This is a genomic window from Streptomyces sp. NPDC030165, from assembly GCF_055573595.1.
On the sequence record NZ_JBVIBD010000027.1, the window covers coordinates 1 to 55690 of the forward strand.

The following is a 55690-nucleotide window of genomic DNA, read 5'->3' on the forward strand; positions in this document are numbered from 1 at the left end:
CCCCCCCCCCCCCCCCCCCCCCCCCCCCCCCCCCCCCCCCCCCCCCCCCCCCCCCGCCCCCCCCCGGTTCCGGTGCCTTACTCTCGGCGAAGGAGAAACTGCCCCCGGCGATGCCCTGGGCCATGCAGTCCATGCCGCGGTAGCAGCCGACGAAGGCGCCCGTCAGGCAGGCGTACGCGGCTCTCTGTTCCTCCGCTATTCCTCCACCCGCAGAGCCCCGGACGGGCACAGCATCCCGGCTTCGAGGGCGGCATCCCGGCTCTCGTCGCCGGGCTCGGCGGTGAGTACGGTGACGATGCCGTCGTCGTCCTGGTCGAAGACGTCGGGCGCGGTCAGGGCGCACATACCGGCGCCGACGCAGACCGTACGGTCGGCGGTTACCTTCATGGTTGCCTCTTCCGCCGGGGTCACCAGGTGACGGGGAGTTCGTTGACGCCCTGGATGGTGGTGCCGGGGCGCAGGTGCAGGCGATCGACCGGGGTGGCCAGCCGCAGGGTGGGAATGCGGTCGAACAACGCGGTGAGGATGATTTCGAGTTCGAGCCGGGCCAGGTTCTGGCCGAGGCACTGGTGGACGCCGTACCCGAAGGCGAGATGGTGGCGGGCCGAGCGGTGGATGTCGAAGGTGTCCGGGTCCCGGAAGACGTCCGCGTCACGGTTGGCGATGGAGTTGGTGACGATCACGCCTTCGCCGGCCCGGATCAGCTGCCCGCCGATCTCGATGTCGTCGGTGGCGACGCGGCCGCCCGCGATGTCGGCGATGGCGAGGTAGCGGAGCAGCTCCTCGACGGCGCCCGGGACCAGCGCCGGGTCGGCGCGCAGGGCGGCGAGCTGGTCGGGGTGGTCGAGCAGCGTGATGACGCTGAGGGAGGTCATCGACGCGGTGGTCTCGTGGCCGGCGATGAGCAGGAGCAGGGCGTTGGAGATCAGTTCGTCGCGGTCGATCGTGCCTTCCGCGAGCTGCCGCGCGACCAGGGCGCTGAGCAGACCGGGCCCGGGCTCGGCCGCCAGGCCGGTGATCAGCTCGTCCAGGTAGCGCTCCAGGTCGTCGCGTGCACCGGACACTTCGGCCACGTCTGTGGACTGCACCAGGCGCCTGCTCGCGTCCTGGAAGAAGTCGTGGTCGGCGTACGGAACGCCCAGCAGCTGACAGATCACCATCGAGGGCACCGGCAGCGAGAACTGGCTGACCAGGTCGGCGGGCGGGCCCGCGGCGAGCATCGCGTCGAGGAAGTCGTGGACGATGCGTTCGATGTCCGGGCGCATCCCCTTGATGCGTTTGACGGTGAACTCACTGATCGTCATCCGGCGCCGTTTGCCGTGCTCGGGCGGGTCCATGCCGATGAAGGCGGGACGGCGGTCGCGCAGCGCCTCTAAGCGCGGGGAGGTGAGCGGGAAGGCCGGATGGTTGCGGTCGGAGGACAGCCGGGGGTCGGCCAGCAGTTTGCGTGCGGTCTCGTGTTTGGTGACCACCCAGACCTGCCGGCCGTCGTAGAGCGTGACCGGCCGCAGCGCGTCCTGCTCGTCGCGCAGCCGGGTGTAGGTCTCGGGCAACCGGTACGGGCAGGTGCGGTTGCTGGGAAAGGCGGGAGCGTCGGAGGCAGGGAGGGTTGCTGAGGTCACAGAGGTCTCGGTCATCGGTCCCCTCGGGGTGCTGACAGGCTCTTAAGGAACGGTAAGTTCTCTAACTCGGAGGCTAGAGTGTCCCCTTAGGGAACGCAACGTCCTCTCGGCATACTTTGCACACTCCAAGGAGTCACGCTGTCGACGAACGCCGACGACCGGACCGCCCCACCGGCCGCCGACCACCGCAAAGGGCCGCGGCGCCGCGGCGAGGAACTGGAAAACGCCATCCTCGGGGCGGCGTTGGACGAACTCGCCGAGGTGGGCTACACCGCGCTGACCATGGAACGCGTGGCGGCCCGGGCCCGTACGAGCAAGGCCGCTCTCTACCGCCGGTGGACCGGGCGCGCCGAACTGGTCCTGGACGCCTGCGGGACGCGCGGCGTCTCCGAGATCGACGTGCCCGACACCGGCACGCTGCGCGGCGACATGATCGCCCTGCTGCGGCAGATGTCCGCCAAGATGGCCTCCCCGATCGGCGGCATCCTGCGTGGCCTGCTCACGGAGATGACCCGCGACCCCGAGTTCGCCCGGCTGATCCGCGAACGTATCCACAACGTCGGCCCGATGGGGTGCCGGGCCATCCTGCAGCGGGCCGTCGAGCGTGGCGAGGTCGAGGAGTGGGTGCCGGACTCACGGCGGGCCGCCGTCGCCACCGACCTGCTGCGCAACGAGTTCCTGCTCTTCGGGGCCCCCATCGAGGACGAGATCGTCGTCGAGATCATCGACGATGTCTACCTGCCCCTGGTCCTGGCCCCGGCCCCGCAGTCGGGAGCGGCCCGCTCCCGCCGGTCCCGAGAGCAGCGGTAACCACCGGCCGGACGGGGCGCGTCGGCCCTTCGCACACGTCTGCCCTTCGAACACCTCGGCCTTCGCACATGCCGGGCAGTACGGTCGTAATTTCCGTGCCGCGCCGTCGGCGGAGGTGCAGACTCGCTCCATGGCGGACATGCGCGCGTTCCGGGACGCGGTCAGCGGCTGGGCGGGCGGTGGCCCCGGCGGGCCGGCGAGCGAACTGGCCGTGCGGCTGGGAGTGCGGACGGCGGTGCTGCTGGAAGGGCCGAGCGACCATGCGGCCGTCCAGGCGCTGGCCGTACGGAGCGGCCGGGACCTCGACGCCGAGGGCGTGTGCGTCATGCCGATGGGCGGCGCGATGTGCGTCGGCCGCTACGCCGGCCTCCTCGGGCCGCCCGGCCTCGGCCTGCGCCTGACAGGACTGTGCGACGAGGGCGAGCAGCGCTTCTACGACCGCGGTCTGGAACGGGCACGGGCGCCGCGCCGGGACTTCTTCGTGTGCGTGGCCGACCTGGAGGACGAGCTGATCCGGGCGCTGGGCACGGCAAGGGTCGAGGAAATCCTACGGGCCGAAGGCGATGTCCGCCCCTGGCAGATCTTCCTGCGCCAGCCCGCACAGCACGGCAGGCCCCGGCACCAGCAGTTGCGGCGCTTCCTCGGCACGAAGAAGGGCCGCAAGATCCGCTACGGCCGCCTCCTCGTCGAGGCCCTCACCCCCGAACAGGTACCGGCTCCGCTCGACGGTCTCCTCGCGAGCCTGTGAGCGACGGTGCCGTACGCGGTGTCCGCCCGCCCGGCGCCTCCTGACAGGCGTAAGAAGGCCACCGCCGCCTGGGAAGCAGTAGGGGGAGGGGCGCCGCGGAGACCCGTCGGAAGCGCCCTACGCCTCGACCGCCACCGCCGGCTTGCCTCACGCGTACGTAGCCGCCCACAGCCCGAGTCCTCCGACGCCGGCCGGTGAACCGTACCCCGCGCTGCGCCACGTTCCGTCGTTGTGCCGCACCCCCGTGCCGCGCCACACCTCCGGTGTCACGTCGCACCGCGTCGGTCCGCCGACCGCGTCGTGTCTCCAGCCTTCCGTGGCCCGGCTTTGATGCGCACGTCCCTCACCTGCGATGAATCAAAGACCGCAGCGGGCAACGGGGGTCCCGCAGTTGGCTGACGGGCGTCTTCTGTGCGGCGAGCGGGGCGTGCTGGGGTGGGCGGTACGTGATCGCGAGGCAAGAGCGAAGGGGGAAGGGGCGGGCAGGGATGGGACGCCGGGAGCCGCCCCTGGATCCGACCGCCGGCCCCCTGCAGCGCTTCGCCCACGTGTTGCGCACGCTGCGCAGGAAGGCGGGCGGGATCACCTACCAGGCGATGGCGCAGCGGGTCGAGTGTTCGGCCCCGACGCTGTCGCGGGCCGCGTCCGGCGAGCAGCTCGCCTCCCTGTCCACGGTCCTGGCCTACGTACGGGCCTGCGGCAGAGGGGGAGTGGGCCCGAGCGCTGGCGCAGAGCCGCGCGCGAGGTGGCGGCCGTACCTGTGGCGCAGGGACAGGAGGAGGGGGCCGAGCCGCCGTACCGGGGACTGGCCCGGTTCGAGGTGGCGGACGAAGAACGGTTCTTCGGCCGGGAGGCCCTGGTGGCCACCCTGGTGGACTGCGCGCTCGCGCACCGGCTGACGGTGGTGGTGGGCCCGTCCGGCAGCGCACCTGGACCTGCCCGCCCCCGAAGAAGCCATCGCCAGAATCTGCCACACCGACAACCGCGATCTCACCCGTCAGGAACGCACCACTTACCTGCCGGATCCACCGGACCATACGGGCTGCTGAGAGGAGCTTGCGGCGGTGTCAGGGCCCGGATGCGCGCGGTCGTAGTCATGCTGCGCGAGCGCGAGCAGCACAGCCGCGGCTCCGGCGGCCAGGAGCTGGGACACCACGGTCCACGGGGCGCGGAACAGCATCGCCAGCCCGGCGAGCACGATCACGGCGATGAGGAAGTGCTGCATCCAGGCGAGTTGCGCAAGGTGTGTCGCGTCGATCCGCTCCTGCTCGCCCTGCGCGGCCCACGCATCCATGCCGTACGAGAGTCCGGCTGCCAGGAATACGGCGGCTTCCACCACCAACAACAGGAGGCCGATGCCGATGTCCCGGCCACGTGGTGTCCTGCGTGACCAGGGCCGTCTTCGCCGGGACGGAGGTTCGGAGAGTGCGTACGCCATCTCCCCACCATGCCGGGTGCTCCGGGGGGCGGGCATGAGTACGCGCACTCAGATGCCGGTCGGAGAGCCGTCGGCGGTCAGCGGCAAATCAAGTGCAGTGACGCAAATCAAGGTGTTGCATCGAAGCACCATGAATACACCGAGTACGCCGAAAACGCCGAATATTTCGAGGATGCCGGACGCGCCGAACACGCCGGACGCGTCGAACGCATCGAATCCCTTGTCGGCCGGCCATGCTGCCCTACAGACCGGCATGGAACTGAACCTGGCCGAGCACGCCTGTCACCTCCACCGACGCCTGGATGGCGCGACAGTCGTCGAGACGGCTGATCTCCTGATCGCCGACAGCGGACTGGCCGACGACACCTTCAACATCGTCGCGGCGGCGCGCTTCACCGCGGAAGCAGCCTCGCGACACGTCCGCCGGACCGTACGGAAACTCGCCGCCACCGGCCGGCCCTTCTCGTGGTGGGTGGGCCCCGCCTCCCAGCCGGCCGACTTGGCCTCGCACCTCGAAGCCGTGGGCCTGCAAGCCTCGGAGACCGAGTCGGGCATGTGGCGTGACCTCCGCGAAGCTCCACCGCGGCCGCACGCGGACGGCCTCGACATCCGCCCGGTGACTTCCCGGGAGCAACTGGCCGACTACGCCATGGTGCTCGCCGCGCTGTGGGATCCGCCGGCCGCCACCGTCCGGCACTTCTACGCCGAGGCAGCGCAGTGGGCGCTCGCCGCCGACAGTCCGGCCCGCTACCTCGTCGGCTACGTGGCAGGCCGACCGGTCTGCTCGGCGGAGGTCTTCCTCCACGCCGACGTGGCAGGCATCTACAACATCGCGACCCTCACAACGCACCGCCGACGCGGCTACGGGGGCGCCATCACCCTCGCCACACTCCACACCGCCCGCGATGCGGGGTACCGGACCGCCGTCCTGCAGGCATCCGCGGACGGTGAGACCGTCTACCGGCGGCTGGGCTTCAGCACCTGCGGACAATTCACCGAGTACGCGATCACCACCTGACCGTTACGCGTGCGTGCCCGGAAAACGATATCCGTGGGCGTGCGCGGGGTGCGGGGTGCGGGGTGCGGGAGAAAGTCTCAAGAACAGCGAAGGCGATGAATAGCGCCGGTGGCCGCACACGGCCGGGCCATCACGCGACGAACTCCGGTTTGAGCCACAGGCAGTGCAGGGTGCCGGAGAGCCGGCCCGCGATGATTCCGTCGGCGATCTGCGTCAGGTCGTCGTCCGGGGCTTCGTCCTTCGCGAGGTGGAGCCACCCGGTGCGCGGATCGAACCGGGTGGGCCACGCAGCCGTCCAGGACGTGCCGGAATCCAGGTCGCGTGCTTCGCCGGCCAGGAACTCTTCGCCCTTCGGGTCGGCGGTCAGCCGTCCCGGCCCGGCGGCCGGCGGGCTGAGGGGCGACGTCTCCCAGTTCTGACGGTTCCGACGGGGGTGGAGCCCCCAGACGAACAGGAGCTGTCGCGTCGCCACGCCGACCTCGACCTGGAGCGTACTGATCGAAAGACTGGCCACGCCGTCGGGGCCGACCCGTTCGGCCGCGTCCGCCGGGTCGGCGACGACATATCGGAAGCTGTACTCCGATTCTGAATACACCAGCTGCCCGGACAGTGCGGTGCCGCTCTCCTGAGGCAGGATCAATGCTCGTCCCTTGGGTTTCCGGTAGGGGAACGGTCGTGTTCGTCGTCCAGATGTCGATGACCGGTCCCGCTTCCCGAGCTTGCCTTCGTGTGATGACAAGGTCACTCTGCTGCCCTCCCGCGCAGGGCGGCGCACCTGGGGCCCCAGGGGGATGGTCAGTGGCGGCCCCAGCGCTTGATGCCGATCACGTGGTGATGGTCGGTGCGCAGGGTGGCGGTGTAGCGGTGGTTCAGGGGCCAGCCGTCGAGGTCGGCCGCGTGGCGCCGGTGTTCTTGACGGTGACCCACTCGGCGTTCAGGGACCGGTTGGAGCCGTCGTCGCGGCCCGGGCTGTCGGCCTGCACGGCGCCGATCACGACGGGGGAGCGGTGCTTGGCCGGCAGCGTGTGCGCGTCGGTGGTGGCGGGCAGCGCGGCGCCGGCGACCAGGGCCGCCGAGCCGGGAGCGACGGCGGCCGTACGGGCGGAACGGAGCATGACGAACCTCCTGCGGACAGCCCCGCACACAGCGGGGCCGGTGTGACTCGATGCCCGGACTGCTGCCGGGCGGACATCACGGTGCGCCCGCTCGGCAGGCTGTGGTGGAAGAGAGGACGGTCCATTACAGAACACGGACATTTGCACACCCACACCGTGCCCGTGGTGCACGCCTCCGCGCACGAGCGATGACCGCACGCCCCCGGTGTGCTGCGCCGCACACGCCTCTGACCTGCGGGATTGTTGGATCCGATGGCGCTGGGTGTGGTGTTCCGTACGGGCGTGCCGGGACGCCGTCGGCTGGTGCGAACGCGTGTCCATGCGGCAGTGGGTTCGTGTGAAGGCCGAGGGCAGCAGGAGAACCGTTCAGGCAGGGCGGCGCGGGAAAAGTCGTGCGTTTCCTTCGGGCGGGTCACTCGTTTGGTCCGTTACGACGCGCTCAGCACCTCTGCCTGTCTCCGTTGCGACTGACCAACGAGACGGGTCTGACCGGGCGTTCGCCGCTCGGGCGGCGCTGATCGGTCTCCGGTGCTGGGCGGTGTCCCTTTCGGGATACGGGTGCCCGGTCAACGTCGGGTGCCCGGTTCGTCACCTTCGGAAAGATGAAGGACCACAGGTGCAACACATCGTGAAACGAAGCGTGCTGGTCGCCGCGACGGCGACCGGGATGCTGACCGGCGTGGGGGCGAGTGCCGCCCACGCCGACGCCGGTGGGCAAGGAGCCTCCGTCGGGTCTCCGGGCGTGATCGCAGGCAACCTGCTCCAGGCCCCCGCGCACGTGCCGGTGAACCTCTGCGGCAACACCGTCAACGTCATCGGTCTGCTCAACCCCGCCTTCGGCAACCAGTGCGCCAACCCTGGCGGACACCACCCCCCGTCCGGCCACAAGCCGCCGGGCCACAAGCCGCCGGGCCACAAACCCCCGGGCCACAAACCCCCGGGTCAGAAGCCGCCTGGGCACAAGCCGCCGGGGCACAAACCACCCGGCAACCATCAGCCCCCTGGGCACAAGCCCCCTGGCCACCAACCCCCCGGCCACAAGCCTCCAGGCCACAAGCCTCCAGGGCACAAGCCTCCAGGGCACAAGCCCCCGAGCCATCAGCCGTCCGGCAACCACCAGCCGTCCGGCCACCGGCCTCCCATGCACGAGACCCCCGTGCACCAAATTCCCGGTACTCCGGGGGCGGGCGGCCACCGGTCGCCCACCGACCCCCAGCTGCCCGGCCAGCGGCCTCCGGCCGAGGTCGCCGGCGCGGTGGACGCCCGCACCGTATCCGCAACGCACCACCTGTCGTCGTCCGCTGTGACACCGTCCGGTGGCAAGGGGCGGGAGGTCGTGCAGAGCAGCCGGCTGCCGGCGCTCGCGCAGACGGGAAGCAGTCACGCCGGTGCCGCGGCCGCCACGAGTGCCGCGCTTCTGCTCGGCGGGGTGGTGCTCATCCGGCGCAGCCGTACCTCGCGTAGCTGACGTCCTGACTCACCTCCTCCACCAGCCGCCACGGCGGCTCCCGGCCTCGGCCGGGAGCCGTCAGGCGGGACCCGTCCGTGACGAAGAGCCCAAAGACCCCAAAGACCCCAAAGTCCCCGAGGACCACAAAGACCTTCAAGACCTCCAAGGCCTCGAAGTTCTGGACGACCTCAAAGACCTAGGAGGTCTCGAAGCCCGACTTCGAAGACCTCCACGCCGGGGCAACGACCGCGCCCCGCGGCGGGCAACGTGCTCCGCCGCACCCTTCACACGACCGGCACCGGGTGTCCTCAGCCGTGCCCTGCCGACGGGTCGGCGAAGAGCGTGCCCTGCCCGGAAGCCAGCTCCGTCCGGTGCCACGTGCGGCCGTCCTGGGCCAGTGCGCGGACCGCGGCGGCACTGCCCGTGAAGACGGGCAGCAGGGAGCCGGTCGCGGTGCGCAGGATGAGCTTGCGCACGGCGGGATGCGGGCCGGCCAGGAGCAGTTGGCCGCCGACCGAATGCAGCCGCATGGCCTTGCGGACCAGGACGGCCAGGGCGTCGATGGTCAGCCGGTGAACCGCCGACACGTCGACGATGACGGTGGGCACCGTGGCACGGCGGCGGATCATGGCGGCCAGGCACTCCACGGCGTCCCAGGAACCGTCGGGAAGGAGGAGCAGGTGGTACAGGGCAGGTCGGTTCAACAGTACGGAGGCCTTCCGTGCGCAGAGCTGCACGCCTCGAACCCGAGGAGCGCGCGGCCCCTACCGGCACAACGCGCTTACCGTGCCCTTGGCATACCCCACCCCGCCGACACCACCCCGACCGGCCGGGACGAAATTCCCTACGCTCGCCATGCCGGCCCTACTTTCGCCATGCCGGTGAGACGTGCGGCCCTCGTCCGCAGGGAGCGGTCGCGGCCGGGCCGCCGTTCGGGAAAGGCGTGGGGTCCGTACGACGCCCGGTTGCCAACCCCCGGAGGCGCTGATCGGTTACGGCGGCGGCATCACGCTGGGCATCGCGATCGGCATACCGCCGTCCGGGAGGGCTCAGCTGAGCGGGCGGATGTCGATACCTGTCCAGTCGTCCTGGCCGTAGTTGTAGGTGTTCTCGTCGAGGAACAAACTGACCAGGCGCTTCCCGCGCTTCCAGGAAATCTGCCGCTCCGGAGGGTCCGACTGCACGGGCGGCGCCGTGGGGAGTGGCGTCCCCAGGCGCGCCTGGAGCAGGTGTGCGGCATGGTCGTAACAGGCGATGAAGTCCTCCTGCGTGGCATTCGCCTTGTATACGCCTGCGGAGGGAAGCGGGTCGCCCCACAATTCCCGTGGGTCGACGGGGAGCCCGGTGCCGGATTCGATGAGATCGATCGCCGCGTAGGCCAGCGGAAAGGCGAGGAAGGAGCCCTCGTGGCACTCCGGTTCGTCGCAGGCGACGCTCCGGTCGTCGGCTTTCGCGCAGCCCGGGTATTCACCCAGCAGGACGTGCCAGGACAACGGGTTCGGCTCACCGAGCGGCCAGTGGTCCAGCCATTCGACGGCGGTCTCACCGTTCTTGGCCGGGCGGGCCCAGCCACGCTGCCGGAAGGCGCCGTCAAAGGCGTCGCAGCACCAGGGGACGTCAGCGAGTTCCAGTAGTTGGTCGAGGTAGGAGGGAGTGAGGGGGAAAGACAGCATCGACATGGGCTCGAACTTACTGAGAGTTCGTGGCGTGATCTTGTGGACGGTGCCATGTGGGCGCTGTTCGCGCCGCTGCCGCCTGGCCCGAGAAGGCTCCTGGCCCGCGGTCGGTGCCGGACCGGCTGTGTCGGCAGGGCATCCAGTGCGTGCTAGCGAGCCGTCAATCGGGGCCCCGGTCACGGAAACGCCGTGACCGGGGCCCCGGATCAGCTACCGCGGAAGGTGCCGGCCGCCGCTAGTTGCGGTACCGGAACACGATCCGGCCGCGCGTCAGGTCGTACGGCGGGAGTTCCACCAGCACCCGGTCTTCCAGCATGATCTTGATGTAGTTCTTGCGGATCTTCCCGCTGATGTGCGCGAGCACCCGGTGGCCGTTTTCGAGCTCCACGGTGAACATGGCGCTGCGCAGGCACTCGACGACCTTGCCCTCGACTTCGATGACGTTCTTGTCCTTCGTCATCGCACCAGCTCCAGGTTGCTGCTCATCGGCCGGGCACCGATGCCCTCGAACAGTGCCGAGGCTGCTGGGTTGGCCTCGTGGACCTCGGCCCAGGCCGCGGCGGCCCCGGAGCGGTGCAGCGTGCCCAGCGCGTGGGCCAGTAGCGCCCGCGCGAGGCCGCGGCGCTGCTCGCCAGCCCGGACCGCGACCAGCCCGATGCGCGGCCGGTTCACCGTCACCACCCGGATCAGTCCCAGGTAGCGGTCCGGTGCCGCGGCCACCGCGTACTTCGACGGGTCGACGATGGTGTCGCCTTCGGGGCGGGGAATCACCTCAGCGGGCATCGACTGCCATCCGACGGTCGCCTCGACTTCGTCGCGGATCGCGCGGTCCACCGCACGCAGCAGACGCTCGTCCGTCTGACCGGCGGGCACGATCGTCACGCCCGAAGGCGGCCGGACCGTTTCGAGCCCCGTGACCCGGGGGTCGGTCGGCACGACGTACTCCCACTCGCGGCGCCGGATCGTGAAACCGGCCCGCCGCCAGCCGGCCGTCAGCTCGGCGTCGGCTTCGTCGACCACCGTGTACAGCGGTGCCGGCAGTTGCGCCGGCATCGTCTCGGCGAGCCGGTCGAAGGCGGCGTCGTGCCAGGCGTCGATGCTGACGAACAGGCGTCCGTCGGGCCGGTGCTCCGCGTGCCCGCGGCCGACCACCAGGTCGTCGTCCAGTGCGTGCCATTGCCTGTCCGCGACGCGCGTGATCAGCACCGCGTTCTCGCTCAGGCCGGATGTGTAAGGCTTCGTGTTCATCGGAGTCTCCTCCTGGGAGTGCCTCGGTCTCAGGCGCTCCTGGCGACACCGAACGTCAGCCGCCGGACCGTGACGGGTTGAGGGAGCACCCACGGGTAACTGTGTTCACGGGGCTCACCTCCATACGACGACTTCACGGTCCGCCACGAAAGTAGCAGCGGGGCGCTGCCTCGCTCAAATGTTTTCCCTGAGCTCGTACCGCGATCACGATCCGGTCTTCTTGAGGCGCTTCCAGCAGCTGGGACTGCAAGCCGACGAGAGGAAGGAGGAGCGGCGTTCGATACGTCGTTCCCGGCGGACCGCGAGGCGTTCGAACTGGTGGGGCCGGCCGAAGGCCTGATCGGCGACGGACCGGTCGCGCCGGGGCACCTCAGCAAGATCCTGTCACGACCTCCGAGGCGCACAGGACAGTGCTGGGAAGCGCCGGGGAAGCACCGTCAGCAGTCCCGGGTGCCTCCGCTGGAGTACATCGGCAGCCTTCCGCCGGCGGATGCCTGCCGGGCCGCACCGGCCGAAGCTCATGGCTATGAAGAACTCACCAACGGAAGACTCCCGTAACCGCACGCGCACGCATGCCCGCATCCACCTTCCGGGCCCCGCCTCTGTGCCGTCGCCCTTACGATCGCTCCCGCTCGCCACTGCCGGGGCGATCGGCGGCCAAGCCCTGGCGGCCGCTGGACTCGTGGTGCAGTGGATCGCCGCACCTGCCCTGTTCCCCGGCTTCCCGCCGGGCCTCCTCTACATCGGCGCGGCCGCGGCGATCGTGTGGCTGGACCGGCGGACGCCCTGGTCGCCGCTGGCAGCCGTGGTGCTCTCCTTGTGGATCGCGGTCGGCGGGCTGGCCGGCGGGGAACTGACCGCCAACCTCACCAGCGCCGATTCCCTGCTGGTCGTCGGCAACGCCGTCATGCTGCTGGGGCTCGCGTTCTCGTCCGTGGCCGCCGCATTCGCCATCCGGTACAACCGCCGACGGCAGGCCGTACCTCCCGTCAAGCCGCTCAGCGCGGCAAATCCGCGCCGTACCGCGGTGTGGATCGCCGTCGCAGGCATGCTGGCGGACGCGATCGGCGACGCAGCGCCCGAAGGGCTGCGCTGGGACGGCCCGGGGCCGGCGATGTTCGCCGTGCTCGCGCTGCTGGTCGCGCTGGTACCGGGCCGGTTCATGCTGCTGCTGAGCATCCCGCTGAGCGGGGCCTTCATCGTCGGGGTGTTCACCAACCCCGAGCCCCTCGCCGCCCTGTCGGACCCGGGCGCCGACCTGGTCGGCTTCGGCGGCGTCGTACTGCAACTGGCCGGACTGACGGCCGCAGTGGTCGCGGGCAGCGTCGCGGTCATTCCCCGCGCACGCCGCGCGTCTTGCGATTCCAGGGTCCCGGACCGCGGATAGCCGGCTGCCGGGCAGCCGTTGCGTGGTTCTACCGCGTGGTGACCGGGCACCTCAGCCCGCGGGCCGCGCCGGGTGAAGCGCTCATCGGGAAGGGTCGGACGCGATGAGGCCGCTGAGTACCCGGTGCATCGCCCGCTCGAACAGCGTCTGTGGATCCTGTGCCGGATCCGCTTCGGTGGGAGGGGCCAGGGCCGCCGCGACATGTGGATGCTTTCCCTGGGCGACTGCTTCGCTCAGATAGGCGGTCTGCGCCGTCCGGCGGTCCGCGGGTCCGCGGCTCAGCTGGAGTTCCGTCCGGGCGAACTGGGCGACAAGGGCGTTCAGCAGGCCGACGATCTCCGTCTTGGTCCGTCCCGGCAGGGGTACGGGTGCCATCGCGTGCAGCGCGTATTCCAGGTAGTCCAGGCCCCGAGGGCCCAGCCGAAGGGGCTCCGGTGGAACGTCGGGCAGCCAGGGGTGCCGCAGGTGGACCGCCTTGGTCCGGGACGCGAGGGCGACCAGGTCCTCGACGGGATCGCCGCCCAGCGGGACGTCGAGGTCGACCTCTCCCGCCACCGCATCCGTCATCAGGTCCAGCAGGTCGTCGCGGCTGGAGATGTAGCGGTAGAGGGACGCCTGGCCGGTGCCCAGCGCCCTGGCCACCTGGCGCGTGGACACCGCTGCCAAGCCGCTCCGGTCCGCCAGGTCGATGGCGACAGCGGTCAGCTCCACGCGGCTGTGTACGGCCGTGGGGCCGCGGGTGCCGCGTTCGGGGCGCGCCCAGACCGTCCCGTGTTCCTGCGCCAAGTCGGGCACCTCTCTTGCTGTCCGGCCTCGTGTTCGTCGTACTGCTGCCCTATACTAAATTGCGAACACTGATCGCAGTTATGGGAGGTCCTCATGTCCTCGTCATCGGCCAGCCCGTGGAGCCCGGTCCGCTGGGCCGGGAACGGTGCGGTCCGGCTTGCTTTCGACCGGTGGACCGAGCAGATGGACGGTGAACCCCTTCTGCTGGCCATAGGGCTGGGCGCGAACCGCAAATGGTTCCCGGACGGGCTGTGCCGGATGCTGGCGGCGAACGGTTTCGCGGTTGCCCGTTACGACCAGCGCGACGGCGGGGAGTCGACCCACCTGCCGCCCACCGCCACCCGCAATCCCATCTCCGCGCTGTTCAAAAAGCGCGGGGACGCGTACACCGCCGAGGACATGGCGGACGACGCCGCCGCGGTGATGGACGCTCTCGGGTGGTCTTCGGCGCATCTGCTGGGTGTCTCGCTCGGCGGGGCCGTCGCACAACGCGTCGCGCTACGGCACCCGGACCGCGTCCGGACCCTCACGACCATGGCCGCGGTCCCCGGAGACGCCGCGGGCCCGCGGGCCATGCAGTACGTCCGGCTGCGGACCCTGGCGAAGTTCGCCGGCCTGAAGTTCCCCGACACCCCCGGGGGAAACATCGCGGCCGGCGCCGCCGTCAGCCGCCTCCTGGCCTCGCCGAAGCGCCCCTTCGACGAGCACGCGGCCCGGGAAGCCGCCGCGCGCAACCTCGACAGCGGCGTGCAGGACCAGCAGGCGCAGAGCCGTCAGATCGGCGCGCAGTGGCACGGCCGGCAGATCGGCGCCATCACCCGGCCCACCCTCGTACTCCACGGGGAAGACGACCCGCTCATCAAGCCCAGGGCGGCAAAAGTGATCGCCTCCCGCGTCCCCGGCTCGCGCCTGGTCCTCCTGCCTGAAGTCGGACACGAACTTCCCGAACCCGCGTGGCAGAGGATCACCACCGAAATCCGCGCCCTGGCCGACACCGTTGACCGCCTACCCGCAGGGTCCGCCGACCGAAGCAACCGGACCCGCTGACACGAGCGGCCGCCCGTCATCTGAAGCACCGGAACGGTCGCGTTGTAGTGGGCGTTCTTGACCGTCACATGGCGGCTGTCGACGGTGGCGTCGCCGTTGTGGTGCCTGCTGAGAGTGACACCGGCCGGCAGGCCGAACTCCAGGGTCCAGCCGGTGACGGCGGCGGATCCGCCGTTGTGGGTCACGTAACTGCCTCTCCATCAGGAGCCGTTGTCTGGGCGGAGAAGGCCGCGGTGAGGGTTCCCACCGCCCGGGCGGGGGCGGCCGGGCCGGTCGGCACGGCGGCCGCGGACAGGGTCAGCGTGGTGAGCAGGGCCGCGGCTCCGCTGCGGAATCCGCGCCGGTCTTTCATGGGCACCCCTGGGAGGGTGGGTGGTACAGGGTGTGAGAACCGAGGTGCGCAATCCCGGCCGCGCGCCAGGTGGAGGATCCGGCGCCGCCGGGAGCCGGATGGCAGTCGCACGCTAAAAGGTCTGGACCAAGCCGTCAATGAGTGTGACAGCGGCGGCAGGTGAGGGAGCGGGGGTGCCAGGTGGGCGGCCCCGGGCGCATCACGGCACCGATCTCGGGTGGATGGCTCTCGGCCGTGCCGACCGAACACTGATGGCCGGTTTTCGCCGTCGGTACGGCCCGGGAGATGGCCGGGCCGGGGAGGCACCCTCCTGTACCACGAATGCGTGGTCGTACGCCAATATGTGGGGCGCTTGTCAACTAGAGCGGGCGCTGGGGTTGCTGACGCACTGAACGGGCGAACGCGGGCTCTGCGCGCAGGGAGTCGGGGCACCCTGGCCGGAACCGCACGCCCCGGCCGGATACACGCCGTACCGCGGGACCCGCCTACCGGTGGGAGCCGGCGAACAGGGCAAGGCCCGGCCCCGTCCCCGCACTCCGCGCGGCCCGCAGCGGAAAACCACCCGCCCCGGCTCCCGGAGCCACCTATCGACTGCGGGCCGGGGGCGAACAGCGCGTGGCCGAGGCCGTCGGCATGCGCCCGGAGATCCGCAAGCTGCGGGCTCCCCTCGCTTGAGCCGTGACCGCGCCCGGAGCCGGACTGGCCGGATCCGTACGGCCCGCGGACCGCTCGGGACGCGATGCAGGGACCATCAGGCCCTGGCCAACCCCTCCGGCCGTTTCCCCGGCATGACCGCCCGGGACAGGACGGGCTCCATGCACGGGCCTGCAACACCCGCCCGGAGCTGGGTATGTTGGACGCCGCACCGGCACGGTCACATCCCGTGAGGCGGCCGGTCGTGGTGCCTCAGCGGGGTGCCCGAGCGACGGGAGAGCAGGGAATGAGCCAGGACGCGCGACCACAGAGCGGCACCGTCGACGTCAGTGTTCCGAGTGTGGCGCGGATGTACGACTATTACCTCGGCGGCAAGGACAACTACGCCGTCGACCGTGCGGCCTGCGAGGAACTGGACAAGGTCGTGCCCAGCACCCGGGTCCTGGCGGTCAACAACCGCCGGTTCCTGCAACGGGTGGTCCGCTGGCTGGCACAGGAGCAGGGCGTACGGCAGTTCATCGACCACGGTTCCGGCCTGCCGACCCAGGACAACGTCCACCAGGTCGCCCAGCGGGTCGCCCCGGAATCACGGGTGGTCTACGTCGACAACGACCCCATCGTGCTGGCCCACGGGCGCGCGCTGCTGGAAGAGAACGAGAACACCGCGGTCATCCAGGCCGACATGCGCGACACCGAAGGCATCCTGAGCCACCCCGAGGTGGAGCGGCTGATCGACTTCGACCGGCCGGTGGCCGCGCTGTTCGTGTCCGTCCTGCACTGCATCCCGGACGCCGACGACCCCGCGGGCCTGATCAGGAGGGTCGCGGAACGTCTGGTCCCCGGCAGCTTCCTGGTCGTGTGCCAGCTCGTCAGCGAGGACCAGGAGACCCGCGACTTCGTCACCGAGTTCATGCGGGTCAGCACCCAGGGACAGTGGGGCCGGGTGCGCACGGCCGCCGAGCTCGCCTCCTTCCTGGACGGCCTGGAGATCCTCGAACCGGGCCTGGTGGAGGTGTCGACCTGGAAGCCGGACGCGGACATCGGGCCGAAGCAGCGCACCCTGGAGTGGATCGAGTACGGCGGGGTCGCCCGCAAGCGGTAGCGGCTACGGCGCCGGGGGGGGGGGGGGGGGGGGGGGGGGGGGGGGGGGGGGGGGGGGGGGGGGGGGTAGGGGGGGGGGGGTGGCGGCGTCTTTTTTTCCGGGAACCCCAGACCCCCGGCGCCGACGTCCATGTCCGGGGACGTCCGCCATAGCCTCTGTCCGGGGCCGTCTCCGTCCGGAACGGAGCCTCCCCCGGGAGGCGCGGATGCGGCGCGCCCCGGCTTGCTCAGCCCTTCTCCGTGCCCCTGACCAGCTCCTTCAGGATGGCCTGGGTGCCGCGGGGCGACTCGGCCTGGGCGCTGAGCCGGTCCATCACGGCGAGGTAGTGGTCGACGTCGTCGCGCTTGTCCAGGTAGAGGGCGCTGGTCAGCTGCTCCAGGTAGACGATGTCGGGCAGGTCAGGCTCCAGGAAGCGCATGATGGTGATCGGGCCGCCCGCCGCCGCGTGCCCGCCCAGGTGGAACGGGGCGATCTGCACGGTGACGTTGGGCAGTTGTGTCATGTCCAGCAGGTGCCGCAGCTGGCCCGCCATGACGTCGGGGCCGCCGAGCGGCCGCCGCAGGGACGCCTCGTCGAGCACCGCCCAGAGCCGGGGCGCGCCTGGCGCGGTGAGCAACGCCTGCCGTTGCAGGCGCAGTTCCACCCGGCGTCCGACCTCCTTCCTGGACGCTTGCGGGTTTCCGAGCCGGCACACCGCGTGGGCGTAGTCCGCCGTCTGCAACAAGCCCGGCACGAACTGCACCTCGTAGGTACGGATGACGGAGGCGGCCTCCTCCAGGCCGATGAGGGTCTCGAACCAGCCGGGCAGTACGTCGTTGTACTGATGCCACCATCCGGGTGTGCTGGTCCCGCGGGCCAGCGTCAGGAACTCGGCGCGCTCCTGCTCGTCCGTGACCTTGTAGAGCGTCAGCAGGTCGGCCACGTCGCGTTCCTTGCAGCCGACGCGGCCCAGTTCCAGGCGGCTGATCTTGGCGTGTGAGCCACGGATGGCGTGTCCGGCCGCCTCACGGGTGACGCCTGCCGACTCACGCAGCCGGCGCAACTGCGTTCCCAGGATGATCCGCAGGACTGTCGGGCCGCCCCGGGGGTGTTCGATGTGACGGCGCGGGGGCGGGATGCGCCCCGGCTGCGCGGCGACCATGGTGACTCCCCTGTTGGTCGGATGAACACTCAGTGTCCCATCGCCTCAACTGTTCGTACAGCGGTGGTGACTATCCGGTCGACATATGCGTCAGCCGAGCCCGGCCAGGTCGTCGAAGTCCCCGTCCTTGGCTCCCTGGACGAAGGCCGCGATCTCATCGCGGGTGTAGACCAATGCCGGCCCTCCCGCGTGCCGGGAGTTGCGCACCGCCACCCCGCCGTCGGCGAGACCGGCCAGCTCAACGCAGTTCCCGTTGGGATTGCTGCGGGAGCTCTTGCGCCACTCCGCACCTTCGATGGCACTGGCGCATATGCCGTTGGGCAATGACTGCATCTGACGTTCTCCTTACTGGAGGATCTGGCTCCGCCCGGTACGGACCCGTACGTACGGTGGCGTGAAACGGGCCCCGCGCGGCCGTTCTTACCGATGCAATTGCAGATGTACTTGCAGCGGAAGGCGGCCGACGAGGATATTAGCCCTCCCGAACTGCACGGCCCAGCCCCCGAAAAGCCCCATGGCGGAGATCGTGATGACTACACATCCGGCACCGACCGTGCGCGACGTCCTCCACGAGGAAGCGGGTGAGGAAGAGCCGGCGACCGGCCTGAACGCCTTCGCCGTATGCGCGCTCAGCGGCGCCTACGGCGCCGTCGCGGAAGCCCGTCGCTTCACCGCCACCACCCTCGAAGGGTGGGGCATCGACGCGTCGGTCGTCCCCGACGCGGTCCAGGTGGTCTCGGAGCTGGCCGGCAACGCCCTGCGTCACGCCACCCCCAGGGACGCGGACGCCGCGGAGTGGCGGCGGGACAGGGTGCGCGCGGCCTGGCTGGCCCTGGCCCACCAGGACTCCGGCGTCCTGTGCGCCGTGTCCGACTCCAGTCGCACCGTCCCCGTCCTCGCGGCCCCGGACCCGTTCGCGGAGGGCGGGCGGGGCCTGTGGATCGTCGACCGGCTCAGCGAGTCCTGGGGCTGGACCCACCCGGACCACACGGGCAAGACGGTCTGGGCCCAGCTCCCGGTCCCGAAACCCAACGCCTGAGAAGGCCCGGCGCGCCGCCCCGCACCCGCCCGCCGATCGCGTGCGGTGGCCGGTCCGCGACCCGCCCTGACGCATTCGCCCCCACCAGGAGCCGGGCAAGCGGCCCTGCTCGTTGACGCGAACCTGTCCCACACGTTCACTGGGGAGTACCTGACGGTCACGATCGAAGGCGGTTGAGCATGACGGTGGTGCGGAGGCGGCCCGGCATCCTGACGTCGGCAGACACCGACGCCCGCGCACGCGCCGTGGACCACGCGAGATGACGGCGCCCTCGGCCACGCCTGCCGACGGCCGGCAGCCCCCCGTTTCGCCGGTCAACTCCCACAACGAGTGGGACCCGCTGGAAGAGATCGTCGTAGGGCGCCTCGACGGCGCGACGATCCCCTCCAGCCACCCGGTCGTCTCGTGCAACATCCCGCCGTGGTCGGCGCGGCTGCAAGGGCTCGCCGCCGGTCACAAGTACCCGCGCGCGCTGGTCGAACGGGCACAGCACGAACTCGACGGGTTCGTCGCTCTCCTGGAGTCCTTCGACGTCACCGTCAGACGCCCGGACGCGGTCGACCACCGGCAGCGCTTCGGCACCCCCGACTGGACGTCACGCGGCTTCTGCAACACCTGCCCGCGCGACAGTCTGCTCGTGGTCGGTGACGAGATCATCGAGACCCCGATGGCCTGGCCGTGCCGGTACTTCGAGACCCACTCCTACCGTACGGTCCTCAAGGACTACTTCCGGCGCGGCGCACGCTGGACGGCAGCACCCAGACCGCAGCTCACCGACGAATTGTTCGACGCGGAATTCCGCGTCCCCCGGGCCGGTGAGCCGATGCGCTACATCCTCACCGAGTTCGAGCCGGTGTTCGACGCGGCGGATTTTGTCCGCGCCGGACGCGATCTGTTCGTCACACGGAGCAATGTCACCAACCGGATGGGCATCGACTGGCTGCGCCGGCACCTCGGACCCGGCTACCGCATCCACGAGATCGAGAGCCGCTGCCGCACGCCGATGCACATCGACACCACCTTCGTCCTGCTCGCCCCCGGCAAGGTACTGGTCAACCCCGAGTACATCGACGTCGACCGCCTCCCCGACGTCCTCTCCTCGTGGGACGTCCTGGTCGCCCCGGAGCCCACCCCGCTCGACGGACGCCTGCTCAAGCTCACCTCGATGTGCGGCAAGTGGCTCAGCATGAACGTCCTCATGCTCGACGAGAAGCGGGTGATCGCGGAACGCCACCACACCGAGATGCTGCGTGCCCTCGAGAAGTGGGGCTTCGAGCCCGTCCCGTGCGACCTGCTCCACTACGCACCGTTCGGCGGCTCGTTCCACTGTGCGACCCTCGACATCCGGCGTCGCGGCGGCCTGGAGTCGTACGTCGGCTGACGGGCTCGCCGGTCATGGGCGGCGGCGCGACGTGCCGGGTGACGAGCTGCCGGCCCACTGGTGTGCCAGGGCGTGACGTGGTTCAGCGCGTCCGGTGGTGGGCGCGGGCCTCGGCGGCGGCCTTCAGGTCGCGCAGCCAGCCTTCGAGGCCGTCGCGGAGGATCTTGGCCGCGGTGGGACGTCCGCCTCGACCTGGTCACCGGTGTGCGTCTCCTCGGTGTTCACCCGGACACCGCCTCGGACCTTGGTGAAGTTCCATACGTGGACGCCGTCGATCCGCAGCCCTTCGGCGACCGCCGGGCCGGTCCAGCGGATGCAGGAACCGCGCTTGAGCTGCTGGACGGTCGAGGTGATGTCCAGGGTGGTGGCGGGAGTCGCGGGGTTGGGGGGTATCGGAGTCGTCCACCGGAACGCCGACCCCTTGCGAAGCGGTCCGTGGTCGAGGCGTTCCGAGGTCGTGACGGGCTTCTGCCAGGACGGCCAGCGCTCCACGTCGGTCTGCAACTGCCAGATGGTGCGCAGCGGCGCGTGAATCACGGTCCCGGTCCTGTGGCGAACGCGCGCGTCGGGGTCGACGCCCTTCCCGCGGCAGGTCGGCGACTTGTCGGGGTGGTGCGGGCCGGTGGCCCCGGCGGGTACGGCAGCGGTCCCGAGGAGTCCGAGGGCGAGCGGGACGGCGAACAGGGCGGCGCGGAGGCTGGTGATGCGGGTGGCGGACATGGTGTTCCCCTTGTCGGGCGGGCGGTACGGGTCGGCGGAGACGGTCAGCGGCAGGGGGACGCGGCGGGCTCGAACGGGCTGGACATGAGGGTCCCCTGTTCCGGTGGAGAGCAGGGCGCCGCCGGTGTACTGGGCGCTCCGCGATCGGATAGAAGGTCGTGCTGCAGTTATAAGTTATAACCATGAGGAGGTGGGAGGTCAACGCCTTGATGGGAGTTGGCGGGAGCCCCCAAGGGGCGTGGGGGGAGGCGGGCTATGGCGGTGAGGGGCGGCAAGCCGTGAGCGCGGTCACCACCGTACGGATCCGGGGTTGAATCCGGCCCTCCACGCTTCCGGGGCGACCAGTTGTGACGGCCCATCGCTGAAGGGTCGCCGGATGGTGGGGCGGCGTTCCCCTGCTCGGCGCTTCGCTGTTCACGTGAGTCGCGGGCTTCCGCACGGCCGGTTCCCGGGGGCGGGGACCGGCGGGGCGGCCGACGATTCCGTATCCACGTGGGCAGGATCGGCTGCTCCGAGCCCGCTGCAAAAACGCGGCACCGCGCCCGGCGCCGCACACCTCTGCGCGTGCCGCCGGCCTGCCCGCCGTCCGGGCCCGCGCGGATCCGCGCCGTACATGCAGGCGAAAAAATCCCGCCGCGTGTCCGCGGCGGCAGGCTGCGCCCCCGCGCGCACCTTTCGGTCGGCTTCTTGAGGGTGAGGCAGGCGGAAGCCGTGCCGCGCTGGGGCCCTGCGAAGCGCCTGCATGCCGCCGCCCGGCGGCTTCCCGCCGTTCGTCGCCAGGTCCGCAAGCCGCGGGGGAGCCCGCGACATCCGGCGAAGAGAGGTCCTTCGGAACGGCTCCGCCACACCCCACAGAAGGGGCTTAAAACCGCCTAAAGGGTGTGTTTGGCATGCATCCGGCAGGGGAGTGATCTCCTCGCTCTCAAGATTGTTGTCGCGGTGGCCGCACCGCAACACCACCACTTCAGCCGCAGTTCCGAGACAGGAGCCCCCATGCTTCCCGCCATGTCGCGCACCGACCGTGAACGCTTCCTCGCCGAACCGCGCGTGGGCGTCCTGGGCATGACGGACACCAGAGACGGCGACCGGGCGCCCCTGATCGTGCCGGTCTGGTACGGCTACGAGCCCGGAGGCGAGGTCGTCGTCCAGACGGGCCGCCAGACCGTCAAGGGCCGGCTCCTGCGCGGTGCCGGGCGGTTCAGCCTCTGTGTGCAGGACGAGGGGCGGCCCTACCGGTACGTCAGCGTCGAAGGGCCCGTCACGGCGATCGACGACCCGGTGGATCCGGCCCTGCGCGAGGCCCTGGCCCACCGCTACCTGGAAGCCGAGGAGGCCCGCGGCTATCTGGCGGCGACCTCCGGACAGCTCGACGACGACATCGCCTTCCGTATGCGTCCGCAGCGCTGGCGCAGCGCCGACTTCGCCGCCTTCGCCGCCGACTTCGCCGAAGGGAACGACGGCGACGGCGCCGGCGCGAACTGAGCGCGCCCGACCGCGTATCGCAGCACCTCACGAAAGCCGTTGGAGCGAGAGAGACCTGATGACCCACACGTACGTTTCCTCACGCCCGTTACCCCGGCCCCGGGCCCAGGCCACCGGCACGCCCGTGCCCGACTACCCCCGGGACAGCCGCATCCCGGAGCTGTTCGAGGCACAGGCGGCGGCGCTGCCGCACGCCTTGGCGGCCCGGCACGGGCGGCGCACCGTGACGTACGGGCAACTCGACGCACATGCCAATGCGTTGGCCGCTCGGCTGACCGCCCACGGGGTCCGGCCAGGTGACCTGGTCGGCGTGTGCGGCAGCCGCTCGCTGGAGGCACTGGTGGCTCTGCTGGGCATCCTCAAGGCCGGCTGCGCGTACGTACCGCTCGACGGGGACCTGCCGCCGGCCCGGTTACGGGCCATGGCCGAGGACGCGGGGCTCGGTGCCGCGGTCACCTTGCCGGGCAGTACGCGCCGGGTGCGCGGTCTGCGCGTATCGGTCGAGGTCGGCTCCCTCGACCGGCCCGCCGCCCCCCGTGCCGTATCCGCCCGCAGCGATACCGCCCCCGCCGGATCCGCCGCCGACTGCGCCTACGTGGCCTTCACCTCCGGTACGACCGGCCGCCCCAAGCCGGTGGCGCTGTCCCACCGCGGCGTGGTCCGCCTCGTCCTGTCCGACCCCGGCCTCGCCCCGCCCGCGCCGGGTGACGGCGTGCTGCACGCCTACGGCCTGTCCTCCGACGCCTCGACGATCGAGATCTGGGGCGCGCTGCTGACCGGTGCCTGCCTGGTCATCGCCGACCGGGAGGAACTGCTCTCGCCCGCCGCCCTGGAGCGGCTGTGCCACGAGGCCGGCGTCACCGTGGCGTACTTGACGACGAGCGTCTTCCACCTCGTCGCCCGGACGCGCCCCGAGGCACTGGCCCCGCTGCGCTTCGTCTCCGCCGGCGGGGAGGCGATGGACCCGCGCCTCGCGAACGCCGTCCTCGCGGCCTGCCCCGGCACCACGGTGGTCAACTTCTACGGGCCGACCGAGAACGCCGTGGTTTCCACCGCCCACGTCCTTCGCCCCCTCCCCGAAACCGCCGCGCACGTCCCCCTGGGCCGCCCCTTCGGCGCCTCCACCTGCCACGTGCTGCGGCCTGACGGAACGCGCGCGCAGCCTGGCGAGGAAGGGGAGCTGTACGTCGGCGGGGACGGGCTGGCGCTGGGCTACCTCGGCGACCCGCAGCTGACGGCCGAACGGTTCGTGGCACTGCCCGCTGTGGAGCCGGGTGGACTGCTCTACCGGACCGGTGACCGGGTCGTACGGCACGCCGACGGGCTGCTGGAGTACCGCGGTCGGCTCGACCGCCAGGTCAAGCTGCGCGGCGTACGCATCGAGCTGGACGAGGTGGAGACCCGGTTACGAGCCCACCCCGAGGTCGGCGAAGCGGCCGTCGAGGTCGACGCGAACTCCCTGACCGCCTACGTGACGGCCACCGCCCCCGGCCGCCGGATACCGCTGCCCGCTCTGCGTGCGTACTGCGCCGAGTGGCTGCCACCGCAGGCCGTTCCGGCGCTGGTGCCCCTGGACCGTTTCCCGGTGACCAGCGGCGGCAAGATCGACCGTACCCGCCTGAAGTCCGCCGCGGCTTCCCCCGGCCCGGGGGAGTCGGCCGTACCACTCCCCGGCGCCGGCAGCCGCACCCCCGCGCAGCCGACCGTTCCGGTACCCCGCCCCGGAAGCACCAGCGCGGCCGCGCACCGTCCGTACGAACCGGAGTCATCCGGCGACGGCCTGCTCGGCCTCCTCACGGAAGTGTGGCAGCAGGTGCTGCGCGTCCGGCCCGTCCCGCAGGACGACTTCTTCCTCCTCGGCGGAGACTCCCTGCTCGCCTCGGAGGCCGTCACCCGCACCCTCGCCGTCCTCGGCCTCGACGCCGCCCTGGGCTCCGCCCTCATCAGGGCCCTGCTGGCCGCGCCCACACTCGAAAGCTTCACCGCCGCCGTACGGGAAGCCCGCGGCGGCGTCGGCGGACCGGCGGGCGCGGCGGAACCGGCCGTCGACTTCGCCGGGGAAACCGAACTCGGCTTCACCCTCCCGCCCGCCGAAGGCCCGGCACCGCGCCCGCACGATGCGAAGGACATCCTGCTCACGGGCGCTTCCGGATTCGTCGGCGCGTTCCTGCTGCACCGGCTGCTGCACGCGACGGCCGCCCGCGTCCACTGCCCCGTACGGGCCACGAGCCCCACGCACGCCCAGCAGCGGGTCCGTACCGCGCTCACCCGCTACGGGCTGCGCCTCGACGAGACCGACTGGCAGCGCGTGGAGTGCTTCCCCGGAGACCTGACCCAGCCACGGCTGGGACTGGCCGCCGAACACGCCGAGGCACTGGCCCGCTGCCTGGATCTGATCGTGCACAACGGGGCCCGGGTCAACTTCCTCTACCCCTACCAGCAGCTGCGCCCGGCGAACGTCGACGGAACCCGCGAGGTCGTCCGGATCGCCGCGCCCCGTCGGGTGCCGGTGCACTTCGTGTCGACCGTCGCCGTCGTCGCCGGATTCGGCACCGCCGGGGTACGCGAGGTGGACGAGGACCTGCCGCCGGCCCACGCCGACGGGCTGACCATGGGGTACGCGGAGAGCAAGTGGGTCGCCGAAGGAGTGCTGCGGCGGGCGGCCGAACAGGGCCTGCCGGTGGCCGTGTACCGGCCGTACGAGGTCACGGGCGACCGGGCGCACGGCGTGTGCAACACCGAGACGGCCATCTGCTCGCTGTTCAAGATGATCGCCGACACGGGCCTGGCCCCCGACATCGAGCTGCCGATGGACTTCGTCCCCGTCGACCACCTCGCCGAGTCCCTGGTCCACATCGCCACCCACCGCCCGGCCGACGGCCGCGTCTACCATCTGACCAACCCGCGCCCCGCGATGCTGTCGGACGTCCTGGACCGGATGCGCGCGGCGGGCTTCACCCTGCGCACCCTGCCGTACGACGCATGGGTCGGCGAACTGGTCCGCCACGTCGCCGAGAACCCGACGAGCGCCACGGCGCCGTTCGTGTCCCTGTGCGTGGACCGCAGCCGCGCCGCCGACATGTCCGTCAAGGAGATGTACCTCAAGGGCACCTTCCCCGTCCTGGGGCGGCGCAACGCCGAGGAGGCGCTGGCCGGCAGCGGACTGCACTGCCCACCGGTCGACTCCGCCCTGCTGGACCGTTACCTGGAGTACTTCTTCGATTCCGGGTACCTGGCGCGTCCGGCACCGGGAGCCGTGACCGCACCAGGGCCCGCCTCCGTGCCGCGTCACGGCACCCGGAGTACCGCCATGACAGGAAGGGAACAGACCCGATGAGCCGGCCCGAAGCCTTGGCCCCTGAAGCCCCTGTCCCCGAAGCCGGGGGCATCGCAACCGATGACCTCGCAGGCACCACCCCCGTTCCCTTCGCCCCCGACACCCTCGTCCCGGTCCCGGAGGTCGACCCCGGCACCGCCGGACCGCCGTGCGCCTACGCCCGCCTGCGTACCGAAGCGCCCGTCGTCAAGGCCCGGCTGCCCAACGGCGAGACGGGCTGGCTGTTGAGCCGCTACGAGGACGTGCGCGCCGCGTTCGCCGACCCCCGGCTCGTACGGCCGCTGCTGTCGGCCTGGCCGCCCCGCGAGGGGGACGACGCCCCGCCGCCGTGCCTGCCGACCTTCCTGGAGATGACCGGCGCGCACCACGAACGCGTACGGCGTACCGTCCTGCCCATGTTCGGCCGGCGGCAGCTGGCGTTCATGGAGCCCCGGATCCGTGCGATGGCCGGTGAACTCGTCGACGCGATGGTGGCCGGGGCGGACGGCGGCACCGCGGACCTCATCGCCTCGTACGCCGACCCACTGCCCCTGCGGGTGCTGTGCGAGACGGTCGGCCTGCCGTACGAGGACCGCGAGATCTACCTGCCGCACACCCTCGCCCTCCTGGGCGCGTCCGGACTGACGATGCAGGAGGTGCTCGCGGCCCTGTACGCCCTGCAGGACTACGCCGGCGACCTCATCACCCGCAAGGAGCGGGACGGCGACGGCGAGGACTACATCCGGCTCCTGCTGGCCCGGGCCCGCCGGCCCGACAGCGAGATCACCCGGGACGACGTCGTCAGCTTCGTCGTGACCATGCTCATGGCGGGCTACAAGACCAACATCCAGCACACCGGCAACGCCCTGCTCACGCTGCTCACCCACCCCGAGCAGCTGCGGCAGCTGCGCGAGGCACCGGAGCGGATCGGCACCGCGGTGGAGGAACTGCTGCGCCACGTTCCGCTGATGAACGCCATCAACATCCTCGTGGCGACCGAGGACCTCACCCTGCGCGGACAGCACATCCGAGCCGGCGACGCGGTCGTACCCGTACCGGCGTCCGCGAACCGCGACCCGGAGGCGTTCACCGAACCCGACCGCCTCGATCTGACCCGGACCCCCAACGCGCACGTCGCCTTCGGTCACGGCCCCCACGCGTGCACCGGCGGGCACCTCACCCGTATGCAGCTGGCCATCGCGATCCAGGTGCTGCTGGAACGCCTTCCCTGCATCGAACTGGCCGTTCCGGCGGAGAGCATCGACTGGGACGAATCCACCCCACTGCGCGCACCGGCCCGGCTACCCGTGCGCTGGTGAGATCTCGTACCGCCCGAGAGCCCCGAGAACACTGACGACCGGGCACCCCACACGGGCTCCCCCTCGTAGCCGCGTCCAGCAAACAGACAGCCGCCTCCCACAACCAGAAAGGGGCCCACCCCACGTGACCACACCACAAGCGACCACGCCCGGCCCGGACGCGCACGACGAGGCCCTCCCGCACTACCCCTTCAGCACCCGGGGCGACCGGCTCGCCCCCGAACTCGACGAGCTGCGCGGCCGCTGCCCGGTGACCCGGGTCAGTACCAACTCAGGTGAACAGGCCTGGCTGGTGACCGGCTACGAGCTGGCCCGCGACATCCTGCGCGACCGCTCGTTCGCCCGCTCCGTCCTGGCCGAGGCGGACAGCCCCGCCCAGGACACCCCCATCCTGGCGCCCGAACTGCTCGACGCCATGAACCACCTCCAGCAGGCCGGACTGCGCGACGAAGTGCTCCAGGCCCTGGGCCGCGACCAGCCCGAACTGCCCGCCGACTGGGTCGCGGCCATCACCGGTGAGGGCCTGGACACCATGATCCGCGAAGGCAGCCCCGGCGACCTGCAACGCCATTTCGCGGAGTGGGTCGCCGCCCAGTGCATGTGCCGGCTGCTCGGCCTGCCCTTCGCGGACCGCGACTGGCTCGCCGTACGCGCCGACCTGGACCTGACCATGGTCACTCCGACCCCCGAGGAACTCGCCCGCAACTGGGAGGAGATCCGCGCGTACATGGACGCGCACATGGCCGGCCGCCACCCCGGCCGGCCACGCGGCCTCGCGGACCGCCTCGCCGACCTCAACGCCGCCCGCGAAGGACTGACGTGGCGGCAGCTGTCGAACATCCTGGCCGTCCTGTTCGTCAGCGGTTACGAGGATTTCGCGAGCTTCCTGGGCGTCGCGGCGTTCAACCTGCTCCAGCGCCCCGAGATGATGAGCGCGGTGCGGGCCCGGCCGGAGATGATGCCGCAGTGCGTGGAAGAACTCCTGCGGTGCAGCGTCGTCCTGGGCAACGCGATCCCCCGCTTCGTCACCAAGGACGCGGACCTCGGACCGGCGCAGGTGAAGGAGGGCGAAATGATCCTGCTTTCCCTGGACGCGGTCAACTTCGACCCGGCCGCCTTCCCGGACCCCAAGTCCTTCACCGCCACCCGCACCCCCAATCCCCACCTGCGCTTCGGCTACGGCCGCCACCACTGCCCCGGCGCCCACCTGGTCCGGCGCCAGTCCGACATCGCTTTCCGCGTCCTGCTCGACCGCCTGCCCGGCATCCGTCTGGCCGTACCCCCGGCCGAGGTCCCCTGGCAACCGAACCGGATGGCCATCATGCCGGCCGAGGTTCCTGTGACCTGGTGATCCGTACGAGCGGCCCCGCAGCCGGCGACGCCATGGAGACCGGCTGCTGCACCTACCGGGGAGCGGGAGACCACGGCGGCGCCGGCTGGTACATGGCGAAGGAGGCCGACGGCGTCACCCTCAAGCCAGGCCTGGTGCGTGATGAAGGCGAACAGGTCCGCTACCTCGACGACCTCATGACCGTCTTCGAGGAGGAGGACATCGGCTCCGTCTTCTGATTCGGCTTCGCCGGCTTCAGCACGCCCCACCGAGCGGCCGGACCGGACGAGGCCCTCGCTTCCTACGGCATTGTCAAGTCCTCGACGAGCACAGCGGTTACCTTGCCGACCGGGGTGGCGGCGCTGTCCTTCCTGCGGACCGTGATCGCGTCCATGGCACTGACGCTGGTGGTCGCGCCCACGAGGGTGCGGCTGCCGCGGCACCGTGACCTGCCGGCTGTCGCCTTGTGCGGGGCCACCGGCAACACCGCCTACCAGGCCCTGATTCCCCGTCTCCGCCCCCATCGTCCTGACCGTCTTCACTGCCAGCCGCGCGAGTACCCGAAAGCACCCTCGCGCGGGGGAGCCCCGGCCGCCACCCGTCCAGCGCGGCGCCCCGTGCATCGCACAAATACACGCTCTTCCCGAATCCGCCCAAGCACCCCAGAATCGACCCGACAGCCCAAAAACAGGGGGGAATACATGCGATCAAGCACCCTGACGAGAACGGTCGTCAGCCTCGCCGCAGCCGCCGGTATCGCCGCCGGCGGCCTGGCGGGCGCCACGTCCGCGTCCGCGCAGGCCGCCCGCCCCGCGCAGGCCACGGTCAGCGCCGCCGACATCGCCCCGCTCGCCGTGAACAACCTCGGCCTGAACTCCAGCGAGGCCACGTGGGTCCAGTGCTGGATCAAGAAGTACTACGGCTACAACGGCGCCCTCGACGGGAAGCTGGGCACCAACAGCTGGAAGGCCATGCAACGCTTCCTCACGACGCACTGGGGTTACAACGGCAACATCGACGGCATCGTCGGTACGAACACCATCAAGGCACTGCAGCGCAACTTGAAGCAGTACCACGGCTACACGGGCAACATCGACGGCATCGCCGGAGCGAAGACCAAGGCCGCGTTCAAGGACTTCGCGGCTGACTCCAGGCCGCACTGCTGAACGACTCCGCATCCGAACCAGTAGCAACCAGTCCCGGCCGAGCGGCGCCCTCCATGCGCGCCGCTCGGCTCTGAACACCTGGCGTCCGCGGATACCTGGCGTCTACGGTGTCCGGGCGGCTCAGAGATCCCCGCGACGGGAAGCAAGAACGTAGGCGCCCCGTCCGCGACGCATGGCAAGCACGAGAGCGAACGCCTCCGGACCCTTCGCGCCTACGCCGCCCCGATACTCGCATCGCATCCATGCACACGCAGGTCAGGCCGGAGAAGCCGGAGCCGCCTGCACCGGACCCGCCGGCAAGTGAACCGTCATGATCAGATGGCAGGTTTCGTCACCCGCGCCGCGGTAGGTATGGGACTTGTCGCCGTCGAAGGTCGCTGTCTGGCCGGCTTCGACAGCGTGCTCGGAGCCGTCGACGATCAGGGTCATGCGGCCGGAGGTGACGCTGACGGTTTCCACGACGCCGGCCTGGTGAGGGTGGCTGGGGTATTCCTCGCCCGGTTCCAGCCGCCAGCGCCAGATCTCGGCCGGGGCCGGGCCCGAGGTCGTGAGCATGAGCCGGGCCTCTCCGCCCCGTTCTCCGGCCCACAGCGGTGTCACGGCAGCGGCATCCACGACGCGGACGCGGCCTTCGGGTGCCCCCTCCATCAGGGCGGACACCGAAACGCCGAGGGTGTCGGCCAGCCTGACCAGGGTCGAGAAGTTGGGATTGCCCTGGGCCTTCTCCAGCCCCACCAGCGCTCCCTTGCTGACCTGGGCGCGCCGGCTCAGTTCGTCCAGGGACAGGCCTGCGCGGGCCCGGGCCGCCTTGACGTTCTGCGCGAGGGCCCGCAGGGCTGCGGCCGTCTCGGCCATCTGATCACCTTCCACAGCTGAACCAATCGAATGCACCGTGCGGTCGTTTGGTTGACATCGCTCGGTCGTTTTGATGTACGGTTTGGTCGTTCCGCTGAATCGTAAGGGATTGCGCTGTGATCGCTCTACTGCTGGCCCTCGGAAGCTCCCTCGCCTACGGATGCGCCGACTTCCTCGGAGGCCTCGGCGCCCGGAAGGCGCACGTGCTGCGTACCGTGATGATCGCGGCTCCGGCCAGTCTCGCGGTCGAACTGCTGCTGTGGCCGGTGCTCGGTGCCTCGTTCAGCGCCGCGGCCCTGGGCTGGGGGACCGCTTCCGGGGTGGCCTCGGCCGCCGCGTTCGCGCTGCTCTACAAAACCCTGGCGATCGGCCCGATGAACGTGCTCTCGCCCGTGACCGCGCTGGTCTCCGCCGCGCTGCCCGTCGGCGTGGGCCTGCTGCAGGGCGAGCACCTGGCCGCTGCCGGGCTGATCGGCCTGCCCCTCGCTCTGGTGGCGGTCGTGCTGGTCAGCGCCGGGCACGGAGCCGGGGCGGCGCGCCCTTCCCGTACGGCGCTGCTGCTGGCCCTCGGTGCGGGCGCCGCCATCGCCCTCCAGCTCGTCTTCTTGCATCAGGCGCCGTCCGACAGCGGGGTGGCTCCGCTGATCATCGGCCGGACGGTCTCCTCGGCCGTCACCCTGGCCGCGGCCGGGCTGATGCGCCGCAGGCTCGGCCCCGAGAAGCCCGCCTACGCGCTGTCGGCCACAGCCGGCGTGCTGGATTCCCTGGCGAACCTGCTGTTCCTGCTCGCCTCCCGCAGCGGAGACCTGACCGTCGTCGCCGTGATCACCGCCCTCTACCCGGCGGGCACGGTCCTCCTCGCCCGCGGAGTGCTCGCCGAACGCATCCACCGCGGCCAGCTCGTCGGCCTGGGCGCCGCCGCCGTCGCCGTCAGCCTCCTCGCTCTCACATGAGGCCCGTCCCGCCACGCCACCGCCCGACGCGGGGCCCCGTACGTACATCGGCCTCTCGGCACCGGCCCATCCCGGACGAAGCACCTCCCGGCCCGTAGCGCGCCATGGCCGCCGCCAACCCACCCAAGGCGCCCCCACCGCAGCCGCCCACTCCCGTACGGGCGGAGGCTGCCCCGCAAACGCGGCCTGAGCCGGTACGTGACCGACGCGAGAACCAAGACCGAAACGACGACCACGAGCCCGCCTCACAGCATGCTGCATCCAGCATTCCGACAACGCCGACCGCCTCACCGCCCGCAACCGGTACCTCGCCACACCCTCGCTGCACCCTCGACACACCCCCACCGCACAGCAGCAACGCCACCATCTCCACCCAACAGCAGCGCCCCTGAAAGCCTTGCCCAGACCCCACCCACCCGTACCCACCGAGGAACGAAGCCCCACCCATGATCTTCCGCATCAGCCCCGCCGTCGCCGACGCTTTCCCCGACGCCCTCATCGCCCTGATCACCGCCACCGGACTGCGCGGCAACGAACCCTGGCCCGCCGCCACCAACGCCCTGGACAACCTGGAGCAGCAACTCGCCGACGGCACCTGGCAGCCCGCCGACGAGTCCGACCCCCGCATCGAGGCGTGGCACACCGCCTACCGCTCTTTCGGCACCAATCCCCGCCGCATCCGTCCCAGCGTCGACGCGCTCGGCCGCCGTATGGCCAAGAAGGGCAACCTGCCGCGCATCAACCCGGCCGTCGACTCCTACAACGCGGTCTCCGTCCGGCACGGCCTCCCCGCCGGGGCCTTCGACCTGGACCACGTCACCGGCGACGTCGCGATCCGCCACGCGGACGGCACCGAGTCCTTCACCCCCCTCGGCGAACCCGACACCATCGAGCACCCCAAGCCCGGCGAGATCATCTACGTGGACACCACCGGTGTCCTCACACGCCACTGGAACCACCGTGACGCCCACCGCACCCGCGTCACCGAGCACTCCACTCACGTCGCCTTCTTCCTGGAAACCCTCCACGCCACCCGCGACGGCCACCTCCTCAAGACCGCCGCGCACGAACTCCAGGACCTGCTCGCCCCGCACGCCGAACAGACCACCGCGCACTACCTGACTCCGACCCAGCCCGGCGTCACCGCCTGACGACCCGGTAAGCAGGCTCCCAAAGCGGCACTGGCCTGAAAGGAAACCCGGTCGCTTCAACAGACTCATGCTCAAAGGCCGCCACCCACAGAAAGGCGCCCCCATGCGCACTCTTTACGTTGTCACGCATCCGGAGGCGACGCACCACGTCGAGGGAGTCGTCGGCGGATGGCATGATTCACGGCTGACGCCCGCTGGCGTCCGCGCTGCGGCCTTCATCGCCCAGGCATTGCGGTCGGAGATTCCGGACGGCGCCGCAGTGCAGCTGTTCTCCTCGGACCTGCAGCGCACCCGGCAGACCACCGCGGAGGTAGCGGAACTGTTCGGCGTAAAACCGGTCCTGGACCGCAGGCTGCGGGAGAAGTCATACGGAGAGGCGGAGGGAAGGCCGCAGCAGTGGCTGGACCGGCGCTTCGTCCCACCGCCGGCTGTCGGAGAGCGAATGGAACACGACGAGGGCGTGCAGGGCGCGGAGACCAAGGCAGCGTGGGCGCAGCGCATCTACGCGGCCATGGACGACATCCTGCACAACACCGCCGAGCATCAGATCATCGTGACGCATGGCGGTTCTCTGACATTCGTCGTGGCCTCGTGGATCAGGATGCCGATCGAATCGTCCGGTTACGCCAGTTTCCGGGCGCCCTCCGGCAGCATCACCACACTGCGCGAAGACGACTTCTTCCACAACCGCCAAGTCGTACGCCTCGGTGACACCCGTCACCTCGACTCCGCCAAATCCGGCTGACGTCGTCCGAACCCACGCCAACGGCCGCCCAATGCCCTGACGTCGATTCTCGTGGTGGACTCAGCGAGTTCCACGCCGTACGGGGATCGGCGCCTCGGTGGTGACAGTACGCGGTGAGAAGTGAGCAGTGGGCTTGGGCCACATTGCTCCCGGTGCCCGGTGAACAGCGCCAGGGGGACGGCGTACTGCCGGAAATGACTGGCGGCCCAGTGCAGTTCGGGGCCGAGGGCGGCGCGGAAGCACGGGCCGTCGTCAATACCGCGGCCTTTGGCCACCAAAGCGGCCATATCGTCCACCACCTGCAGGGAAGGAGACTCGCCACGGGCAAGCGCTTCCGCGGTTGCTGTGGTGGCGTTGGGCATTCCCGGCGCAGAGGGAGGCCTTGTCCGTGGTCGTCCAAACTCCCCAGTAGAACGCGAAGCCGGGGTCGTGGGCGATCATATACAACTCGGCGTAAGCGAGGACGGTTGCGCAAGAGGACGCGTGCCCGGGCTCGGGGCTGTCTGGGCAATGATGGCGTCCCACAGGCGGACCGGCGCGTTGTGCGGGATGACGCGCAGCCACGCATCAGCCAAGTCTGTGTGTACGTGGGGGAGTCGCATCAGGGGCGCGGCCCTGGCCGCCGTCCTCGGCGCAGCGGCACTCGTCGCCGACACCGGTACGGCATCGGCGTCGGTTGCCGATACCCAGGAATGGAAAAACAAGTCTGAGTACGGCAGAGCCTGCATTTACTGCACTGCGGAACAGGTGTGGAATGCGGACCGCTGCGGCAGCCAGCCCGTCAACGACTACTGCTATTTCGTCAAAGCTCACAGCAGCACCTTCCGGGTCTATCACCAGGACGGTCGCTGGGACGAGGTGAAGGCTTGGACGGACCGGGCCTGGATCCGCACAACCTGGCAGCCCGAATTGATGTCTTCTGCTGAAGTCCCAGGTAGGCGGCTGCCCCGGCTACTCGGCCGGGGGCAGCCGCCTACCCGGGCTTTGGCATGTGAAGTGGCGCAGCTGCGGAAAAGCGCCTCGTCGGTATTACGGGGAACGCCGTGCCACTCCTCTGCACATGCCACCTGAAAGAGGACCCGTCACCGCGCGAGACCGCCCGTACGGTGACGCGCGTGCCGGAATGCGGCCCGTATTTCGGCGACCAGCAGGTCCGGCTGTTCCAGGCCGGGGAAGTGGCCACCGCGGTCCATCTCATTCCACGAGCGGAGGTCGAGATAGCGGCGCTCTGCCCAGCGCCGGGCGGTCGGCCACGGCTCGGCCGGGAACAGCGAGCAGGCGGTGGGCGTCGTCACCGGTTGCGCGTTCTCCTCTTCGGCGCTGCGGGGCACCCACCGCATGGTCTCCCAGTACCAGCGGGCGCTGGATGCGCCGGTCCCGGTCAGCCAGTACAGGGCGATGTTGTCCACTTGCTGCGACACGCTCACCCCGCCACCGGCCTCCGGCCGGGTGTCGGCGTAGGCGGCGAACTTCTCACCGAGCCACGCCGCCAGGCCGGCGGGGGAGTCGAGCAGGGAGTAGCCGAGCGTCTGCGGGCGCGTCGCCATGATCATGCCGAAGCCGTAGCCGTCCGCGAGATGGGTGTCGCGCCGTTCCAGCATGCGTTGTTCCACCGGATCCGGTGTATTGCGGTCCTCCGGCAGGGGAGAGGCGAGCGGCATCGTCAGGTGCAGGCCGGCGACGCGCTCGGGCACCTGGCGCGCCAGCTCCGTGCTGACGTACGCGCCCCAGTCCCCACCGTGCGCGCCGAACCGCTCGTAGCCGAGCGCGGTCATCAACTCGGCCCACGCCCGCGCCGTACGGGCGGGCTGCCAGCCGAGCTCGCGCGGACGCTCGCTGAACCCGAATCCGGGCAGCGCCGGCACCACCACGTGAAAGGCGTCGGTGGCGGAACCGCCATGAGCGACGGGGTCGGTGAGCGGCCCGAGGATGTTCTCGAATTCGAGCACGGAGCCCGGCCAGCCGTGGGTCAGCACCAGAGGGAGCGCCGTGGGTTCGGGCGAACGCGCGTGCCAGAACGCGATGTCCAGGCCGTCGAGGCGGGCGCGGTAGTGGGGAATCGCGTTCCAGCGGTCCTCCGTGGCCCGCCAGTCGTGCTGTCGCCAGGCCCCCAGCAGCGTCTGCATCCGGTCGAGTTCGATGCCCTGCGTCGCGTCCGGCACCGTTTCGGGCTCGGGGAGCCGGACCGCGTCCAGACGAGCGCGCAGGAGCGCCAGCTCGCGGTCAGGAATGTGGATGGGACAGGGCTCGATGCGCGCGTTCTCAGGCGTGGTCGCCGTGCTTCCAGACATGGACGAAACCCTAGATACGGGGACCGCCTCGGCCCATGTTTGAGATTGCCGCGATGTGGTCAGGAATTGCGGTACGCCGAGGGACGGGTGCCGGTGTGGCGCAGGAACGCCGTCGACAGGGCGCTGGGGTCGGCGAACCCGCAGAGCGGCGCGATCCGGGCGACGGTGAGGTCGGTGTCCCGCAGCAGACGTTTCGCCTCCTCGATGCGCAGCCCGATGAGGTACCGGTGGGGCGTCTCTCCCGTCGCCTGACGGAACACACGCACGAGATGGAAGACGCTCAGGTGCACCTCGTCCGCGAGGTCGGCCAGAGTGAGCGGTTCAGCCAGCCGGTCACGCATGACCGCGATCGCCGCGCGGACGCGCGCATCCTCCCGCGCGGGCGCTTGCCGGCCTGAGGCCCGGGAGTGACGGGTGAGCAGGTGTACGGCCAGGAAGGCGGCCGAGGCCTCGGCGTACAGGTCCTCGGTCTCCTCCGCCGAGCCGACGGCACGGACCGCCTCCACGAGCAGCGGGTCCCCGGCGGCCACGGAGGCCGCCATGCTCTCGTAGTCCACCGCGCGGCTGCCCAACTGCGCCGCGGTCCGTTCGACGGTGCCGCGCGGGATGTGAACCTGCACGCTGCGCAACGGCCCGTCCCCGCGATAGCGGCGAAGGACCGGCCGGTCGGGAACACCCAGCTCGAGTCGGCCCGGCGCCCAGGTGTGACGGCGCCATCGGTCACCACCGACCCGCGTCTCCATCACGGTCCGGCCGCCCATGGGCAGGACCAGGTGCAGGTCCGCCGCGGCCGGCAACTCCAAGCCCTCGACCACCGGGACGTGGTGAAACCGTTGGACGAGCAACGACTGCCAGCCGGCGTCCTCCCAGCTGCAGTGCGTCCGCCGGACGTAGGCATCCATGTCGAACCCGGCATAGGGCTGGAGATCGAATTGAGCGGAATCGAACACCATGAGGTCGAGACTAATGGAGAGCCGGGGCCCGCCCAACGGATGGCGGAGGTCGCCGAGGCGGGGCCTCGGCGACCAGGGCTGGGCCGGGCAGGGCTCCGCCTCGTACGGCTCCGAGCGCCACGGCGCAGCGGGTGGGCGCTGCCTCCGCTGGCCCGGCTCGGTGGGGCGCGGCATAGCTGCGGCTCCGCTCGGCGTGTTCCTGTTGCTGGTCGGCGCTGCATCGGTGCTTGTGAGCGTGGGCCAACGCGGCGACACGCTGAGGACATCGAAGGCACGTCGAGCCACACGCTGAGGACGCGGAAGAAGGCTCCACCGGACAAACCGGCGGGTCGGCGGACCGGCGGACCGGCGGAGCCTTCGAGACCTCAAAACCCCCGAGACCTCAGCCCCCCGAGACCTCAGAGCATGAGCAGGAGCCGCGTGTGCGGAACCAGCTTCCGGTTCACACTGGTGCTCTGCACGAAGATGGTGAAGTCGTCATTGCGGTCCGGATTGATGCGAACTTCCGCATCCGGCAGACCCAGCAGAGATCGGGCCTCCGGCCCCGTGTAAACCCGGTCCGTCTTCTTCTCCAGCACCGCGATCTGCTTCCGCGCCTGAATCTTCTCCGACTTACTCAGCTGATAGAATGCACAACCGGTACGGTAACTGTGCCCGCATTCGATGACCCACTCCCGTATCGCCGCCGCGCGAGCCACCGGTATCAGCTGGTACTCCGACGGGTTCACCGGGGTGAGGCCGGCCGCCTTGATGGTTTCCTTGTTGACCGCTTCTGCGCCCGTGGAGAACACCGCGCGCGATCCCCGGATGCCTTGGGCCCGGCCCACCATGAAGTTCTCGGTGGCCTGCTGGATGACCTGCCCTGCCTCCTCCAGGCCCTGGGTGCTGGTGGCGTCCCAGATGGCGATGTTGTCCTTCGGGAAGCCGCACTGCATGGCTTCGCGCTTGCCCATCTGATCCGGCACAAGGACGGCCAGCGTCCAGTTGTCCTCCTGCGTCTCGATCATCCTGGCCACGGCCTGGACCAGTTCGCGCGGGTCCCTGCCAGGTGCGTCCGGACAGCGATGGCTCGCGTTCTCCTGTCCGTCGGTCAGTACGAACGTCAGGAAGCTGTGGTCACCGTACAGTTGAGCCGTCTGCGCCAGCTCCCGCTGCGACTTCAGCGTGGCCGCCAGCAGAGCCGTCATTCCACCGACCCGGTAAAGCTGCTTCAGGGACGGCATCCGCAGCACGTCCTTGTCATAGATGACGCATTCCACCGTGTCCGCGAAGGCGTACACCGTGACCCGGGTTTCCTGGCCCAGTTCCTGCGACCGGCGGGCCAAATACGCAATCTGCTGGTCGGCGACGTCGACGACCTTACGGCTCAGGTGTGACATGGACGAACTGGCATCCAACACAAGAGCAACGTGATTGATGTAGTTCTGGTTTCCGGACATGACCGCTCCCCCTCTTCTGACTCGGTGCTCTTACCTTCTCACCCACCACTGACAATCGATCTTGGACTGCGGAGACTGGATGCCGGACGCACCACACCAGGGGGGCCACCGCGCCGCGTCGGTTGTGCGGTCTTCTGCAAGTCGAGTTCACCGTCGGGGGAGGGGGCGGTCTCGGCTAGGCGACATCCTGGCTGCTCACAGCAGAGACTGACCGGGCCTCACCGTCCGCGGCGTCCGTCGGCAGCGGAGTGGCCTCGCCCGCGTCACGACGGCGCCGGTCCTGCCCCCGTGGCAGCGCGTCTTCACCCGCTGAGACGCCCGCCCCCGGCAGCCGTGGCCGGCCCACACCCCAGCGAGAACCGATCGATCTGATCGATCGATGTCACTCGGAAGCCACTACGGAACCGATCGCTTCCGGTCCCGTCTCCAGGGGCTCCGCGTTGCCGGAGCCCCGGCGCAGTATCGCGGTGGCGGTCTCCAGGAAGTTCCGTACGACGCCTGCGCGGTTGCTCTCCGGGGCCGCCAGGCAGGTTCCGACAGGAAGAGCGTCGGCGACGGGCAGGTAGACGAGGTCGGGGCGGGAGTACGAACCCGCGACGCTGAGGGGGACGAGGGCGATGCCCTGCCCGGAGGCGATGAGTTCGAACTTCTCCTCCAGGGAGGACGTGCGCCGCGTCCTGACGTCGAGGATCGGCTCGCCGTCGAGATCGGCGGACGTGAGGGTGTGACGGCCGGCCAGCGGATGCGTCACGGGCAGGCACGCGACCTTGGTCTCGTGGCCGATGGGGACGGTGTGCAGCCCCGAGTCGTCGAAGGGACGCCGGAGGTATCCGACGTGCGCGCGGCCGTCGCGCAGCGGGGCGTCCTGTTCCCACCAGCGCAACGGAAAGACGTCGACCACGACCTCCGGGTGGCCCGCGGTGAAGGCCCGGATCGTGTCCGCGACGTGCAGGCCGGGCGAGAAGGCGACGATGAGCCGCGGTTCGCCCTGCTCGGCTTCGTGGACGCGCCGCAGCGCCGCATCGACCACCGTGGTGATCCTCGGCGCCTCGTCGTACAGCTGCTGTCCCGCGGCGGTCAGCTCGACGCTACGCGTGGTCCGGGTGAACAGCCGGCACCCCAGCTCCCGTTCGAACGCGCGGATCTGCCGGCTGAGGACCGGCTGTGCGATGAACAGCGCCTGTGCCGCCCGGCCGAAATGCCGGTGCTCGGCCACCATGACGAAGTAGCGGAGCTTGCGCAGATCCAGATCCATGCCCTGACGGTATCAATGCGGTCGAAAGGGTATTGGACGTCCGGCCGAACCCCGTCGGAGACTCGTGAACGTCATCACCCTGCGCCCCCGAGGACGAGTACGCCGACTCCGGCGAGCCCGCACCCCGCGGCCACGGTCGGCCGATCCCCCTCACCCGCGGGCGCGAGCACGTAGGCGAACCGGCCGCATTCGGTTGAGGACAGCCACTTCCGCACCACTCGCTGCCGCGGCTGCTCCCCGATGCGGCCGTCCGCCGGCGAACGTTCGCCGCGCGACCGCCGAGACGTTCCTGGAGCTCCGCCGTCAGCCCTGACCCACGAACAGGATTCACATGACCGACACCCGCCAGACCGCCCTCATCGTCGGAGCCTCCCGGGCCCTGGGCCTTGGGCTGGCCACCGAGTACCTCCGCCGCGGCTGGGACGTCATCGGTACGGTCCGCGGCAGCCGGCGCACCGGCCTGCACGACCTGGCCGAAGCCTCCGACGGTCGGCTGACCGTCGAGTCGCTGGAAATGACCGATCCCGAACAGATATCGGTACTGCGCGACCGACTGTCGACACGCACCCTCGACCTGCTCTTCGTCAACGCCGCCATCACCCGCGGCGACATCCCGATCGGCGAGGTCCCGACGGACATGTTCACCGAGGTCATGGTCACCAACGCGCTCGCCCCCATGCGCGTCGTGGAACGGCTGCGCCCGCTGGTCGCGCCGGCCGGGACGATCGGCGTCATGTCCTCCGACCAGGGCAGCGTCTCCTTGAACACGGATGGCGGGCAGGACCTGTACCGGGCCAGCAAGTCCGCGCTGAACCAGCTCATGCGCGGCTACGCCGCCCGCCACGCCGAGGACACACGGACGCTGCTGCTCATGGACCCGGGCTGGGTGCGAACCGAACTCGGCGGACCGGACGCCGACCTCAGCGTGGAGGAGAGCATTCCGGGGGTGGCGGAGACCATGGAGCGCCACCGGGGGAAGACCGGCCTCCACTTCGTCGACCATCAGGGGCAGGTGGTGCCCTGGTAGCCGCCGGGCAGGCCGGGATTGCTGTGCCGTCGGGACGGTGGGCTGGGAGGTGGCCCGGCTGTTCCCGAACGCGGGACTTGACTCCGGTGCTGTCCGGACTGGGAAGGCGTAGAGGAGCTGTGACCGGGTCCGTGGACGCACGTGGGGAGTGTGAGCCATGCGTTGCCGGCCGCCGTACGTCGGCGTCCGCAGATCTGCTGCCCCGGAAGGTGATGGACCGTGGGACGGCGCGCGCGGACCGAGCCGGTGACTGAAGTCGGCCGGCCGCCGTCGGCGATTTCGCGAGGTTCCGTCGCCGGTCCCGGGCGGTGTGTGCGTGTGTGGATTCGGCTGTCGATGAGCTTTCTGCTACGTCGCAGCTCACATCGGCCCTCATCGCCAGGGGCAACGGGGCGGCGAAGCGGTTCGTCAGCGTTACGGGAGAGGAATCCATCGCCATGCTGCCCGGTGGCAGGAGCCGTGCCCGCCGACGGCCGGTCGTCACAGGGGCAAGCAGAACATTCGTCCAAGACACGGGTGCACAGTGACTGTGACCGTGGGTCCATGAGTCACCACATCATCCGAGACGTCTTCCAGGCGCTCGCCAGTTCCGACCCCGACCAGGTCTCGGCCGTCCTGACTGAGGACGCCGAGTGGCTGTCGCCCCCGGACAACGCCACTGCCGTCGCGCTCAAGGCGCCACATCACATGGTGGGCAGGGGAGCGATCGTACGCTTCTTCACCGAGGACTTCCCCCGCCTGTTCCCGCAAGGCGTCGACATCGCCGTCCACGGAACCCACGCCGACGGCGAGCGGGTGGTCGTGGAGGCGACCGTGACGGCGACGCTCGCCAACGGCGACCAGTACACCAACGATTACTGTTTCGTCGTCCAGTTCCGCGACGGCCTGGTCCACCGGGTCCGCGAGTACGTGGACACAGTCCGTGGGTACCGCATGATCTTCGGCGCAGTTCCACAGTAGACACCCCTGAACCGGCCATGCCCTGCATGCTCTGTATGGCCGCCGACGAGCAGTCAGCCTGGCTCGGCAGACCTGTGCCGACAGTCCTGGCGTACGGTTGGCAGACCGCGTAGCACGTCGACCAGGCTCCGTCCGGGCTCTCCTGGCGCGGTGACGAACAGCGCGAACAGCATCAGCCGACGAACCCGGCGAACCCGGCGAACCCGGCGATCGGCCGCGGCGGCGCGCGCCGGCCGCAGGAAGTCCCTGCGCTGAGCACATGCCGGTGGTGGCCGGTTGACCACGCCCTCCGGCCCCACAGCCCCCACTTCTCGCCAGGAGCTTGGGAATGTCTCATCCCGATCCGGTGCCACCCGGCACACACTTCGCTGCGGGCTGCGGGCTGCGGGCTGCGGGCTGCGGGCTCGGCGGATGCGCCCGTCGGCCGGCGAGCCGTTCAGCGATTCCCTCAGCGCGAGCTGGCCTCGGGGGGCGCGAGGTGGTGACGGTTGCGGGGGATGCCATGGCGTTTGACGACGCGGGCAGTGGGAGTGATGTCGATGTGCTGGATGCCGGCGAGGGTGCCCAGCGTGTCGGTCTGCATGCGGTAGAGGTCGCCGGGGGTGCGGTGGTGGGTGGCGATGACGAGGTTGGCGGGGCCGGTGATGGCGGCGGCGAAGCGTACGGCGGGGTGGGCCGCGAGAGTCTCTCCGACGTGGCTGAGGTCGCGGGGCCGTACGTTCAGCCAGGTCATGGTCTCCACGGGGTAGCCGAGGAGCGTCAGGTCGCATTCGGTGCGGAACTCCAGAATCTGCGTACTGCGTAGGCGCTCCAAGCGGCGGCGTACCGTCACCGCGGTGGTGCCGAGCTGCTGCGCGAGCTGGTCGAAGGTGGCTCTGCTGTCGGCCTGGAGCGCGGTCAGGAGCCGTTGTTCGAAGGCGTCGAGGCGCGGAACGGCCCCTTCGTACTCGGCTGCTGCAAAGCGCAGCTGCACCGCAGGCGGCCCGTAGTGCCGCGATGTGGCCCGCCGGCGGCGGAACGAACTGCCGTCAACAGCTTCGAGGAGCGGGGAAGACCCCTTTCAGCGTGGCAGCCACTCGGGGCGGGAGCTGCCGAGTCGAGGGGTGGCCCTCGACCAGTGCGGCGCGGTTTCGCTCATTCGGATGACGGGGCCGAGACTCTTGAGATCGCCGTAGACGGTGCCGTCGTCGGTTACGGCGTAGTGCTCGAACTCGTCGGTGGTCAGGCGGCCCGGGGCCTCGGTGAAGTCCTCGGCCAGGCCCTGGCGTTGCAGGAGCATCGCGGACTGACAGAGAGAGACCTGCACGTGATACGACCCGCCTTCGCGTGCGCGCCGGGCGAGAGCGAGCAGGGCGCCGTAGCCGCCCAGGAATCCGGTGAGGAAGTCGCAGAGGAACACCGGCGTCAGTTGTGGCCGGCCGTCGTTCGCCGCGTCGCCCTGGATGGTGCATGCTCCGGTGACGGCCTGTGCGACCTGGTCCCAGCCGGCACGCGCCCCGAACGGGCCACCTGAGCCGAAGCAGTTGACGCTCACATACACCACACCTGGACGAAGCTCAGCGAGATCGTGGGGGCCGAAGCCGTGGGCCGCCATGCGGTGTGGGCGGTATCCCTCGACGAAGACGTCGGTGGCGGTGGCCAGCGCGCGGAGCCGGGCCGCTTCCTCCGCCTTGGTGTAATCCAGGTAGGTACTGCGCTTGCCGTGGCTGGTGTCGCGGACGAAAGGCGGCACCTGGGGCAGCTGCGGTGCAGTCACCATCAGCACGTCCGCCCCGTGCTCGGCCAGACTGATCGCGGCCGTCGGCCCGGCGAGGATCCGGGTCAGGTCGAGTACCCGGATTCCGGACAGCGGCTCCGTGCCGCGGGCACCGCCGGGCAGGGGCTCGGGGGCGCTCTCGCCGATCTTGGTGATCTCCACGACCGGGCGCGGAGCGAGGTAGGCGCCGTGCGGGTGTGCCAGCCATTCCTCCGGCGTGCGCACGATCCCGCCGCAGGCCTTCGCGGCGGCGATCGCATCGTCGAGGTCGTCCGCCTTCCACGTACGGACTGCGGCTCGGACCGACGCGGGCGTGGGGTCGCAGCGCAGCACCTCCAGCACCCTTCGTTCGAGGTGCGGAAGGTTGAAGTGCGGCAGGAACCAGCGGTCGTCGGCGGTCTGCCAGGGCTGCGTGAGCGAGGCCATGTGCTCGACGTCGGGTGACAGCGGCGCGGGCCGGTACGTGCCGTCGGCGCCGCGGACGAGGGTCATGTCCTCGCCGCCGAGGGCGGTCGCGGCCGCGGCGCGCACATCGACGGCGATCTTCTGGCGGCGGCCGGTGCGCAATTCCCAGAGGTCGTTGGCGGCGACCGCGCGGGCCGCCAGCGCGTCGGCGAGCGTTCCGCCGATACGGAACGGCGAGGCGAAGAGCGGGTCCGACCCGGTGATCGTGACCTCGCCGGCGGCCGGTCGAGGGCCGTCGCGCAGCGCCATGAGCTCGTCGAACGCGCCTGGTTTCCTGGGTGTGGTGCTCATTTCCTCTTCCTGTGCCGATGTTCTCAGACCTGCTGGTTCGCGTCGACCACGATGCGGCCGGTGCCGTTCCCGGCGAGGAGTTCGGCTGCCGCTTCCTGGGCGTCCGCGAGCGGGACGATGCGTGTGACGGTGTCCAGGAGTGCGGGGCGCAGATGGCGCGCAAGGCACTGCCAGGACTCTTCGCGCCGGCTGACGGGGGTGCGGACCGAGTCGATCCCGACGAGGGAGATGCCGCGCAGAATGAACGGCAGGACATTGCCGGGATACTCGGGGCCCGCGGCGAGCCCGCAGGTGGTGGCGACGCCGGAGTGCTGCAGGCCGGCCAGCGCGCCGGAGAGGACAGCCCCTCCGACCGCGTCGATCACGCCCGCCCAGCGCTGTTTGCCCAGGGGCCTGCCGGGCGAGATGAGCTCCGCCCGGTCGATGAGACGGGCAGCTCCGAGTGCCGTGAGATGTCCGCCGAGCGAGTCGGGGCGCCCGGTGGCGGCGATCACCTCGTAACCTGCTCCGGCGAGCAACGCGACAGCGATCGAGCCGACGCCTCCACCGGCACCGGTCACCAGCACGGGACCGTTCTCGGGGGCCACACCGTGTCGTTCGAGTGCGAGGAGGCTGAGAGCCGCGGTGAATCCGGCCGTGCCGATCGCCGCGGCCTGCCGCGGGCTGAACGGGTCGGGTACGCGTACGAGGTCGTCGCCGTTGACCACGGCAAGGTCGGCAAGCCCGCCGTGCAGTTCTTCACCGAGCCCGGCACCGTCCAGGGTGACCACGTCACCTCGCCGCCAACGGGGGTGCCGGGACGCGAGCACTTCTCCGGTGACGTCGATGCCGGCAACGAGAGGGTGGCGGCGTACCACGCCGGGCCGGCCTTGCAGAGCCAGAGCGTCCTTGTAGTTGATGCTGGAGTAGTGCACCCGCACGGTCGTGTCGAGATCGTCCAGCACTGCGGTGTCGAGCTGTTCGAGCTTCGCGCGCGGCCCGTCCGCAGAGTCCCGCACGATCCAGCCGGTGAATGACGCCATGCTCCATCCCCGTCCTCTCCTGGTCGGTCATCCTTGTTCTCCACGGTAGGAAGCCGAGATCGGCGGGGGAAATGCCCGTCATCGTCCTGCCATGCGCGGTGGGCATAGCTGGGTAGGCTGCGGGGCCATGGAGATAGAACTGCGGCATCTGCGCGCCTTCGTCACGGTCGCGACGCGGCGTACGTTCACGGCCGCGAGCCGCGAGCTGCTGATCACCCAGCCGGCTCTGTCCCGCACGGTCCAGCAACTGGAGGAGGCGGTCGGGACGCGGCTGCTGGACCGTACTCCGCACGGCGTCGAACCCACCGAGACGGGCGGTGAGCTGCTCGATCGGCTGCGCGGTGTACTGCACGACCTCGACACGGCCCTGGCCGCCGCAGGGGGGCACGCGGGGCTGCGGATCGGCTTCCAGTGGGCCTTGCCCGACCCGTGGACCAGCGACCTGCTGGCCGCGTTCGAGACCGCCACCGGTGCGAGGGCGACCCTCCTGCGGCGTGACGACATCGTCGCCGCCCTGCACTCGGGCGACGTCGACGCCGCATTGGTCCGCGGCGACGTCCACGCCTCCGGCATCACCGGCACGCTGCTGTTCGAAGAGGACCGGCTGGCCGCAGTCGCCGCCGGATCACAGCTCGCGGCCGGCGATGAGCTGGACTGGGCGGAGTTGTCCGCGCACCCCTTGGTCGTCAACACCGTCAGCGGAGCGACGAGCCCGGACGACTGGCCGCCGGAGAAGCGGCCTGCGCAGGTGGTCGAATGCGGCAGCTACGACGAATGGCTCGCCAACATCGCCGCCGGCCGCGGCATCGGATCCACCACCACCTCAGCCGCCCGGGCCCACACCCACGCCCGTGTCGCCTACCTGCCCCTGCGGGACGCCCCGAGGGTCGCCCTTCACCTGCTGTGGCCGACCCGCCGCACGAGCGACCCGCTCCTGCGGCGCTTCGGTGAGCTCGCCCACTCCCTGCCGTGATCCCGCTGCCGGAGCGGGTTTTGGGACACCATGCCGCCTGTGAACGGTCGGTCGTGGCCTCGCCGTCTCATCGGGTAGACGTGCGCGCGCATACGCATCGCCCAGGCAGCCCGACGCGCAGGAACCCGCCGGAACACTTGAACCGTCGGGCCCTCGCCCGGCTCTTCCCGGACATGCTCATCGCCGACTCCGCCTCGTCCACCCTCTGTGGGGCACCGCCCGTCATGACGAGCCGCTCGGAAATTGAGTTGCCCGTCATCCGAAGGCCGGTGAGGATCGCCCGGAACAAGCGCGACAGTGAGAGGCTCCATGCACGTCACCATCCCCACCTCGGCAGGCCGGATACGCGGACAATGGAAGGGCCAAGTGGCGGCGTTCATGGGGGTGCCTTACGCGGCACCGCCGTTCGGTCCGCGACGCCTGCGGCCTCCCGAGCCGCCGCGGCCATGGACCGGGGTGCGCGACGCGCTCGTCCCGGGCCCCACCGCGCCCCAGCCCGGTTATGTTTCCGCCATGGCCGGCCTGCTGGAAGAAGCGGCGGGGCATGGCGAGGAATGCCTGAACCTCAACGTGTGGACCCCCGACCCGGGGCGCACCGGAGGGCGGCTTCCGGTCATGGTGTGGATCCACGGTGGCGCGTTCCGCAACGGAGCCGGCTGCCTGCCGTCCTACGACGGCGCGCGGCTCGCCGCCGACGGCGTCGTATGCGTGACCCTCAACTACCGGCTCGGCGCGGAAGGCTTCCTCCTGCTGCCCGACGGCACGGCCAACCTCGGTCTGCTGGATCAGATCGCCGCACTGGAATGGGTCCGTGACAACATCGTCGGCTTCGGCGGCGACCCGGATAACGTCACCGTCTTCGGCCAGTCCGCGGGCGCCATCAGCATCACCGCGCTCATGACCATGCCGCGGGCCCACGGCCTGTTCCGCCGCGCGATCACTCAGAGCGGCGCCGGTCACCACAGCCACCCGGAGCACATCGCCCGGCGCGTCACCGAGCGGCTGGCCGCCCTCGCCGGTACGGAGCCGACCCGCGAAGCCCTGGCCGCCCTGTCGCCCGAACAGCTCATCGCCGCCAACGACGCCCTGGGCCGGGAGATCGCGCGGGCCGACGATCCCGGGCAGTGGGGTGAGTCGGCCGGCGGCGGCACCACCGTGCTGCCCGTCGTGGACGGAGCCACCCTGCCCCGGCGCCCGATCGACGCGCTCGCCGGCGGAGCGGGCCGGGACATCGATCTGCTGACCGGCACGACCAGCGACGAATTCCGTCTCTTCCTCGTCCCGCTGGGGATCGGCCCGCGGATCACCGATGAGGTCCTGCACGGCTTTCTCGCGGGGCTCGGCCTCGACCCGGCCGAGGCCCGCCGCGTGTACGCCGCCGCACACCCCCGGGCCACTCCCGGCGACCTGCTGTCGGCGGCCATGAGCGACTACGCCTACCGGATCCCCGCTCTCCGGGTGGCCGAGGCCCGCGCTGCGCACGGAGCGCAGACCTTCGTGTACGAGTTCGCGTGGCCCTCGCCCGCTCTCGGCGGTGCTCTCGGAGCCTGCCACATGGCAGAGATCGGCTTCGTCTTCGGCAACCTCACCGGCCAGCTCACCGGCCCCGACGCCCCGCAAGACCTCTCCGACCGCATGCGCGAGGCGTGGATCTCCTTCGCCCGTACCGGATGCCCCACCGGCACTGGCACTGGCACCGGCGCCGGCACTCCGGGCGGGAGGCAACCGCACTGGCCCCCGTACGCCGGCCGCCGCCGCGTCCTGCGCCTGGGTGACGGTGCACCCGTGGTGCTCGACGATCCCGCAGCAGATGTACGCGGACTGTGGACCAGCCTGCGCGAGGCCGTACCCGCCGGTACCTGACCGACGGACCCGCTACCGGCCGACACCGCTTTGGCTCCGGCAGGGAACTGCTGCCGGGCCCAACGGCCGTGGCCCGACGCGGCCGGCCTGCGATTCTCAATAGCTCCGGGGCACGATGGTGACCTGGAGGCGGGAGGCTACTTCGGTCCATGGCTGGGCGTAGCTGTTGTTGCTGCCGGCGGCGATGTTGTGGCCGCGGATATGGACGCCCTTGTCATCTTTGGTGTAGAAGGGGCCGCCTGAGTCGCCGGGCCGGGGCAGGGTGCCGCCGGTGTAGACGATGACCGGGGATTTGCAGCCGGTCGGCCGGGTGCACACCTGTCCGGTGGTGCTGGTGGCCGTGTGCCCGCAGTGCTCGCCGGTGGTACGGCCGCTGTGGCAGTAGTTGCTGTGGCCCACCGAGGCGCCGCCGGCCGAGCGCACCGGGGTGATGACGTTGCCGTCGGCCGGGCCGGTGTAGATGTAGCCGCTGTAGCTGCGGTCGCCGAGCAGTTCCATGTCCACCGGCTCGTTGGTGACGGTGGGCAGACGCCGGTCGGAGACCTGGCCGTAGGTGAAGCGGCCGCCCTCGGTGGAGACCGTGGCACCGTTGGCGAAGCAGTGCCCGGCGGTGGTCATGAACACCGTGCCGCTGCGTTTGCGTACCGGATAGCCGGACGAGCACAGGGTGGTGCCGCTGCGGATGCCGGAACCGCCGTAGAAGGGCGGGGACTCGTCCCGGCGGAACCCGGTGATGTCGCTGGTGGTGCCGTGGCGCCGCAGCGTGTGCCGCAGGGCCTGGACTTGGCCGCCGGGCAGCGCCGAGGCATCGGTCAGCCGGTCGGCGGTGCTGTCGGGGGCGTCGGTGATCAAAACGATGCGGCCGGTGGTGTGGTCGGTGTAGCTGGCGAAGCTGTGACCGGTGCCGTGCGCGGCGACGTGCCGGGCGATGCGGCTCTGAAGCGTAGCCAGCGCTGCGGCCGTGGGGGACGGGACGGTGGCGGCCTGCTGTACGGCGGGCCGGTCCGGGGCGCGGCGGTCAGCCGCCGCCGCGGCCTGATCGCGCTGTACGTCCTGGTCCGGCGCGGAGGCGCTGCGCCCCGGGTCGGCCGCGAGCACCGCCACCGCGGCCAGAGCGCCGGCTGCTGTCCATCCCACCTTGATCATCTTCGGCTCCTTTCGGCCGGCGGCTCACCGAACCGGGGCATCGCGGGGACCGGCTTGGGGCAGGTTCCCCTCGGGCGCCGGGTGGACCAGCAGACCCGTTTGCGGCCCTCCGGCAGGCAGGCGTGCTTCGCCGGGGGGCTGTGCGCCGTCGCTCCGGAGTCCGCTTCGGCAACGGACCCCGGCCTGAACGGCTGCCGGGAATCCGCCGGTGTACCCGGGGCTCGGGAGCCGAGCCCGTTCGTGAACCGGCCCGGATCGAGAACGTGCTCACCAGAGTGCGGCAGTTCCTGCCGCACGGCATGCCGAACAGGGCGAGCACTGCGGAGACGCGAGCCGGGGACCGCTGTCTCCTACCGGCCGTGGCGTAAGAGCCTGTCAGGCGTCGAAAGGAGAGCTGCCTCGGCCAAAAGGGTGCACGGCGTGGGCGGGGACTCCGTCCGGGGCGCCTGTCCCGGATCCCAGCGGGCAACCCGGCAACCACCGCAAGGTCACCCCGGCGGCTGAGCCGCAACCGGGTCCGGCCCAACGGATTCCCGGCGCCGGGGAAGGGCCCACCGGGCGGGTGACGTCCGACCCATCCGGAACCGGCATCCAGCACCCCCAGTGTGATCACTCGTACGACCGGATCCACTGGCGGAGCAGCGACGACTCGGTGCGCTTCGAACGTCTCGACTGGATGGCAGCGGACAGGGAGCCGCTCGCCTTGGCAGGGGACTCCGGCTTCAGCATCGAGCTTTCGCCGAGGAGTAGCTGGCCGTGACGAATGCGAAAAGCGCGGGGAAGCGTATGACCTTTTGCTTGGAGTTCTCCGTACCGGAGAACGTTGCAGAGGCTGTGCACGCGGGGCCGCCGCCCGACAAGAGAAGACCGCCACCTCCTTCGAAGCGGCGGTCACACTCGTATCACTCCTGCTCTGGGCACCATCCGTTTGAGTACGGACCCCAGGGGCTGCCGCCGTCGGACTGCGACGGCGGCAGCCCCGCAAGTCTCAGCCCTCGCGAGGGTAGAAACCGCCGCCGGCGTCGCCGTGCACCGTGCAGTCCGTGTTGTCGTAGCGGTCGACGGAGGTGCCGGTGATACCGGTGAACGCGTCGTACGTCTGGTTCAGGGGCAGGTCCTTGCTCACCCTGAACCGCAGCTGCACGTGGACGGACTCGCGGGGCTTCAGCGTCTTCGGGCCGGGGATGGGGCCACGGGCCTTTCCTTCGGCATCCTTCAGCGTCTTCCAGGCGCGCTGCGTGGTGTCCCAGTACTGCAGATCGCTGTACGGGCTCAGGTCGCGCTCGCCCTCGTTGTAGACATAGCTGATCACCTTGGCGCTGAGTTCGAACGACTTCAGCTCCTTCGCCGAGGCATTGGTGAGCGTGGCGGTGTAGGTCGTCCAGTGAGTGCCGACAGTGACCGACTTGGGTATGCCGAACGAGCGGCCCACGAAGGCGTTGTTGCTGTTGGGCTTCCCGATGTCGGAGCAGTTCGGCATTTCCGCGGCAGGGGCCGCCTGGGAGGCGGGCGCGACGGCCACCGCCACGGGGAGCAGGGCGGCCGTCGCGGCCGAGACCGACAGGGCGCGGCGCAGTTTCATGAAGATCTCTTTCCCGGTTCTTCGGACCCTTGGAGCCTTTGTTTCCCGCGTCGTTGAGCTCTGAGGTCGTGGATCCTTGGGTTTCAGGTTCTTGGAGAAGCTGTGGGGCTTACGCGGTGATGTCCGTGGCGCCCGGACCGGCCACGCCCTTCCGGCGGCGCATGCCGATGACCGTACCCGCGCCGGCGACCATCGCGGCTCCGCCGGCGAGAGCCATCGCCGGGAGCGCGGACGAGGAGCCGGTCGCGGCGAGGTGGGCGCCCCCCTGCGGGCCGAGGCCACCGGCGGAACCGGAACCACCCGTACCGCCGCCGGACGCGGCGCTCTGGCCGGGCCCGGCCGTGCCACCCGGCTTGGCGGTCGGGGTCTGCGTCGGCTTCGCGCCCGCAGGCAGGATGGTGAAGTCGTACCAGGCTTCCTTGGCCGAACCGCAGGAACCGTCGTGGTTGCGGTAGTCGCCGGCAGCGAGCGCGTATCCGGCGCCGGGCTTGGCGTTCTTGACCGCGCGGGTGCGCAGTTGGAGCGTGATGGTACTGCGCGGACCGACGGCGAAGAAGCCGAACAGGTCTTCGGGCTCCGCGTCATGGAACGTCTTCCACTGCCCCGTCTTGGCGTCGCGGTACTCCGTCTCCAGCTCCCAGTACGGCCGGTCGACATCTTCGGCGGAGGACACGAGCAGGAAGGGCTGGACCTCCGCCAGGGGCTTGGCGGTGGTGTTGGTGAGCGTCATGGAGAAGGGGGACCAGGCGCCGCCCGCAGCCAGCTGGGTCGGCAGCCCCCGGACGGCCACGTGCAACTGGTCGGACTCGAACGCACAGGGCTGACCCGCACCATCGGAATCACCGGCGGTCTTGCCTCCACCGGCGGCACCACTCGCGCCGGTGACCCCCTCGGTGGCCCCTTTGGCGGTTCCGGCGGCTTTCGGCGGCTTCCCTGGGGCGGGACGAGCGGCCCCGTCGCGGTCCTGGGAAGCCGAACCACCGGCAGCGGCTCCGCCCGGGCGCCGCGGCTCGTCCGGGTTGCCCGTTCCGCCGCCGCTCGTTGCGGAATCCGCCGGCCGGCCCGCAGGCGTTGCGGCATCGGGGGAGTCGGAAGAGGCGGGCGTGCGGGGGCCGGCCTCGGACACCGGCTCCGCCGCGAACGCGGCGGCGGGCGCGGCCAGTACGGCGGCGGGCGCTATCACGGCAGCCGCTGCGGCGGCCGTCAGGGCGCGGCGAATCTTCATCCAGCAGACCTTTCGGGTCCCAAGTGCCGTTGGCAGGCACTGGTTGACGTTCGTTGTTTGTCATTTTCTGGCCGTGCATGACGCATGGCGTGCGTGAGTGCGCAGGCAGGCATGTGTACGTCCGCACACCTGCGCCTCGTACATGCCCCAGGCGTCCCCACCACCCGATACGAGAAGACCGCCACCCCCTACGAAGCGGCGATCCACACTCGCATCGCTCCTGCTCTGGGCAGGATCCGTTTCACGACGGACCCTGGGCCGCTCCGTGCAGGTACCGGCTCAGGCGCTGGTCAGGGGTGGTAGATCCACACGACATGGAAGTCGGGGCGGACCTCGGGGCGGTGCACACAGTCGACGTTCGTGTACCCCTTGGAGAAGTACTCGATCTCGGCGTTGAGTTCGCAGAACGCCTCCCCTGGGGGGGTAGCTCTCGCCGCCGGCGATTTTCCAGGCGGGGGCAGCGGAAGAGGTGGTGGCGGAAAGCGGAACGGTGACCGCTGCGGCACCGACCGCGAAAGCGGCACCGATACGGGTACGCCACCACGGCTCCATCGCCATCTCCATGCTTCTCCTTCACATTCTGAGCCGGCCCCGCCCAGGAATGATCTTGGCTGTCGTCTTCTCGACACTAGATGCCGGGGCGGCGCCACCGCGCCGATCGGGCGCGATCTACGTAGCGCATTACGTAATTCCCGCCTACAGGAACCACGGGAACTCGCGGTGTACGCGGCCCCTTCCCGCTGCCCTGGCCGAACGTCCGGGTCCGGCAGCACGGACGGCGTCGGTCAGCCGATGGGGTTGACGTAGGTGGCGGGGTGGGTGGCGCCGTCCTGGTGGGTGAGGGGGCTCCAGGGCCACTTGAGGGTGAGGGCGGTGGTTTCGTTGGGCGGGGTGACGGTGACGGTGGCGGGCTTCCAGGAGCCTTCCTCGTTCTCCTTGGCCATGCCGAGGTTGAGGGTGAAGTCGGTGCTGTCGCCGGGGGCGAGGGTGATGGAGCCGTGCTTGGCCGAGGAGCGGGCGAGCGACCAGGCGGGGCCGCCGGCGTCGGGCTTGAGGTCGACGCCGGCGAAGCCGCCGATCTTGCAGGTGCGGTTGCTGGTGTTGGTCAGGACGATGCTGGTGGTCGTCCCGCCGTTTGCGTTCGGGTCGGGGGTGGCGTCTTCGCCGGTGGCGAAGGCCGCTTTGAGGTCGGAGGTGTGGCAGCGCTGGTGGCCCGTACCGGTCTTGCCGCCGCCGCGGGCGGCTTGCGGGCCGCCGGTCTGCTGGCCCGCGGGCCCTGCCTTGGTGTCGGTCTTGGTGTCGGAGCCTGTCTGGGGGTTGGAGCCCTGGGTGTCGGTGGAGGAGGAGCCCGTGCTGCTGGAGTTGGCGGCGCCGGGGTCTGCGGCGGCCGCGGCCGCGTCCATGTGGGCTGCGGCCTTGGTGCCGGTGGCGGCGTCCGAGCCGGAACAGGCGGTCAGGGTCAGGCCGGCGGCTGCGGTCAGGGCCGCGGCGGCGATGCGCAGGGTGCGGCGGCGGGCGGTGCGGGTGATGGTGCTGGCGCTCATTTCGGGTTCCCCCCGGGGCAGTTGGTGTCGCGGTCTCCTCGGTACGTCGTTCACTCTGCCCGGGGCCGCTGGCGCGGGATTGCCGCACCGCTAACACTCCGCTAACGCTCATGCAGCCCCGGTGTGCTGAGGGGGCAGCGCGTGGCGAGTACACGCCCTCGGGTGGCAACAGCGAAACTGCCTTGGGGTAAGTGATCAGCGCGAAACGAGTGCCTGATCAGCGCTTGCTGGTGGCACCTCAGGTGCCTTGCCTGCCGCCCGCCGCCTGCCGGTGGTCCGGGCGGCTCGTACGACGCCAGCTCCTGCCGACGGCTTGAATCCCGGCTGGGCCTGAAGGTAGGCCTTGGCCTGGCCGCGGTCGGGGGAGCGGTCAAAGGGTGTTCCAGGTCCTGTCCGGCGGGTCGCTTGGGTATAGGTGTTGACCGGAACGCCGTGAAACGTCACCAGCTGGTCTACCGGGTGGATGGGGTTGAGAGGGGCTCCCCCGCTCGGGGGAGCGACTCGGTGCCTGGGCTGCCTCAAGGGATGAGGATCGATCGGCCCCGGGTGCGATGCCCTGCAACGCCCGGCCATGGAACGGTGTCTCTTGATCACCTCTTCCGTCGCATCAGGAGAACCGGCTCATGTCCGAATTCACCCTCCCCCGCCCGCAAGACGCGGTTGCTGAGGTTCTGCCCCCGCCCCGGTGGGCCGTCCGGGCCGCTTATGCCTCGGCGCTCTCCGCGACCGTCGGGTTCATCCCGCTGCACGCGATCTGGGCACTGGGGATTCCCCTCTGGGCGGACCGGCAGAAGTTTCGGGAATGGTATGCGGTCGGCGGCGGCCCTTACCTGTTCATACTCAGCGGTCTGGCCCTGCTGGCGGGCATTTTGGCGTTGAGCTTGGTGCGGCCGTGGGGTCTGGTGTTCCCGGGCTGGACTCCGTTCCTGGCCGGGCGCCCAGTTCCGCGCCGGACGCTGACCGCCACAGCCTTCGCCGTCTCGGCCTTCCTCCTCCTGTACACCGTGTGGGCCGCTGCGCAGACGGTCAACGATTTCCACGGCGGCGGCGTTTTCAGCCCCTGGATCGTCGTCTACGGAATCCCGCAGTTCCTGGTGTGGGGCATCGGCCTGTCCATTGCCGCACATTCCTACCGCCGCCGCACATTCCCCGGGCACCACGTTCTGCCCGAGGGAGCAGGAGCGTAGCCAGCGGCAAAGGACTGCGACGGCCACCGTGCCATGGAAGAGGTACGCCCGCGTACCACATCGGGTCAGCACATCGGGTCATCACGGCGGGCGGCCACGGCGCGAAAGCCCTTGCGGGCGTTGATCGTGCCCACACCTTCGTGCGACCCTCGGAGATTGCCTCGTCGTAGCCCGCGGGCCGGCACTCCACCTGGTGGTGCCCGTCCACAACCGGGAGATCGTGCGCCGGAAGTGGATGCACCTGGTGCGCTCCCAGGCGTTCGTGAACCTGCGGAGGAACCGCGCCGTCAAGGCTCACCCGGCCGGGCTGACGGTCATCAGCGTGACGGGCGCACAGGCCAGCTGAACGTCGTCGGTGACCGGCGCCCGGTCTTCCCGAAGGCCGGGGCCTGGGGGAGAGGAAGGTCAAGACCGACCGTGACGGAGTTCCCGCTACCTATGCTGTAGCCACTCCTTCCGGAGGACGCTGATGGCCGGGCGGTCGATGGCCCTCGGCCGCCGCAACGCCGACGGCCTGGGCGGCGGCGATGTCCTCGGTCACGGCATCGAGCGCACGGTCACGGGCCTGCGGTCCTCCCGCACTTCTGAGCGCGGTATCGCCGTCCGCCTGCACTGCTCGCCGCCTTCCAAGCCGGCGACGCCGTCATGGAACGCGCCCGGCATCCGCCGCCTGACATGCACCCGTGACACCGGGACGGAGGCGCTCCGGCCCGGCGTGTCCCGGTGGGCACTGCCAACCCCTTCCTCAGCAGCTCCTCAGCCTGGTCCGTCCACCGAGAGATTGCGGGTCCTCCTCCGCCCGGCGACCAGCCATCCAGGCCGGCGGCCACGGCGTGAAGCATGCCGTTCGGCAGCCCGACGTCGGCAGCCCGCCCCCGGCCGCCGCCGCGTACGCGAGACCGCGTCCGGCAGCCCGCCCCTGGCCGCCCCCGTACACAAGACCGCATCCAGCACCCCGCCCCCGACCGCCACCTCCATACACGAGATCCCCTACAGTCGCCCGCCCCGCCCTGCACGCTGGTTCGCCCGACCAAGCAACCACCCGCCTGGCACCTCACATGTGGTCGGCTCCGGGGCCGGGGCGTAACGTCGTGGCCAGCGAGAAATGCGGGGCATGATGTCCGTCTTGACCACTCCGGCCGCCGGTGACTGGCCACTGGAGCTCTTCCGCCGTGCGGCGGTGTCCGTACCGGCGTACGCGCGCTTCCTGCGCAGTCGCGACTGCGACCCGGCTCTGGTGGCGGAAGCCGCCGACTTCGGTCGTGTCCCGGTCACGACCAAGGAGAACTACCTGCGGACGGCTTCGCTGGCCGATCTGATGTGGGACGGCAGCCTCGCCGGGGCCCGCCTGGTGGCATCCAGTTCGGGATCGAGCGGTACCCCGTTCTACTGGCCCCAGGACGAGGACAGCCTGCAAGAAGCCGCCCACCTCAACGCCCCTCTGTTCGATGCCTTCGGCTGCCGCACCCGGCCCACCCTGTGCGTGATCTCCTTCTTCATGGGCACACACGTGGCAGGCACCTGCCAGTTCGAGGCAACCCTGCGGCTGGCACAGCGGGGATACCGGCTCACAGCGATCTGTCCGGGCATCGACGTCGAGGAGAACGTAAGGGTCCTGCGGGACATCGCCCCCGGATTCGCACAGACCGTGGTCATGGGC

The 55690-nt window shown here is 70.5% G+C and carries 51 protein-coding genes and 5 pseudogenes (1 of these 56 cut by a window edge); 28 read left to right on the forward strand and 28 right to left on the reverse strand.

The window, feature by feature from the left end:
• Positions 1-195 precede the first annotated feature (195 nt).
• Positions 196-387, reverse strand: a complete 192-nt coding sequence (locus tag ACZ4Z1_RS35415) for a ferredoxin (RefSeq protein ID WP_468490780.1) — start codon at positions 385-387, stop codon at positions 196-198.
• Positions 388-407: 20 nt separating this feature from the next.
• Positions 408-1637 (reverse strand): cytochrome P450, encoded by a 1230-nt coding sequence (locus ACZ4Z1_RS35420; protein ID WP_468490781.1) that lies wholly within the window; start codon positions 1635-1637, stop codon positions 408-410.
• A 228-nt stretch (positions 1638-1865) separates the two neighbouring features.
• Here ACZ4Z1_RS35420 and ACZ4Z1_RS35425 point away from each other — a divergent pair, with 228 nt between their 5' ends.
• The 4 genes and pseudogenes from ACZ4Z1_RS35425 to ACZ4Z1_RS35440 all read left to right on the forward strand — a co-directional run.
• The gene (locus tag ACZ4Z1_RS35425; RefSeq protein ID WP_468490782.1) at positions 1866-2432 is read left to right on the forward strand and encodes a TetR/AcrR family transcriptional regulator; all 567 of its coding nucleotides are present in this window, start codon (positions 1866-1868) and stop codon (positions 2430-2432) included.
• A gap of 130 nt (positions 2433-2562) precedes the next feature.
• Positions 2563-3180: a TOPRIM nucleotidyl transferase/hydrolase domain-containing protein gene (locus ACZ4Z1_RS35430; protein WP_468490783.1), complete on the forward strand. Its 618-nt coding sequence runs from the start codon at positions 2563-2565 to the stop codon at positions 3178-3180.
• Between the two features lie 596 nt (positions 3181-3776).
• Positions 3777-3830, forward strand: a pseudogene (locus tag ACZ4Z1_RS35435) (hypothetical protein); the annotation flags it as partial.
• Between the two features lie 170 nt (positions 3831-4000).
• Positions 4001-4045, forward strand: a pseudogene (locus ACZ4Z1_RS35440) (hypothetical protein); the annotation flags it as partial.
• Positions 4046-4192: 147 nt separating this feature from the next.
• Here ACZ4Z1_RS35440 and ACZ4Z1_RS35445 read toward each other — a convergent pair.
• Positions 4193-4618: a DUF6234 family protein gene (locus tag ACZ4Z1_RS35445; protein WP_468490784.1), complete on the reverse strand. Its 426-nt coding sequence runs from the start codon at positions 4616-4618 to the stop codon at positions 4193-4195.
• Positions 4619-4666: 48 nt separating this feature from the next.
• Entirely contained in the window at positions 4667-4873 is a 207-nt protein-coding gene (locus tag ACZ4Z1_RS35450; protein ID WP_468490785.1) for a hypothetical protein, read from the reverse strand.
• Between ACZ4Z1_RS35450 and ACZ4Z1_RS35455 the strand changes: the two genes are divergently transcribed.
• Positions 4872-5636, forward strand: coding sequence for a GNAT family N-acetyltransferase (locus ACZ4Z1_RS35455; RefSeq protein ID WP_468490786.1), 765 nt, complete (start codon positions 4872-4874; stop codon positions 5634-5636). The two genes, ACZ4Z1_RS35450 and ACZ4Z1_RS35455, sit on opposite strands and share 2 nt — an antisense overlap.
• Before the next feature lie 130 nt (positions 5637-5766).
• Here the strand turns inward: ACZ4Z1_RS35455 and ACZ4Z1_RS35460 are convergent, their stop codons facing one another.
• Both ACZ4Z1_RS35460 and ACZ4Z1_RS35465 read right to left on the reverse strand, forming a co-directional pair.
• Positions 5767-6276 (reverse strand): hypothetical protein, encoded by a 510-nt coding sequence (locus tag ACZ4Z1_RS35460; protein WP_468490787.1) that lies wholly within the window; start codon positions 6274-6276, stop codon positions 5767-5769.
• A 229-nt stretch (positions 6277-6505) separates the two neighbouring features.
• Positions 6506-6751 (reverse strand): hypothetical protein, encoded by a 246-nt coding sequence (locus ACZ4Z1_RS35465; RefSeq protein WP_468490788.1) that lies wholly within the window; start codon positions 6749-6751, stop codon positions 6506-6508.
• A gap of 667 nt (positions 6752-7418) precedes the next feature.
• Between ACZ4Z1_RS35465 and ACZ4Z1_RS35470 the strand changes: the two are divergent.
• Together ACZ4Z1_RS35470 and ACZ4Z1_RS35475 are read left to right on the forward strand one after the other, a co-directional pair.
• Positions 7419-7595 (forward strand): annotated as a pseudogene (locus tag ACZ4Z1_RS35470) (chaplin); the annotation flags it as partial.
• A gap of 297 nt (positions 7596-7892) precedes the next feature.
• A complete protein-coding gene (locus tag ACZ4Z1_RS35475) occupies positions 7893-8219 on the forward strand; it encodes an LPXTG cell wall anchor domain-containing protein (protein ID WP_468490857.1) in 327 nt (108 codons plus the stop codon).
• Between the two features lie 290 nt (positions 8220-8509).
• Here ACZ4Z1_RS35475 and ACZ4Z1_RS35480 read toward each other — a convergent pair whose 3' ends face one another.
• The 4 genes from ACZ4Z1_RS35480 to ACZ4Z1_RS35495 all read right to left on the reverse strand — a co-directional run bounded on the left by ACZ4Z1_RS35480 (position 8510) and on the right by ACZ4Z1_RS35495 (position 11125).
• Positions 8510-8905: an STAS domain-containing protein gene (locus ACZ4Z1_RS35480; RefSeq protein ID WP_468490789.1), complete on the reverse strand. Its 396-nt coding sequence runs from the start codon at positions 8903-8905 to the stop codon at positions 8510-8512.
• A gap of 345 nt (positions 8906-9250) precedes the next feature.
• Positions 9251-9880 (reverse strand): hypothetical protein, encoded by a 630-nt coding sequence (locus ACZ4Z1_RS35485; RefSeq protein WP_468490790.1) that lies wholly within the window; start codon positions 9878-9880, stop codon positions 9251-9253.
• A gap of 232 nt (positions 9881-10112) precedes the next feature.
• Positions 10113-10337: a translation initiation factor IF-1 gene (gene infA / locus ACZ4Z1_RS35490; RefSeq protein ID WP_120752849.1), complete on the reverse strand. Its 225-nt coding sequence runs from the start codon at positions 10335-10337 to the stop codon at positions 10113-10115.
• On the reverse strand, positions 10334-11125 hold the full coding sequence (locus tag ACZ4Z1_RS35495) for a GNAT family N-acetyltransferase (protein WP_468490791.1): 792 nt from the start codon (positions 11123-11125) through the stop codon (positions 10334-10336). The genes infA and ACZ4Z1_RS35495 overlap by 4 nt, the downstream gene beginning before the upstream one ends.
• A 682-nt stretch (positions 11126-11807) precedes the next feature.
• Here ACZ4Z1_RS35495 and ACZ4Z1_RS35500 point away from each other — a divergent pair.
• A complete protein-coding gene (locus tag ACZ4Z1_RS35500; RefSeq protein ID WP_468490792.1) occupies positions 11808-12512 on the forward strand; it encodes a hypothetical protein in 705 nt (234 codons plus the stop codon).
• A gap of 81 nt (positions 12513-12593) precedes the next feature.
• Here ACZ4Z1_RS35500 and ACZ4Z1_RS35505 read toward each other — a convergent pair whose 3' ends face one another.
• A complete protein-coding gene (locus tag ACZ4Z1_RS35505) occupies positions 12594-13298 on the reverse strand; it encodes a TetR/AcrR family transcriptional regulator (protein ID WP_468490793.1) in 705 nt (234 codons plus the stop codon).
• Positions 13299-13391: 93 nt separating this feature from the next.
• Here ACZ4Z1_RS35505 and ACZ4Z1_RS35510 point away from each other — a divergent pair, with 93 nt between their 5' ends.
• A complete protein-coding gene (locus ACZ4Z1_RS35510; protein WP_468490794.1) occupies positions 13392-14345 on the forward strand; it encodes an alpha/beta fold hydrolase in 954 nt (317 codons plus the stop codon).
• Positions 14346-14431: 86 nt separating this feature from the next.
• Here the strand turns inward: ACZ4Z1_RS35510 and ACZ4Z1_RS35515 are convergent.
• Positions 14432-14530 (reverse strand): annotated as a pseudogene (locus tag ACZ4Z1_RS35515) (hypothetical protein); the annotation flags it as partial.
• Positions 14527-14697: a hypothetical protein gene (locus tag ACZ4Z1_RS35520; RefSeq protein WP_468490795.1), complete on the reverse strand. Its 171-nt coding sequence runs from the start codon at positions 14695-14697 to the stop codon at positions 14527-14529. The pseudogene ACZ4Z1_RS35515 and the gene ACZ4Z1_RS35520, both read right to left, overlap by 4 nt.
• A 940-nt stretch (positions 14698-15637) precedes the next feature.
• Here ACZ4Z1_RS35520 and ACZ4Z1_RS35525 point away from each other — a divergent pair.
• Positions 15638-16453 (forward strand): SAM-dependent methyltransferase, encoded by an 816-nt coding sequence (locus tag ACZ4Z1_RS35525; RefSeq protein ID WP_468490796.1) that lies wholly within the window; start codon positions 15638-15640, stop codon positions 16451-16453.
• Positions 16454-16679: 226 nt separating this feature from the next.
• Here the strand turns inward: ACZ4Z1_RS35525 and ACZ4Z1_RS35530 are convergent, their stop codons facing one another.
• Both ACZ4Z1_RS35530 and ACZ4Z1_RS35535 read right to left on the reverse strand, forming a co-directional pair.
• On the reverse strand, positions 16680-17594 hold the full coding sequence (locus tag ACZ4Z1_RS35530; RefSeq protein ID WP_468490797.1) for a helix-turn-helix domain-containing protein: 915 nt from the start codon (positions 17592-17594) through the stop codon (positions 16680-16682).
• A gap of 90 nt (positions 17595-17684) precedes the next feature.
• A complete protein-coding gene (locus tag ACZ4Z1_RS35535) occupies positions 17685-17927 on the reverse strand; it encodes a DUF397 domain-containing protein (protein ID WP_468490798.1) in 243 nt (80 codons plus the stop codon).
• A gap of 196 nt (positions 17928-18123) precedes the next feature.
• Here ACZ4Z1_RS35535 and ACZ4Z1_RS35540 point away from each other — a divergent pair, with 196 nt between their 5' ends.
• Both ACZ4Z1_RS35540 and ACZ4Z1_RS35545 read left to right on the forward strand, forming a co-directional pair.
• Complete coding sequence (locus ACZ4Z1_RS35540) at positions 18124-18633, forward strand: ATP-binding protein (RefSeq protein WP_468490799.1); 510 nt, start codon at positions 18124-18126, stop codon at positions 18631-18633.
• A 259-nt stretch (positions 18634-18892) separates the two neighbouring features.
• A complete protein-coding gene (locus ACZ4Z1_RS35545) occupies positions 18893-20014 on the forward strand; it encodes an amidinotransferase (RefSeq protein ID WP_468490800.1) in 1122 nt (373 codons plus the stop codon).
• A gap of 82 nt (positions 20015-20096) precedes the next feature.
• On the opposite strand, the pseudogene ACZ4Z1_RS35550 reads toward ACZ4Z1_RS35545, so the two are convergent.
• Positions 20097-20734: pseudogene (locus ACZ4Z1_RS35550) on the reverse strand (SRPBCC family protein).
• Between the two features lie 1005 nt (positions 20735-21739).
• Between ACZ4Z1_RS35550 and ACZ4Z1_RS35555 the strand changes: the two are divergent.
• The 6 genes from ACZ4Z1_RS35555 to ACZ4Z1_RS35580 all read left to right on the forward strand — a co-directional run bounded on the left by ACZ4Z1_RS35555 (position 21740) and on the right by ACZ4Z1_RS35580 (position 29347).
• Positions 21740-22216, forward strand: a complete 477-nt coding sequence (locus tag ACZ4Z1_RS35555; RefSeq protein ID WP_468490801.1) for a pyridoxamine 5'-phosphate oxidase family protein — start codon at positions 21740-21742, stop codon at positions 22214-22216.
• Between the two features lie 124 nt (positions 22217-22340).
• Complete coding sequence (locus ACZ4Z1_RS35560; RefSeq protein ID WP_468490802.1) at positions 22341-25553, forward strand: amino acid adenylation domain-containing protein; 3213 nt, start codon at positions 22341-22343, stop codon at positions 25551-25553.
• Positions 25550-26851 (forward strand): cytochrome P450 family protein, encoded by a 1302-nt coding sequence (locus ACZ4Z1_RS35565; protein WP_468490803.1) that lies wholly within the window; start codon positions 25550-25552, stop codon positions 26849-26851. Before ACZ4Z1_RS35560 ends, ACZ4Z1_RS35565 begins: the two co-directional genes overlap by 4 nt.
• Before the next feature lie 124 nt (positions 26852-26975).
• The gene (locus ACZ4Z1_RS35570) at positions 26976-28202 is read left to right on the forward strand and encodes a cytochrome P450 (protein ID WP_468490804.1); all 1227 of its coding nucleotides are present in this window, start codon (positions 26976-26978) and stop codon (positions 28200-28202) included.
• Positions 28199-28420, forward strand: coding sequence for a hypothetical protein (locus tag ACZ4Z1_RS35575; protein WP_468490805.1), 222 nt, complete (start codon positions 28199-28201; stop codon positions 28418-28420). Before ACZ4Z1_RS35570 ends, ACZ4Z1_RS35575 begins: the two co-directional genes overlap by 4 nt.
• A gap of 462 nt (positions 28421-28882) precedes the next feature.
• The gene (locus tag ACZ4Z1_RS35580) at positions 28883-29347 is read left to right on the forward strand and encodes a peptidoglycan-binding domain-containing protein (RefSeq protein WP_468490806.1); all 465 of its coding nucleotides are present in this window, start codon (positions 28883-28885) and stop codon (positions 29345-29347) included.
• 255 nt (positions 29348-29602) lie between these two features.
• On the opposite strand, the gene ACZ4Z1_RS35585 is transcribed toward ACZ4Z1_RS35580, so the two are convergent.
• Entirely contained in the window at positions 29603-30202 is a 600-nt protein-coding gene (locus tag ACZ4Z1_RS35585; RefSeq protein ID WP_468490807.1) for a helix-turn-helix domain-containing protein, read from the reverse strand.
• A gap of 116 nt (positions 30203-30318) precedes the next feature.
• Here ACZ4Z1_RS35585 and ACZ4Z1_RS35590 point away from each other — a divergent pair, with 116 nt between their 5' ends.
• From ACZ4Z1_RS35590 to ACZ4Z1_RS35600, 3 genes are all read left to right on the forward strand, one after another.
• Entirely contained in the window at positions 30319-31155 is an 837-nt protein-coding gene (locus ACZ4Z1_RS35590) for an EamA family transporter (protein WP_468490808.1), read from the forward strand.
• 446 nt (positions 31156-31601) lie between these two features.
• Complete coding sequence (locus tag ACZ4Z1_RS35595) at positions 31602-32306, forward strand: B3/B4 domain-containing protein (protein ID WP_468490809.1); 705 nt, start codon at positions 31602-31604, stop codon at positions 32304-32306.
• A gap of 103 nt (positions 32307-32409) precedes the next feature.
• Positions 32410-33051, forward strand: coding sequence for a histidine phosphatase family protein (locus ACZ4Z1_RS35600; RefSeq protein ID WP_468490810.1), 642 nt, complete (start codon positions 32410-32412; stop codon positions 33049-33051).
• A 1082-nt stretch (positions 33052-34133) separates the two neighbouring features.
• Here the strand turns inward: ACZ4Z1_RS35600 and ACZ4Z1_RS35605 are convergent.
• The 4 genes from ACZ4Z1_RS35605 to ACZ4Z1_RS35620 form a co-directional block, all read right to left on the reverse strand.
• Positions 34134-35342, reverse strand: coding sequence for an epoxide hydrolase family protein (locus ACZ4Z1_RS35605; RefSeq protein WP_468490811.1), 1209 nt, complete (start codon positions 35340-35342; stop codon positions 34134-34136).
• Positions 35343-35401: 59 nt separating this feature from the next.
• Positions 35402-36295 carry a helix-turn-helix domain-containing protein gene (locus ACZ4Z1_RS35610; protein ID WP_468490812.1) on the reverse strand — a complete coding sequence of 298 codons (894 nt, stop codon included), beginning with the start codon at positions 36293-36295 and terminating at the stop codon, positions 35402-35404.
• A 398-nt stretch (positions 36296-36693) separates the two neighbouring features.
• Positions 36694-37734 carry a vWA domain-containing protein gene (locus tag ACZ4Z1_RS35615; RefSeq protein WP_468490813.1) on the reverse strand — a complete coding sequence of 347 codons (1041 nt, stop codon included), beginning with the start codon at positions 37732-37734 and terminating at the stop codon, positions 36694-36696.
• Between the two features lie 382 nt (positions 37735-38116).
• Positions 38117-38989 carry a LysR family transcriptional regulator gene (locus ACZ4Z1_RS35620; protein ID WP_468490814.1) on the reverse strand — a complete coding sequence of 291 codons (873 nt, stop codon included), beginning with the start codon at positions 38987-38989 and terminating at the stop codon, positions 38117-38119.
• A 331-nt stretch (positions 38990-39320) separates the two neighbouring features.
• Between ACZ4Z1_RS35620 and ACZ4Z1_RS35625 the strand changes: the two genes are divergently transcribed.
• Together ACZ4Z1_RS35625 and ACZ4Z1_RS35630 are read left to right on the forward strand one after the other, a co-directional pair.
• Positions 39321-40016, forward strand: coding sequence for an SDR family NAD(P)-dependent oxidoreductase (locus ACZ4Z1_RS35625; RefSeq protein ID WP_468490815.1), 696 nt, complete (start codon positions 39321-39323; stop codon positions 40014-40016).
• Positions 40017-40559: 543 nt separating this feature from the next.
• On the forward strand, positions 40560-40976 hold the full coding sequence (locus tag ACZ4Z1_RS35630; protein ID WP_468490816.1) for a nuclear transport factor 2 family protein: 417 nt from the start codon (positions 40560-40562) through the stop codon (positions 40974-40976).
• A gap of 448 nt (positions 40977-41424) precedes the next feature.
• Here ACZ4Z1_RS35630 and ACZ4Z1_RS35635 read toward each other — a convergent pair whose 3' ends face one another.
• The 3 genes from ACZ4Z1_RS35635 to ACZ4Z1_RS35645 form a co-directional block, all read right to left on the reverse strand.
• Positions 41425-41949, reverse strand: coding sequence for an Lrp/AsnC family transcriptional regulator (locus ACZ4Z1_RS35635; protein WP_468490817.1), 525 nt, complete (start codon positions 41947-41949; stop codon positions 41425-41427).
• An 87-nt stretch (positions 41950-42036) separates the two neighbouring features.
• Positions 42037-43488: a CoA transferase gene (locus tag ACZ4Z1_RS35640; protein ID WP_468490818.1), complete on the reverse strand. Its 1452-nt coding sequence runs from the start codon at positions 43486-43488 to the stop codon at positions 42037-42039.
• A 23-nt stretch (positions 43489-43511) separates the two neighbouring features.
• Positions 43512-44510, reverse strand: a complete 999-nt coding sequence (locus ACZ4Z1_RS35645) for an MDR family oxidoreductase (RefSeq protein ID WP_468490819.1) — start codon at positions 44508-44510, stop codon at positions 43512-43514.
• Positions 44511-44637: 127 nt separating this feature from the next.
• Here ACZ4Z1_RS35645 and ACZ4Z1_RS35650 point away from each other — a divergent pair, with 127 nt between their 5' ends.
• Positions 44638-45483 (forward strand): LysR family transcriptional regulator, encoded by an 846-nt coding sequence (locus tag ACZ4Z1_RS35650; protein ID WP_468490820.1) that lies wholly within the window; start codon positions 44638-44640, stop codon positions 45481-45483.
• Positions 45484-45792: 309 nt separating this feature from the next.
• Positions 45793-47346, forward strand: coding sequence for a carboxylesterase/lipase family protein (locus ACZ4Z1_RS35655; protein WP_468490821.1), 1554 nt, complete (start codon positions 45793-45795; stop codon positions 47344-47346).
• Between the two features lie 96 nt (positions 47347-47442).
• On the opposite strand, the gene ACZ4Z1_RS35660 is transcribed toward ACZ4Z1_RS35655, so the two are convergent.
• The 4 genes from ACZ4Z1_RS35660 to ACZ4Z1_RS35675 all read right to left on the reverse strand — a co-directional run bounded on the left by ACZ4Z1_RS35660 (position 47443) and on the right by ACZ4Z1_RS35675 (position 52843).
• A complete protein-coding gene (locus ACZ4Z1_RS35660; RefSeq protein ID WP_468490822.1) occupies positions 47443-48492 on the reverse strand; it encodes a chymotrypsin family serine protease in 1050 nt (349 codons plus the stop codon).
• Between the two features lie 988 nt (positions 48493-49480).
• Positions 49481-50074 carry a hypothetical protein gene (locus ACZ4Z1_RS35665; RefSeq protein WP_468490823.1) on the reverse strand — a complete coding sequence of 198 codons (594 nt, stop codon included), beginning with the start codon at positions 50072-50074 and terminating at the stop codon, positions 49481-49483.
• Positions 50075-50183: 109 nt separating this feature from the next.
• The gene (locus ACZ4Z1_RS35670; protein WP_468490824.1) at positions 50184-51299 is read right to left on the reverse strand and encodes an LPXTG cell wall anchor domain-containing protein; all 1116 of its coding nucleotides are present in this window, start codon (positions 51297-51299) and stop codon (positions 50184-50186) included.
• 785 nt (positions 51300-52084) lie between these two features.
• On the reverse strand, positions 52085-52843 hold the full coding sequence (locus tag ACZ4Z1_RS35675) for a DUF4232 domain-containing protein (protein WP_468490825.1): 759 nt from the start codon (positions 52841-52843) through the stop codon (positions 52085-52087).
• Positions 52844-53466: 623 nt separating this feature from the next.
• Between ACZ4Z1_RS35675 and ACZ4Z1_RS35680 the strand changes: the two genes are divergently transcribed.
• The 3 genes from ACZ4Z1_RS35680 to ACZ4Z1_RS35690 all read left to right on the forward strand — a co-directional run.
• The gene (locus ACZ4Z1_RS35680) at positions 53467-54030 is read left to right on the forward strand and encodes a hypothetical protein (protein ID WP_468490826.1); all 564 of its coding nucleotides are present in this window, start codon (positions 53467-53469) and stop codon (positions 54028-54030) included.
• A gap of 193 nt (positions 54031-54223) precedes the next feature.
• The gene (locus ACZ4Z1_RS35685; protein WP_468490827.1) at positions 54224-54376 is read left to right on the forward strand and encodes a hypothetical protein; all 153 of its coding nucleotides are present in this window, start codon (positions 54224-54226) and stop codon (positions 54374-54376) included.
• Positions 54377-55156: 780 nt separating this feature from the next.
• Positions 55157-55690, forward strand: partial view of a phenylacetate--CoA ligase family protein gene (locus ACZ4Z1_RS35690; RefSeq protein WP_468490828.1) — the 5' end (the start) only. The gene runs 879 nt beyond the window's last position; 534 of the gene's 1413 nt are visible here — the first part of the coding sequence; the start codon lies at positions 55157-55159; the stop codon falls past the right edge of the window.

Excerpts from the sequence above, each read along its gene's own strand:
- ACZ4Z1_RS35415 (WP_468490780.1), bottom strand. The coding sequence starts at position 387 with ATGAAGGTAACCGCCGACCGTACGGTCTGCGTCGGCGCCGGTATGTGC.
- ACZ4Z1_RS35420 (WP_468490781.1), bottom strand. The coding sequence starts at position 1,637 with ATGACCGAGACCTCTGTGACCTCAGCAACCCTCCCTGCCTCCGACGCT.
- ACZ4Z1_RS35430 (WP_468490783.1), top strand. The coding sequence starts at position 2,563 with ATGGCGGACATGCGCGCGTTCCGGGACGCGGTCAGCGGCTGGGCGGGC.
- ACZ4Z1_RS35445 (WP_468490784.1), bottom strand. The coding sequence starts at position 4,618 with ATGGCGTACGCACTCTCCGAACCTCCGTCCCGGCGAAGACGGCCCTGG.
- ACZ4Z1_RS35455 (WP_468490786.1), top strand. The coding sequence starts at position 4,872 with ATGGAACTGAACCTGGCCGAGCACGCCTGTCACCTCCACCGACGCCTG.
- ACZ4Z1_RS35450 (WP_468490785.1), bottom strand. The coding sequence starts at position 4,873 with ATGCCGGTCTGTAGGGCAGCATGGCCGGCCGACAAGGGATTCGATGCG.
- ACZ4Z1_RS35465 (WP_468490788.1), bottom strand. The coding sequence starts at position 6,751 with ATGCTCCGTTCCGCCCGTACGGCCGCCGTCGCTCCCGGCTCGGCGGCC.
- ACZ4Z1_RS35475 (WP_468490857.1), top strand. The coding sequence starts at position 7,893 with ATGCACGAGACCCCCGTGCACCAAATTCCCGGTACTCCGGGGGCGGGC.
- ACZ4Z1_RS35485 (WP_468490790.1), bottom strand. The coding sequence starts at position 9,880 with ATGTCGATGCTGTCTTTCCCCCTCACTCCCTCCTACCTCGACCAACTA.
- infA (WP_120752849.1), bottom strand. The coding sequence starts at position 10,337 with ATGACGAAGGACAAGAACGTCATCGAAGTCGAGGGCAAGGTCGTCGAG.
- ACZ4Z1_RS35495 (WP_468490791.1), bottom strand. The coding sequence starts at position 11,125 with ATGAACACGAAGCCTTACACATCCGGCCTGAGCGAGAACGCGGTGCTG.
- ACZ4Z1_RS35510 (WP_468490794.1), top strand. The coding sequence starts at position 13,392 with ATGTCCTCGTCATCGGCCAGCCCGTGGAGCCCGGTCCGCTGGGCCGGG.
- ACZ4Z1_RS35520 (WP_468490795.1), bottom strand. The coding sequence starts at position 14,697 with ATGAAAGACCGGCGCGGATTCCGCAGCGGAGCCGCGGCCCTGCTCACC.
- ACZ4Z1_RS35525 (WP_468490796.1), top strand. The coding sequence starts at position 15,638 with ATGAGCCAGGACGCGCGACCACAGAGCGGCACCGTCGACGTCAGTGTT.
- ACZ4Z1_RS35530 (WP_468490797.1), bottom strand. The coding sequence starts at position 17,594 with ATGGTCGCCGCGCAGCCGGGGCGCATCCCGCCCCCGCGCCGTCACATC.
- ACZ4Z1_RS35535 (WP_468490798.1), bottom strand. The coding sequence starts at position 17,927 with ATGCAGTCATTGCCCAACGGCATATGCGCCAGTGCCATCGAAGGTGCG.
- ACZ4Z1_RS35540 (WP_468490799.1), top strand. The coding sequence starts at position 18,124 with ATGACTACACATCCGGCACCGACCGTGCGCGACGTCCTCCACGAGGAA.
- ACZ4Z1_RS35545 (WP_468490800.1), top strand. The coding sequence starts at position 18,893 with ATGACGGCGCCCTCGGCCACGCCTGCCGACGGCCGGCAGCCCCCCGTT.
- ACZ4Z1_RS35555 (WP_468490801.1), top strand. The coding sequence starts at position 21,740 with ATGTCGCGCACCGACCGTGAACGCTTCCTCGCCGAACCGCGCGTGGGC.
- ACZ4Z1_RS35565 (WP_468490803.1), top strand. The coding sequence starts at position 25,550 with ATGAGCCGGCCCGAAGCCTTGGCCCCTGAAGCCCCTGTCCCCGAAGCC.
- ACZ4Z1_RS35580 (WP_468490806.1), top strand. The coding sequence starts at position 28,883 with ATGCGATCAAGCACCCTGACGAGAACGGTCGTCAGCCTCGCCGCAGCC.
- ACZ4Z1_RS35585 (WP_468490807.1), bottom strand. The coding sequence starts at position 30,202 with ATGGCCGAGACGGCCGCAGCCCTGCGGGCCCTCGCGCAGAACGTCAAG.
- ACZ4Z1_RS35595 (WP_468490809.1), top strand. The coding sequence starts at position 31,602 with ATGATCTTCCGCATCAGCCCCGCCGTCGCCGACGCTTTCCCCGACGCC.
- ACZ4Z1_RS35600 (WP_468490810.1), top strand. The coding sequence starts at position 32,410 with ATGCGCACTCTTTACGTTGTCACGCATCCGGAGGCGACGCACCACGTC.
- ACZ4Z1_RS35605 (WP_468490811.1), bottom strand. The coding sequence starts at position 35,342 with ATGTCTGGAAGCACGGCGACCACGCCTGAGAACGCGCGCATCGAGCCC.
- ACZ4Z1_RS35610 (WP_468490812.1), bottom strand. The coding sequence starts at position 36,295 with ATGGTGTTCGATTCCGCTCAATTCGATCTCCAGCCCTATGCCGGGTTC.
- ACZ4Z1_RS35615 (WP_468490813.1), bottom strand. The coding sequence starts at position 37,734 with ATGTCCGGAAACCAGAACTACATCAATCACGTTGCTCTTGTGTTGGAT.
- ACZ4Z1_RS35620 (WP_468490814.1), bottom strand. The coding sequence starts at position 38,989 with ATGGATCTGGATCTGCGCAAGCTCCGCTACTTCGTCATGGTGGCCGAG.
- ACZ4Z1_RS35625 (WP_468490815.1), top strand. The coding sequence starts at position 39,321 with ATGACCGACACCCGCCAGACCGCCCTCATCGTCGGAGCCTCCCGGGCC.
- ACZ4Z1_RS35630 (WP_468490816.1), top strand. The coding sequence starts at position 40,560 with ATGAGTCACCACATCATCCGAGACGTCTTCCAGGCGCTCGCCAGTTCC.
- ACZ4Z1_RS35640 (WP_468490818.1), bottom strand. The coding sequence starts at position 43,488 with ATGAGCACCACACCCAGGAAACCAGGCGCGTTCGACGAGCTCATGGCG.
- ACZ4Z1_RS35645 (WP_468490819.1), bottom strand. The coding sequence starts at position 44,510 with ATGGCGTCATTCACCGGCTGGATCGTGCGGGACTCTGCGGACGGGCCG.
- ACZ4Z1_RS35650 (WP_468490820.1), top strand. The coding sequence starts at position 44,638 with ATGGAGATAGAACTGCGGCATCTGCGCGCCTTCGTCACGGTCGCGACG.
- ACZ4Z1_RS35655 (WP_468490821.1), top strand. The coding sequence starts at position 45,793 with ATGCACGTCACCATCCCCACCTCGGCAGGCCGGATACGCGGACAATGG.
- ACZ4Z1_RS35660 (WP_468490822.1), bottom strand. The coding sequence starts at position 48,492 with ATGATCAAGGTGGGATGGACAGCAGCCGGCGCTCTGGCCGCGGTGGCG.
- ACZ4Z1_RS35665 (WP_468490823.1), bottom strand. The coding sequence starts at position 50,074 with ATGAAACTGCGCCGCGCCCTGTCGGTCTCGGCCGCGACGGCCGCCCTG.
- ACZ4Z1_RS35670 (WP_468490824.1), bottom strand. The coding sequence starts at position 51,299 with ATGAAGATTCGCCGCGCCCTGACGGCCGCCGCAGCGGCTGCCGTGATA.
- ACZ4Z1_RS35675 (WP_468490825.1), bottom strand. The coding sequence starts at position 52,843 with ATGAGCGCCAGCACCATCACCCGCACCGCCCGCCGCCGCACCCTGCGC.
- ACZ4Z1_RS35680 (WP_468490826.1), top strand. The coding sequence starts at position 53,467 with ATGTCCGAATTCACCCTCCCCCGCCCGCAAGACGCGGTTGCTGAGGTT.